Below are 57,671 nucleotides of genomic sequence, written 5' to 3' on the forward strand. Positions count from 1 at the left end.
TTACACTATAAATATATGAAAATCAAACAATTAAAACAAATTATGAGCCTTAGATAATGCAAAAAAAAGAGACTGTCATTTTGAGACAGCCTCTTGTATTTTTAATGAACTTGGTGGTCTTATAGACCAAATTCTGCTTTCACCTTCTCGATATAATCCAGTTTTTCCCAAGTAAATAGTTCAACTTCAACCTGCTTTTTCTCGCCTGTCGAGCTTTCAAATTCTTTTATTACTTTTTTGGGTGTTCTTCCCATGTGTCCATAAGCTGCTGTTTCTGAGTAAATTGGATTTCTCAGTCCCAAACGCGTTTCAATCCCGTATGGAGTCATGTCAAATAAATGGGCAATTTTTTCAGCAATTTGACCATCGGTTAAATTTACTTTGCTCGTTCCATACGTATTTACATAGATTCCCATCGGATCTTTTACACCGATCGCATAAGAAATTTGTACGAGAATTTCATCCGCGACTCCTGCGGCCACTAAGTTTTTGGCAATATGGCGTGTCGCATATGCTGCAGACCGGTCCACTTTAGATGGATCTTTTCCTGAGAAAGCACCGCCACCATGTGCACCTCTCCCCCCGTAGGTGTCCACAATTATTTTTCGGCCCGTAAGACCTGTGTCTCCATGGGGCCCGCCGATAACGAATTTTCCAGTAGGATTGATATGAAACTTAATTTCATCGTTAAATAACACTTGAAGTTCTGGCTTTAATTGTGCTTTGACACGAGGAATTAAGATCGTTTTGATGTCGTGTGTAATTTTGTCCAACATCGCTTGCTCTGTATCAAAGTCGTCATGTTGTGTCGAGATGACAATGGCGTCAATTCTTTTCGGTTTGTGATCGTCGCTATATTCCAGTGTAACTTGAGATTTCGCATCCGGTCGTAAATACTTGATTTCGTTATTTTCGCGACGCAACTCCGCCAATTCATACAGTAAGCGATGAGATAGGTCCAATGCCAAAGGCATAAAATTTTCGGTTTCGTTATTCGCATAACCAAACATAATCCCCTGGTCACCTGCACCTTGCTCTTGCCGTGTTTTACGGTCTACACCTTGGTTAATGTCCGCAGATTGCTCGTGAATCGCGGATAATACGCCACAAGAATTTGCTTCAAACATATATTCAGATTTGGTATAGCCAATCTTTTGAATTACCGAACGTGCTATCTTCTGAACATCGAGGTATATGTTTGATTTAACTTCCCCGGCGAGGACCACTTGTCCTGTTGTTACCAACGTTTCAATAGCGACACGAGAATCCTCGTCCCATGCTAAAAAATTGTCTATTAATGCATCTGAAATTTGATCCGCAATTTTGTCTGGATGCCCTTCAGAAACAGATTCCGACGTAAATAAATAAGCCATGCTTTACCTGATTTTAAATATTGGATTTGCGCTAGAATGAATTAACAGCAAAGTGATAAGCGCCGTGATAGCGAAGGGTTTTAGCACTTTTTTACTGTGGTTGCAATCTCCTTGTCGTTGCTTTTGTGACGCAACAGCACGCAAATCAGTCCACATTCTATTTTTTATGCGACAAAGCTACAATACTTTAAGGATTATTTAAAATCAAATTTATATTTTAATTTAAAAAGTATAGTCACATACTTTAAGATGCACAAAGATTACATTATTTTAAGAAATTCGTAATTTCCGCTATCTTTGGGATATGTCAGAACGTAAACAAATATTGTTTGTTATTAATCCGATTTCAGGAGGAAAGCACAAAACATCTTTCAAAAAGCAGGTGTTAGATGTGCTTGATCTACAAAAATTTGATCCTACTTTTCAACAGACAGCTAGACCGAATCATGCCTATGAAATTGGGTTGAAAGCCATTGAAGAAGGATATGATGCGGTTATAGCCGTGGGAGGCGATGGAACAATCAATGAATTGGGATCAGCTTTGGTTGGGTCTGGAATTCCATTGGGGATTATTCCTGAGGGTTCGGGCAACGGTTTGGCGCTTTACTTGGGTGTACCTATGAATGAAGCTGCAGCTATCCGCCGGATTAATCGTTTTGAATCAATCGAGGTGGACTGTGGTGTTATCAATGAAAGAAGATTTTTTAATATTGCTGGTTTAGGATTCGATGCATCCGTGAGCGAAAATTTTGCTAATGAAAATATTCGTGGACCGTTGGGTTACATGAAATCAGTGTTTAATGTGCTCAGTAAATATCAACCTGCACATTACAAATTGACCATCGATGGAAAAGTTTACGAAAGACAGGCTTTTATGATCAGTGTAGCGAATTCTCCCCAATATGGAAATAACGCTTATATCGCGCCTCAGGCTTCAGTCAATGATGGTATTTTAGATGTCTGTATTGTGCACAAATTTCCACTTTATATATTGCCAAAGATGATTTTTCATCTGTTTAACAAATCGGCAGATCAATCCAGTTATGTAGAGATTATTCCCGGGAAGAATATACAGATTGAGGTGGATAAGATTTCGTCGGTACACGTCGATGGGGAACCAATCGAATTAGGAGATAAACTGGATATTTCCATTATGCCAAAAGCCTTAAAAATAATTTGCTAAGATAATGAGTAAAAATAAAAAACAGTCTTATGAAGGGGTTGTCTATTCCACAGATGATAGCTTCAATTATCAATTGTCTGATTTTTTTCAGGAACAGGATACTTTACCGATGAATCAGCAAAATTTGAAAGTACAGCTTGATCGCAAAATGCGGAAAGGAAAAGTTGTTACGTTGATCACAGGGTTTGTAGGAAAAACCGAAGACCTGGAAATTTTAGGTAAATTGTTGAAACAGAAGTGCGGAGTGGGCGGAACAGTAAAGGATGGCGAGATCATCATCCAGGGGGAGTTTAAACAAAAGATCTACGAATTGTTACTTAAAGAGGGATATCGCGTAAAATTAGTGGGTGGTTAAACAAGTATTGCGAGAATATTGAGATTAAATCTAATGAATTGTTTATTAGGCAAGTATGGTTTGTGTATAGGCTGTATGTTTGTTTGGTAATATGAGTAATCACTTACTTTTTGTAATTTAAAATCTTTGATTTTCTTGCATATCAAAAAAAAAATGGCTTTCATTGTAAAATAATTATTGCGAATAAGCGATTTAGCAACGAGAAACAATGATTATATAACGGGAGCTGCTGAGAAAAATAACACACATTAACGGTGTTTCAGTTTAAAAAAACAAATTTGATTTTTTTTACATATTTAAGAGGAATATTTTAAATTTGACATTAAATATTAAATTTGCTTTGCAAATTGATTTCAAAAGCGAACAAGAGTGCATATAATTTAAACAACATTATATATTTAAACAACAGTAAAAAACTAAAAATTAGAAAAATGGCAAACGCACCTAAAACTGCTGCAAAACAAGAGAGCAACAACGGAGGATCTTTCTTTGCTCAAGCTGCAATCATCATCTGTTTCATCGTGGGTTTCTGTGTATGGAAATTTGTGATGGGTAATCCAACTAACTTCGTTGATAACAATCCGGAAAATGCTCCTAACCCAGGTAACTATTTAGGAATGGTTTACCATGCTGGGGCAATCGTACCTGTTTTGCTTGGTTTATTCTTAATGGTATGGGTTTTCTCGGTAGAACGTTTTATCGTTATCAACAAAGCTTCTGGTACTGGAAACGTTGGAAACTTTGTTCGTAAAATCCAAACGTTGATTAATGGTGGAAACATCGATTCAGCTATTGCTGAATGTGACAAACAAAAAGGTTCAGTAGCAAACGTTGTGAAAGCTGGTTTATTGAAGTACAAATCAGTATCCGTAGATCCTGAAGTGAACACTGAAAAAGCGGCTATTGCAATCCAAAAAGAAATCGAAGAAACAACTGCATTGGAAATGCCTATGTTAGAGAAAAACTTAAACGTTATCGCTACATTAGTTTCTATCGGTACATTATGTGGTCTATTGGGTACGGTAACAGGTATGATCAAAGCCTTCTCGGCATTGGCAACAGGTGGTGCTCCAGATTCAGCTAAATTGGCGAACGGTATCTCTGAGGCCTTGATCAATACGGCAACTGGTATCGCGACATCAACATTCGCTATCGTATTGTATAACATCTTTACTGCAAAAATCGATAAATTAACTTACTCTATCGACGAAGCTGGTTTCTCAATCGTACAAACATACGCTGCAAACCACAAATAAGAACTATGATGAAAATATTTGATTTTTTTAAATTTAGTTTATGGAAATCAAATATTAAAATCATCATAGGATAGAAGATTGAGTTTTTAATTTAAAAAGAAGAATTTAAAATGGGTAAAGCAAAAGTAAAAAGAGCCAGTACGTCGATCGACATGACAGCGATGTGTGACGTATCGTTCTTGCTGCTTACGTTCTTCGTCTTAACGGCGACAGCGCGCCAACCGGAAGCATTGACGGTGGATACCCCAGCATCGACTACGAAAGATAAGTTACCTGATTCAAATGTAGGTATGATCACAATAGGCGATCAAGGTAAAGTTTTCTTCGGTACGACTGATCAACAAGTTCGGGTAAAAGCACTAGAAAGAATGTCAGCAAAGTATGGCGTTGGCTTTTCGCAAGAAGATTACGATCGTTTCAAATTGATGGAAAACTTTGGTGTACCAATGTCTAAATTGAAAGGGTTATTGGCCTTGGACGGAAGTAAGCGTACAGAAAAAGGCGTGCAAACTGGTATTCCTATTGATAGTACTGAAAACACTTCAAATGAGTTGTATTATTGGGTTCAAAATACTCGCCTCGCAGCTGAAGAAGTGAATAAGGAGAAAGAAGCATCGGATAAAAATTTCGTGCATCCTGGACCTTTAAAGATGGCTATCAAAGCAGATGCGAATGAAAAATATCCTTCGGTTAATTTAGTTATTGAAACATTGCGTAATCAAAAGCAAAACAAATTTAGTTTCATAACGGGCATGCGTGCTGAGGACAAATAATTGACGATTTAATAAGAACAAACGATGGCAGAATTAAATCAGGATAGTGGTAAAAAAGGAAAAGGCGGGAAAGTAAGATCCAAAAAAAATGGGGGTAAGGTAGACCTTACAGCCATGGTGGATCTGGCCTTCTTGTTGATCACCTTCTTCATGTTGACCACGTCCTTAAATAAACCGCAGGCAATGGATGTGGCTATGCCAGACAAAAATAAAATTAAAGAAGAACAAAAAGATGAACTGCTTACGGCAGATAATCGTTCCCTTACAATTTTATTGGGTTCTGACAATAAAGTCTCTTGGGTATATGGTCAAGTAGCTAATCCGATCGAAGGGCCTACTGTTGCTGGTTACGGTGCAGATGGGATCCGTAAGGTCTTGATGGAGAAAAAGGCTTATGTACCTCGCGTTTCAGGCGGTAAAGACATGATTGTAATCATACGTCCTAGTGAAAAATGTACACAGCGTAATCTGGTTGATATTCTTGACGAGATGAAAATTGTAGACGTTAAACGCTATATGATCGGAAAGATTACACCAGAAGAAGTCGAAGTGTTAAAACGTGACAATATCTATAATGATTAGTTATTAGATTGACACATAAAACTAAAATAAAATGATAGGGTCAAAATTAGATATTTTTAAGAAAGAATGGCTTGACGTCGTTTTTCAGGGCAGAAACAGGGAGTATGGAGCTTACGAGCTTCGTAAACTTGCGCCCAAAGCGACTAACAGGGGGCTTCTTGTCGTTATCGGCATTGTGGCCATAGCCAGTTTCCTTAGCGTTTTCGGAAGTAAGCTGTTCCCGAAGAAGCCTGTAGAGGCACCTCCGGCAGTCACTGAAGTTACGTTGGAAGACCTTGAAGAAATCAAGCCACCAGAACCGCCAGAAGAGGAACCGCTTCCACAAGAACCGGAAGAGAAACCTCAACAAGTGGCCATGGATGTACCGAAAGAAGATTTGGTTCGTTTCCCTGAACCTAAAGTAGCTCCTGCAAACAAAGTTGTAGAAGAAGTTGCTTCTCAGGAAGAATTGAAGGATCCAAATAAAACTCCAGCGCGTATTACCTTGAAAGGTAGTCCGACAGGTACTTCGGTTGCCCGTGGTGAATTCGGTTCAAAGAAACAAGATGGTGCGATCACTGGAGCAAAAAAAGGAGATCCGAATGGTAATGGAGATGAAATTCTTCCATTTAATGCCATTGAGGTCCAACCAATGCCTGTAGGTGGTATGCAAGCATTTATGTCGTGGGTGGGTTCAAACTATGAGTATCCGGCAGCTGCAACAGAAAATGGTGTAAATGGTGTAGTTGAGGTATCGTTCGTCGTAGAAAAAGATGGTAGCTTGACAGACATCAATATCAAACGTGATTTGAAATATGGTACTGGTGATGCAGCTGTAAGGTTGCTTAAGAAAGCGAAGAAATGGAAACCAGGAATTCAAAATGGTCGTCCAGTTCGTGTAGCGTATACTTTACCAATTCGATTGAACCTTCAAAATTAGAATGACAAATTTTAATTCAAATAGTAGTTCAAATTATAGACAGAAATCGCCTCTGAAGCGGTTTCTGTCTATTTTAGGACTTTTTATGTTTGGCTTTTATTTTGTTTTGGGCCTTTTGATTATATTCTGGGACAATTTTCCGATTGAAATTAATCCAACTTACAAAACAATTTTTGGCGTCGTATTGATTCTGTATTCATTTATGCGGTTTGTTCGGCTTTGGCAAAATAATTTTAATTAAGCGCCTCTTTCTTTTAGTTTTAACCAACTCTCTCTTCAAAAGTTAAACTATTCTTTATTTAAACTGTCTTATTTTATGATGTATCGTATGAGAAAATATAAAATGGTTCTTATGATGCTAGGCGTCTGTATGGGAGTATTTGTTTCGTGCAAAAATAAAACGAAGAGTACAAAGGAAGGAGAGGATATTCTAACGGGTAAACTTCCGGTTATTGTTGATCAGACTTTGTTGCCTATCATCCAAGAATCTGCGGATGTTTTTGAAAGTTCTTATCCAAATTCAACTTTGGATTTGATAGCTAGGCCCGAGATCAAAGCAGTAAATGCTTTGCTTTCTGATTCGGCTTACGTCGTTGTATTGACGAGAAAGTTGACAAACGAGGAAGGTAGCTACTTTCAGAAGCGCGGTATTCAGCCGAAAGTCTTCCAAATAGCTTCCGATGCAGTTGTACTGATCAATAATCGGACTAGTAAGGATACTATTATGTCACAAAAAGACGTTAAGTCTTTGTTGGAAGGTAATTTAGCAGGACAACGGTTGATCTTTGATAATGCCAATTCGAGTACACTACGGTATTTCAAAGATTATTTCAAATTAAACAAAATTGATCCGAAAGCTGTTTCTGCCATGAAGGATAGTGAGGAAGTGATGAAATACGTGAGTGATAATACGAACGCAGTGGGGGTAATTGGCTACAATTGGTATTTGAAAGCTGTAGAAAAAAATTCGAATTTATTGGATAAAATTCGTACATTGAGCATCGGAAGTAGGGATCAAGGGGGCGAAAAGGTCAATTTCTATAGACCATCTCAATCGACTATAGCTGATGGCGTATACCCTTTTGTGAGGCCTGTCTACATTATGAATTATCAGCCAAATATGGGCTTAGGTTTGGGTTTTAGTGCTTTTTTGACAGGCGATCGCGGACAGCGAATCGTTTTGAAAGCGGGATTGGTTCCTGCCACAATGCCTGGGCGTGAGATCATTATTAGAGATGAAAGTTATATTAAATAGATAATAAATAGTACAAAAATAGATTATGACAAACAGCAAATTATTATTTAGTCTTTTATTGGCCGGATCTGTGGGCACAGTAAGTGCACAAAGTTTGAAAGATGCTAGAGCAGCCATCGAGGCTGAAAATTATGGTAAAGCTAAAACTATCCTTCAACAGTTAGTGACTAAGCAACCTAAGAATGGAGATAATTATTTCTATTTGGGTCAAATTTATTTGGTAAACGACAGAGCGGATTCTGCCGCTACGATTTTCAACCAAGGTTTGGCCGCTGATCCAAAGGCTACAATCAATAATGTAGGTTTGGGTTATGTTGACTTAATGAAAAAGGATAAGGCAAGTGCGGAATCTAAATTCGCTTTGGCAACGGCAAAATTAGGTAAAAAGGATTATGAGCCATTGTTGGAGATCGGTCGTGCATATATTAATGCACCTGAACCTGATTATGCAAAAGCGTTAGAGTATCTCACACAGGCGAAGGAAAAAAACAAAAAGGATGTTGCTATTCCTATCGCATTAGGTGATGCGTATCGCGGCTTGAAAGAAGGATCTTTGGCTTATACCAGCTATGGTGAAGCGACGGATATCGATCCGAATTCGGTTCAAGCTAAAGTTGGACAAGCGGTAATTGTACGGGGTGCACAAGCTTTTGATGAAGCCATCACGCAATTAGAGGCTATCGCGGCGGAGACGCCAACTTATGCTCCTACCTATCGTGAGTTAGCTGAGACTTACAACCAATGGTCGAGGTTGCCAGGTACTTCTGATGAGAAATATGTTGAGTTAAATAAAAAGGGTGTTGAGCAATATAAGAAATATCTTGAAGTTGCTGGCGATAACTCGTTGGAAGCAAAAATCCGCTATGCCGATTTCTTGGTATATGCACGTCAGTATGACGATTTGAAAGTAGTTTCGGAGGAATTAGCGCAAAATCCTTCTGTAGATCCAAAAATCTACCGTTACTTAGGTTATATCGCTTTCCAAAAAGCGAAAGATTATCCAAAAGCATTGGAGTATTTGAATCAGATGTTCAGCAAAATGGAGAAAGATCGCGTAATTCCATTGGATTATATGTATTTGGGTATGTCTGAAATCGCTGCTAATAGTCCAAAACATGTAGAAGGTGGTGCAGACAGCACAGCCACAGCCGCACCAGTGTTAACGGCAGAAAACACAGCAAATATTCAAAAAGGTATTGCTGATATTAAAAAAGCAATTGATTTAGACAAAGAGCTTTTGGGCGAAACTGCCGAGCTGGCTTTTGCTAAATATCAAGAGCAAGAACTGCAGACGGCGGCCTCTCTTTTTGAATTAGTGGCGTCTTACACAGATAATAAAACGTATTTGTTTGATGCAAATTATTATGCTGGTGAAGCTTACTATCAAATCGGTGCTAAAGAAGATGCAGCTAGTAAAAACGAGGAGCAAGTTGTGGTTAATCAGGAGCTTAGAGATAAAGCCATTGCTGATTTACAAAAAGCACAGACGTTCTTATCAGTAATTGAAACAACTGACAATAAAGAAGCGCAAGATAAATATTTGATCAATGCACTTTATTACAAAGCTTTTGCTGCTTTAACTGCAGATAACTTGGAGCAGCCTAAAGGTGATTTCGTAGCTTCATTCCAAAAATTGATTGAAACAATCAATCAACGTGGTGCACAAGAGAAAAATAAGAATTATTTAATAGACGCAAATACGTATATCGGTCTTTACTATTACGTGAAGCAAGATCTTCCTAAAGCGAAGGAAAGTTTCCAAAAAGTATTAGCTATAGATCCAGCGAATGAAGCTGTTAAAGGTTACTTAGAAGGTTTAAAATAAGCTTAAGTAAAATCATTCTAAATTAGGCGTAGATAGTAATATCTACGCCTTTTTTGTTTTGTTTTTTACCATGGAATCTCTATATTTAAAGATAGTTACCAATATAAATTTTAGTTGAGATGGAGCAAGCCAATAGTATGCCGATAGACTACTTGCCGATATTTATACAGCTTTTAGTAGCTGTGGGATTTGGAGTAAGTACGATAATTATTACACATCTTATCGGACCAAAGGTCCGCACAGAAAACAAGCTTGGAGCTTTTGAGTCAGGGATTGAAGTTATCGGAAATGCGAGGCAGCCGTTCTCAATCAAATATTTCTTGGTGGCCATCCTATTTGTGATATTTGATGTGGAGGTCATTTTTATGTACCCGTGGGCTGTAAACTTTCGTGATATGGGATTGCAGGGCTTGATAGAGATGTTTATTTTCATGGGACTGCTTTTATTAGGCTTTATCTATGTGATTAAGAAAAAAGCATTAAACTGGGACTAGATGTCCTTATTATGGTTGGTTTTTGGCCAACGATACTAAACCTATAAATCGACTTTTCATGAGTGATATAAAATTAGCACAAGCTCCTCCGGGAGTAGAAGGCGCAGGTTTTTTTGCGACGAGTTTAGATAAAGCCATCGGCTTGGCGCGAGCCAACTCATTATGGCCTTTGCCGTTCGCCACATCCTGTTGTGGTATCGAGTTTATGGCGACAATGGGTTCAACCTATGATTTGGCAAGGTTTGGCGCCGAAAGACCTAGCTTTTCACCGCGGCAGGCAGATATGCTTTTGGTGATGGGTACGATCGCTAAAAAGATGGCGCCTGTGTTAAGACAAGTGTATGTACAGATGGCCGAGCCGCGCTGGGTAATTGCTGTTGGGGCCTGTGCGTCTAGTGGTGGTATTTTCGATACGTATTCTGTCTTACAAGGAATAGACGAAATTATACCGGTTGATGTGTACGTGCCTGGTTGCCCTCCCCGCCCCGAAGCAATTTTGGATGGAGTATTGCGTTTGCAGGACATCGTGAAAAATGAATCCTTGAACCGGAGAAATACGCCAGAATATAAGGCATTGCTTGAAAAGTACGGAATTCATATAAATAAATAAACGATGGAAAACAGTTTTTTATTGGATAAGCTCGAAGAGAATTTTCCCGCAAAGATTCAAGAAATTCCGGATGCTCACGATCTATTGACCGTCATTGTTGAAAAAGAAGACCTGATCGAAGTGCTTCGTTTCCTGAAGTCGAGTAGTGAGCTGCAGTTTATCCATCTGACCGATATTACAGCAGTACATTATCCGCATTTGGAGAAGGAATTTGCTGTCGTTTATCATATCCATAGTCTAGTTCATAATATACGGATACGGATGAAAGTGTTTTTGCAAGGTCCGAATCCTGAGATTCCAACTGCGACTGTGGTTTGGAAAGGTGCGAATTGGATGGAGCGTGAAACTTATGACTTTTTTGGTGTCAATTTTATAGGACACCCCGATCTGAGAAGAATTTTGAATGTTGATGATATGGAGGTATTTCCTATGCGTAAGGAATATCCTTTGGAAGATCCAAATCGCGTAGATAAAAAAGATTTGTATTTCGGCCGTTAAAGTATACAATATGAGCGAATTTATTAGCAAGATAACACCCAATCAACCCGTTTTTGAAGATAACGACCCACAAGATGAGTTGATTACCTTAAATATTGGGCCAACCCATCCCGCCACGCATGGTGTATTTCAAAATGTTGTTCAGATCGATGGTGAGCGTATAGTGAGTGGTGTGTCTACAATTGGTTATATTCACCGGGCGTTTGAAAAAATTGCAGAACATCGGCCGTTTTACCAAATCACTCCATTGACAGACCGTCTGAATTATTGCTCCGCACCAATCAATAACATGGGCTGGCATATGACTGTTGAGAAGCTTCTTAAGATAGAGATTCCTAAGCGTGTGCAGTATATGCGTGTCATTGTTATGGAGCTTGCGCGCATTGCAGATCATATTATTTGTAACGGAATCTTAGGTGTGGATACAGGAGCGTTTTCGGGATTTCTATATGTTATGCAGGAGCGTGAATTTATCTATGAAATCTTTGAAGAGATATGTGGCGCCCGTTTGACAACGAATATCGGTCGTATTGGAGGATTTGAACGTGATTTCAATGCTATAGCTTTTGAAAAAATACGTGAATTTTTGAAACGCTATCCTCCGGTATTGCAAGAGTTTGAAGAACTGTTTGTTCGTAACCGTATTTTTATTGAACGGACTTCAGGAGTTGCTGCTGTAACGGCAGAAGAAGCTTTGGATTACAGTTGGTCAGGTCCTATTTTGCGGGCTACCGGCGTGGATTATGATATCCGCGTACAGAATCCTTATTGCTCCTATGACGAATTTGATTTCGATGTGCCTGTTGGCACTACAGGCGATGTCTATGATCGATTTATGGTACGGAATGCCGAAATGTGGCAATCTCTTCGGATTATAGAGCAGGCATTGGACAAAATAGAGAAAGAGCCTAAAGGGGTATTCCACGCCGAAGTGCCTGATTTCTATTTGCCTCCAAAAGAGCAAGTGTATACCAATATGGAGGCTCTAATTTACCATTTTAAAATCATCATGGGTGAGGTAGACACGCCAAAAGCCGAAGTCTATCATGCGGTCGAAGGTGCAAATGGTGAACTTGGATTTTATTTGATTCATGACGGTGGACGGTCACCTTATCGTCTGCATTTCAGGAGACCTTCTTTTGTCAATTATCAGATGTTCGCACCAATGAGTGCAGGAATGCTGATTTCAGATGCCATTATAAATATGAGTAGTCTTAACGTTATAGCTGGAGAATTAGATGCTTAGTGTAAAACAACATAATGAAAATGTAACGTTTTCTCCAGAATTGTTAGCCAAGTTTGGAGAAGTGGTAAGCCGTTACCCCGAAGGAAAGCAGAAATCGGGCTTATTGCCCATTTTACATTTGGTTCAGGCGGAATACGGCTGGGTCAGCGCAGATGCGATGGATAAGGTTGCTGTTTACCTAAATATATTACCGATTGAGGTGTATGAGGTGGCAACCTTCTATACCATGTTCCTGTTGCAACCCAAAGGAAAATACGTACTGGAGATTTGTCGTACCGGGCCTTGTTGTTTGGTCGGTGCAGAACGTATTATGGGGCATTTAGAGCAAAAGCTCGGTGTAAAGGAGGGGCAGGTCACAAGTGATGGGCTTTTCTCTTGGCGTGGTGTAGAATGTTTGGCTGCCTGTGGTTTTGGACCAGTCTTACAGATCGGCCCTGAATATACATTCTATGAGAATCTGACAGAAGATAAGGTCGACGAATTGATTGATAATTTAAAAGCTAAAACAGAATAATATGGCACGTAAACTTTTGTTGACTCATATCGATGTTCCAGGCATCAATACCTTTGAGGTCTATCGACAAAAAGGTGGTTATGTTGCTGTTGAAAAAGTAGTAAAGACAATGTCTCCTGAGGATGTTGTCGAAGAGGTTAAGAAGTCTGGATTACGTGGCCGTGGGGGAGCTGGTTTTCCTACTGGGATGAAATGGTCCTTTTTGGCCAAACCTGAGGGGGTGCCACGCTATTTGGTTTGTAATGCCGACGAGTCTGAACCAGGGACATTCAAAGACCGTTATTTGATGACGCATATTCCCCATGCACTCATTGAGGGAATGATTGTATCGAGCTTCGCTTTGGGGGCTCACACGTCGTATATCTATGTGCGTGGCGAGATGATGCCACAGATCAGAATTCTGGAGCGCGCTATTGCTGAAGCCAAGGAAAAAGGTTTTTTGGGTAAAAATATTTTAGGTTCGGGCTATGATCTGGAGATCTATGTTCAACCGGGAGGTGGAGCATATATCTGTGGTGAGGAAACTGCTTTATTAGAGTCCTTAGAAGGTAAACGAGGTAACCCACGTATTAAACCACCTTTTCCCGCGATAGCGGGTTTATATAACTGCCCGACAGTGGTAAATAATGTGGAGTCTATTGCAACGACAGTTCCCATTATTAATTTGGGTGGTGAAGAGTATGCTAAGATCGGTGTAGAGCGTAGTACCGGAACAAAATTAATTTCCGCTAGCGGAAATATTGTAAAACCAGGTGTCTATGAGATAGAACTAGGTCTGCCCGTTGAAGAATTTATTTACTCGGACGAATATTGTGGTGGTATTGCCAATGGGAAACGAATGAAGGCTGTCGTAGCCGGAGGCTCTTCGGTGCCTATTTTACCGGCTAATCTGATCTTGAAAACTGCCGCTGGAAATAGCCGATTGATGACTTATGAATCACTGGCTGATGGTGGCTTCCAAACTGGTACAATGCTCGGATCAGGTGGTTTCATCGTATTTGACGAGGATCAGTGTGTGGTGCGTAATACCTGGAATTTTGCGCGATTCTATCATCATGAAAGCTGTGGTCAATGTTCGCCTTGTCGTGAAGGAACAGGCTGGATGGAGAAGGTACTGCATAAGATCGAGAGCGGTCACGGCTCGATGTCAGACATTGATTTATTGTGGGACGTGCAACGAAAAATAGAAGGGAATACAATTTGCCCATTGGGTGATGCTGCGGCATGGCCTGTGGCGGCAGCAATAAGACACTTTAGGGATGAATTTGAATGGCATATCCTGCATCCGGAAGAGTCACAAACACGGAATTATGGACTGGCACATTATGCTGATCCTTTACAACCAATAGTATCATAATAGAAGCTGTAACGATAAATTAATTATATCATGGCAGAAGCGGAAGATGTAAAGTTTAAGGTCACCATCGATGGTATACCTGTAGAGGTTGCTCCTGGGACAAGTATATTAAATGCAGCGAGACAGATCGGCGGCGATATAGTCCCTCCGGCAATGTGTTACTACTCCAAACTGGAGGGAAGTGGCGGTAAATGTCGTACCTGTTTGGTAAAAGTCTCCAAGGGATCTGAAAAGGACCCAAGACCGATGCCGAAATTGGTGGCATCTTGTCGTACAACGGTGATGGACGGTATGGAAGTACAAAATATTACTTCGCCAGAGGTGGTGGAAGCAAGAAAAGGTGTTGTTGAAATCTTATTGATTAACCATCCCCTAGATTGCCCAATCTGCGATCAGGCTGGTGAATGTAAATTGCAGGATCTTGGATATGAACACGGCAGTGCTAATACACGCTACGAATTCGATCGACGTACCTTCGAACGCATTGATTTGGGCGATAAGATCCAGTTGCATATGAACCGTTGTATCTTATGTTACCGTTGTGTTTATGTCGCCAATCAGTTGACCGACCAGCGTGTACACGGTATCCTAGGACGAGGAGATCACGCGGAGATATCAACTTATATTGAAAATGTAATTGATAACGATTTCTCCGGAAATGTTATTGATGTATGTCCTGTGGGAGCTTTGACAGATAAAACCTTCCGTTTCAAGAACAGGGTATGGTTTACGAAGCCGGTCGATGCACATCGCGATTGTCCGACATGTTCGGGTAAGGTAACCTTATGGTATAAGGGAGAAGAGGTCATTCGGGTAACAGCTCGAAAGGATGAGTTTGGTGAAGTGGAAGAGTTTATCTGTAATACCTGTCGCTTTGATCAGAAAAAAACAAGCGATTGGGTGTTGGAGGAACCAACAGAAATAGATCCACATTCCGTTATCTCGGCTAATCACTACGAGTTATTTAATCCACCTAAAGTCGTTAAAGAAAATCCTGTACTGCAGGAAAAAAATCGCGAACAGTTAGCTAGAACAGAAAAATTGAAATAATCACGAATATGGAGTGGTCTTTTGTCATAGAAAAATTAATACTGGTGTTTATTATCTTCGTAGTTACTTTGGTAATTGCGATGTATTCTACGCTAGCAGAACGTAAAATTGCCGGATTTATGCAGGATCGTTATGGTCCGGATCGGGCAGGTATTTTCGGGATCTTACAACCCTTATGCGACGGGGGGAAGTTCTTCTTTAAGGAGGAAATTATTCCTGCAGGTGCGCATAAAGTACTTTTTATAGTAGGTCCTACTATAGCCATTATAACAGCCTGTATCAGTTCCGCCGTGATCCCTTGGGGACAGGAGTTACAGATTGGAGATCGGATAATTTCTTTGCAGGTTGCGCAAGGCATCAATGTTGGTGTATTGTATATGTTTGGTGTCATAGCATTGGGCGTATATGGTATTATGTTGGGCGGCTGGGCGTCGAATAATAAGTTTTCTTTGATGGGCGCAATTCGTGCGGCATCACAGAGCATCAGCTATGAGATTGCCATGGGGCTATCATTGATCGCTTTACTGATGGTCACGCGTACATTGACGCTAGAGGAAATTGTCGCACAGCAGTCTGGCTTTGTCAACTGGAATATCTGGGCACAGCCGTTAGGTTTTATTATTTTTATGGTGTGTGCCTTTGCTGAGTGTAACCGAGTACCTTTTGATTTACCGGAATGTGAAACGGAGCTTGTTGGTGGTTATCATACGGAGTATTCTTCGATGAAATTGGGGCTCTATATGTTCTCCGAATATATCAATATGTTTGTTTCTTCGGCGCTTATGGCTTCACTCTATTTTGGGGGATACAATTTCCCTTTTATGAATGATTTGGGATTGTCGGCCAATATGATCACGATCATTGGGGTGTTTGTATTCTTCATTAAAATATTGCTGTTTATCTTTTTCTTTATGTGGGTGCGTTGGACTTTACCACGTTTCCGCTACGATCAACTGATGAATCTAGGCTGGAAGATGTTGATTCCATTGGCGATTGCCAATATTGTACTTACAGGTGTATTTACATTGATTAAAGATACTTATTTCTCATAAGAAAGGACTTTTTATGCAACTAACCAATCGTAAAAAAGTAATTGAACAAAAACCGATGACATTCGCCGAAAGAATCTACTTTCCGGCTATTATAAAAGGTTTGCGAATTACATTAAGGCATTTTTTTAAGAAAATACCAACCATTAAATATCCTGAGGAAATAAGACCTTATTCGAAAAATTTTAGAGGACAGCACTCGCTCAAACGTGATGAAGAAGGGCGCGAGCGTTGTACTGCTTGTGGATTATGTGCCTTGTCCTGTCCTGCGGAGGCGATTACCATGACTGCTGCAGAGCGAAAAAAAGGTGAAGAACATCTTTATCGTGAAGAAAAATACGCGTCGGTATATGAAATCAATATGTTGCGCTGTATTTTCTGTGGCCTATGTGAAGAGGCTTGCCCGAAAGAAGCGATCTATTTGGACGGTCCCCATGTGACTGCAGATTATCTCCGTAAGGATTTTATCTATGGAAAAGACAAATTGGTTGAACCGACTTTCGATATTACCAAATTAAAGAGCTAAACCAGGAAATTATGACAGTATTTTATTTTGTAGCCTTCTTGTCTATTTTCTTTGCGCTGATGACCATTTTTACCAAAAATCCTGTGCACAGTGTATTGTATTTGGTGATTACGTTTTTCACATTTACAATACATTATATTCTTTTGAATGCGCAGTTTTTGGCTGTGGTGAATTTCATTGTGTATATGGGTGCCATTATGGTTTTGTTTTTATTCGTGCTGATGTTGCTCAACCTGAATAAGGATACCGAACCCATGAAATCCAATTTAGTCAAATTTATGGGCGTTATTGCAGGCTGTTGCTTACTGGTGACTTTTTTCGGCGTGTATCGTGTATTCGATATTTCGAATCCACTGACCGTCGTAAATCCAGAGATCGGATTGGTCAAGAATCTGGGGAAAGTGTTGTTTAACGAATTTTTGCTCCCTTTTGAGTTATCGTCGCTATTGTTATTGACGGCAATGATCGGAGCGATATTATTAGCTAAGAAAGAACCTAAACAAATCTAATGGAAACAGTTGTTCAACAGTTGCAAGGGGTGCCAATAAATCATTACTTGATTTTTTGCTCGATTATTTTTGCTATTGGTGTTATTGGTGTTCTTATTCGCCGTAACGTCATCATTATTATGATGTCTATTGAATTGATGCTTAATGCAGTGAATCTTCTTTTAGCAGCATTTTCTGTGCAGCATGGCGATTCATCCGGGCAGGTTTTTGTCTTCTTTATCATGGCATTGGCAGCTGCAGAAGTTGCCGTCGGCCTTGCAATTATTATTATGGTATATCGGAATACGAAATCTGTGGATATCGATTCCTTAAATAAACTGCGTTGGTAGAACTTAAGAAATAAATACGATGAGTGAATTAGTCTGGTTGATTCCCCTTTTGCCCTTAATCGGGTTTATAATAAATGGATTGGGTAGGAATACTTTCTCCAAAGGTATGATAGGTGCTGTTGGTAGTGCTGTAGTGCTTATTTCTTTTGTGTGTAGCTGTATTCTTTTCTCCGAAGTATATCAAGCGAGACAGGCTGGACAAGCGGGCATCATTGAGCAGCATGTATTTGATTGGATTGCCGTAGGTAACCTTAAGATAGGATTATCTTTTTTGGTAGACCCGCTTAGTGCGATTATGCTTCTGATTGTTACAGGAATCGGTTTTCTTATCCATGTATACTCCATTGGTTATATGCATCATGATATTGGATTTGGTAAGTTCTTCTCCTACTTGAATCTCTTTATCTTTTTTATGTTGTTATTGGTGTTGGGATCCAATTACTTGGTCATGTTCATAGGCTGGGAAGGTGTAGGATTATGCTCGTATCTATTGATCGGCTTTTGGTATAAAAATACTTCCTATACAAATGCAGCAAAAAAAGCATTTGTGATGAATAGAATAGGTGATTTAGGTTTTTTACTTGCCGTATTTTTAATACTAGGTACTTTCGGCTCGTTAGAATTTTCGACGGTATTTCCAGCGGCCAAGAACTTCGCTGTTGGTGATATTACTGTGGTCAGCATTACCATTTTGTTGTTTATTGCTGCAACCGGTAAATCTGCACAAATCCCCTTGTTTACTTGGTTGCCCGATGCCATGGCTGGACCAACACCGGTATCTGCGCTGATCCATGCGGCTACCATGGTTACGGCGGGTATTTATATGATTGCCCGTTCCAATATATTATTTATCCTTTCACCGTTCACCTTACAACTTATTACTGTCATCGCTATTTGTACAGCCCTGCTGGCTGCTGCGATTGCATTAACGCAAAATGATATTAAGAAAGTATTAGCTTATTCCACCGTTTCGCAATTGGGCTATATGTTTCTTGGCCTTGGTGTAGGTGCATTTACAGGAGCATTTTTCCACGTATTGACACATGCCTTTTTTAAAGCATTGCTTTTCCTTGGGGCGGGATCTGTCATACATGGTATGAGTGAGGAACAAGATATGCGTAAAATGGGAGGACTGAAGAGCGCTATGCCAATTACTTATTTAACGATGTTGATGGGAACAATCGCGATTTCAGGGATTCCACCATTCTCTGGTTTCTTCTCCAAAGACGAAATATTGGCTGGAGCTTTCACGTCAAGTCCAGTCCTTTGGGGTCTAGGGTTTATTGGCGCATTAATGACAGCATTCTATATGTTTAGGATGTTATTTATGACATTTTTTGGAACTTTCCGTGGTACGGAAGAGCAAAGGCATCATCTGCATGAATCTCCAAAGAGTATGACCACACCACTCATTGTGCTGGCTGTACTTTCGGTGATAGGGGGTGTGATCAATTTACCAGCGGTTTTGGGGGGTAATCATTGGCTTGAGGATTTTCTGGCACCGGTGTTTTCAGAGGGAAAGGCTATAATGCCAGCAACACATCATTTGGAACATAGTACTGAATACCAATTAATGGCCGTTTCGGTAGTTGGTGTATTGATTATGGCTGCTTTAGCCTCTAATAAATATGTTAAACGACAAAAGTCACCTGAAGAGGGAGAAGGTACGAGAAGTTTCTTGGCTAATCTCTCCTACAATAAGTTTTACGTGGATGAACTTTATGATAGCATCATCGTACGCCCAATCAATTGGCTTTCGGCTTTCATGGGTAACGTAGTTGATCAACGTGGTATTGATGGCCTTGTCAATGGAGCCGGTAAAGTAACTTTTGACACAGGTAAGGTATTGCGTTTGCTCCAGAATGGTAATGTTGGTTTTTATTTATTGATGATGGTAATTGGGGTGATTGCCATTTTCATCTATGGATTGTTGAGTCTTTAATTTTGGTGTAATCGATGGATAACTTGTTTTTACTTATTTTATTGCCGTTAATAAGCGCGTTGATGCTAGCTTTTTTAAAGACAAATGCTGCAAAGTCTATAGCCTTGATTTTATCATTAATATCTTTGGCGTTGACTATTCCCTTCCTTTATGCTTTTGACGCGAATGGAGGGATGCAATTTGAACAAAATTGGCTATGGATTTCTTCGTTGCATATCCATTTCCATATTGGTGTTGATGGTATCAGTCTGCCGCTGGTTTTGTTGACCAATGGGCTCATGCCTTTGATTATTGCAACAACTTTTAGGAAGGATTATAAAGGAAACTTCTATGCACTAATGGCTTTCATGCAAGCAGGATTGTTGCTGGTATTTATGGCCTTGGATGCATTTAGCTTTTATGTGGGTTGGGAAATCGCCTTGATCCCGATCTACTTTATCTGTGCACTTTGGGGCGAAGGAGATCGTATTCGTGTCAACTTGAAATTCTTCATCTATACTTTTTTGGGTAGTCTTTTGATGCTGATCGCGATTCTTTATCTCTATCAACAAGTACCTAACCGTGATTTTGAGTGGACCTCGTTTATCGCATTAGATTTGGGGGGAAATACACAGCGGTGGTTATTTTGGGCATTCTTTGTCGCTTTCGCTATTAAAATTCCTATTTTCCCTTTTCATACTTGGCAACCTAACACATATACCAATGCACCTGCAGCAGGCACAATGTTACTGGCTGGTATCATGCTCAAAATGGGTGTTTACGGTTTAATGCGTTGGCTACTGCCTATTGCGCCGGCTGGTGTTGCACTGTATGGTCATTTCGTGATGATATTATGTGTGATTGGGATTGTGTATGCTTCTATCATCGCTATTAAACAAGATGACGTGAAGCGATTGATTGCCTATTCATCCATAGCCCACGTGGGTCTAATTAGTGCTGGTGTCTTTACGTGGAATACGAACGGACTGAGTGGAGCAACCATTCAAATGTTAAATCATGGTATTTCGGTGATCGGACTTTTTTATGTGTTAGATATAATACAGCAGCGTACACGCACACGTAGTCTTTCGGAATTGGGCGGAATTGCGAGCAGAGCACCCCGGTTGGCCATTTTATTTATGATTATTTGTATGGGAGCAGTAGGACTGCCGCTAACAAATGGATTCGTTGGTGAATTTTTGCTACTGAAAGGCGTTTTTCAGTATGGATTCTGGTTTGCTGTTTTTGCGGGTTTAACCTTAATTCTTGGGGCAGTCTATATCCTTAGACTTTATCAAAAGACCATGTTAGGGGAAGCCACCGAAAGAACGAAGCAATTTGAAGATGTGAAAAGTACCGAACTTGTCGTGTTAACGATAGTCTCCGCCTTAATTCTTTACATTGGTATATTCCCTAATTTCCTATTGAACCTTTCTGCAAGTTCGGTGGAAGTTTTAAGTACATTTTTAGGCAGATAATAGATTTATTTAATTGTATGGGTGCAATAATTACACTTTCGATATTAGCATTGGTGGTCCTTTATCTTGGCTTATTCAAGGTAAAATCTATGCTACTGCCTGTTTCTATTCTTGGATTTCTTGTCGCTATCGGTTTCCTATGGTATGACTGGAATTCGACCAGCGGTCCTCTTTATAGCGGGATGGTTCATTTTGATCATTATGCTATTGTTTTTTCAATCTTATGTATTGCCGTTACCTTATGTATCTTCGTTGTTTCAAAAGGATATTTTGACCAAGAAGGACAAGTCGCGGAGTATTATTCACTATTAATATTTTCCCTCACAGGAGCTGTTCTTGTAAATAGTTATCATAATTTTTCGATGCTCTTTTTAGGCATTGAAATTATGTCAGTAGCTCTTTATATTTTGGTCGGAATACGTAAAAGAGATAAAGCATCAAATGAAGCTGCGCTAAAGTATTTTATCATGGGTGCTTTTTCTACCGGTTTTCTTTTGTTTGGAATTGCCCTCCTATACGGAGCAACAGGATCATTTGATCTAAGTGAAGTGAAAGAATATGTTGTTAATAATCCTCAGGCGATTTCACCTTTATTTTATGGCGGGATATTATTTCTAATCGTAGGGCTGACTTTCAAAGTTGGAGCTGTTCCATTTCATTTCTGGACACCCGATGTTTACGAAGGGGCTCCGATTTTGATTACAAGTTATATGAGTACGGTGGTTAAGGTAGCATCTTTTGCTGGATTGTTGCGTTTATTCAGTTATAGCCTATTGCCTTTACAAGATTTTTGGACACCCGTATTTTTAGTGATTGCCATTCTCACTTTATTTGTTGGAAATATTTCAGCGTTAATGCAGTCTTCTTTCAAACGAATGCTTGCCTATTCGAGTGTTTCTCATGCAGGTTATATGTTGTTTGCAATTATAGCCGTGGGTGCCACGTCAGCCAATAGCATCTTTGCGTATGGTCTTGCTTATTCGCTGGCAACGATTGTTGCTTTTACGGGATTAATCCTTGTCAAAAAGACAACCGGTTCCGAGCATTTTGAAGCGTTCAATGGATTGGGTAAACGTAATCCCATGCTCGCCTTTGCAATTACAGTTGCTATGCTATCTCTTGCCGGCATACCGTTGACTGCCGGATTTATTGGTAAATTTATGATGTTTTCTTCTGTTATGGAGAACTATCATATTGTATTGCTCGTGCTAGCCGTCGTTAACGCTGCAATTGGCGTATATTACTACTTAAAGGTTGTTGTTGCGATGTACTTTAGGGATAGTGAGGAATCTTGTGTCAATGTGCAGTGGAATTATTCACTTGTACTGTTCCTTGCAGTCGTGCTTACAATTATAATTGGAGTATATCCAGATTGTCTTTTAAAATTAATATAAATTTTTTGTTAAACATATATGTTTTAAATGCGCATAGCGACTTTTAGTAATCAACATAGCGATTACGTGGATTAAAAGTGAAGATTTCTGTTAGAATACTTGTTGTTTATTAAGCATAGCGATTCGCTGTGCTTTTTTTACTTTTATTGGTATAACTCTTGCATACAAATTGTATATTGTAAAAAAGAAATCCTATCAATTTGCAGATGGTGTTTAAAGTGTGTGTTAAATCTTTTTCTATTCATTTTTTCGGTGTATTATTATTCCTCTTTATAGGAGGGCGGGTAATTGCGCAGGAATTTATTCGTGGAAAGGTAGTGGATGCGCAGACAGGAAAAGGTATTGCAAGGGTCTCGATTAACTGGCTTGGGGAAGATCGTGGAGGTAGTAGTGATACTGTTGGGAATTTCAAAATTCAGGATATTAAGAAGTATCGCCAGTTAATCTTTGGAGCAGTGGGTTATGAACGCAGGACAATTGATGTTCGCCGATTGCAAGATTCTATATTGACTGTGCGTTTAATTGCCTCTAATAATACATTACAGGAAGTCGTCGTCAATAGAAAAAATAAGAAACCAAAAGATCCTGCCGTTGCGCTGATTGAGAAGGTGATAGCAAACCGTCCCCAGAACCATTATACCCGTATTCCTGAAATTCGTTTCGACGAATATGAGAAAACACAGTTTGGTTTTGTCAATCCAGAAGATAAAGCCAAGAAATTTCCAAAACCATTTCGGTTTCTTTTTGAGAATGTTGACTCTACTGCTTTCCGGGGGCTCACAATCGCGCCATTCTATCTGGAAGAAAACTATGCAAACGTCTATTCATCCCATAATCCAGACCGAAGTAAGAAAATTATCATTAGCCACAATCAAACAGAATTAAATCCTCGCTTTTTTAACAACGATAATTGGCAGACGCGTTTTCAGACAATACTCCGTGATGTTGATCTCTATGATAATACGATTCAGATCACAAACAAAGGTGTGTTGAGCCCAATTGCTACGGGTGCAACAGCATTTTATAACTATCAGATCAAAGATACAATTCAAATCGATGGTCAGGATTATATAGCGCTCCATTTTGAAGGCAAATCTGCGATTGATTTGCTTTTCTACGGTGATCTTCTAATATCGGATGATACGAGATATGCGGTCCATCGCGCGACATTGAATATAGGACGTGCCGCAAATATCAATTGGATAAATGATGTACAGATAGAGCTGAACTATCGTGAATTTAAAAATGGTAGTATGCTCCCTGTTCATGCAGATCTGAAAATGTTATTTGGCGGTAGTAAGTCAGATGTATTATATGGACGCAGGGAAACCCAATACCTAGGACATCGTACGGATTCCATTTCGAGTGAGAATTTTGCCGGAGTACCTGTTGAAAAAAGATATCTTCTGCAATCTGCGGTACAAGTGCCCATAGTACGGATTAGACCGAGTCCCTTAAGCCATGCTGAATTAGGGGCCTATCAAAAAGTTGATTCGGTACAAAATATGCGATCTTTTAATCAGTTGGTTGCATTAGGTTATTTACTGGCAAAGGGCTATTATAATGCTGGGAAAGTTGAATTTGGACCTCTTGAATATCTTTATAGCCGTAATAATTATGAAGGTAATCGATTCCGCTTAAGTGGTCGAACAACTCGTTTATTTTCCGAAAAAGCTTATATTGAAGGATATACTGCTTACGGAGATAAAGATAAAGAACTTAAATATTACTTGAGTACGGCCTTTACGTTGAATGGTGAACGAATTGTTCAGTTTCCTGCAAATTATTTGCGCTTTACTGTACAGCATGATGTGATGGAACCAGGGCGGGGCTTGGGCTTTTTAAAAGGCGATGGATTCTTCCGCTCTTTTGGGAAAAACAAGCCTAATAAATGGCAATTTAATGACATCTATCGACTAGATCATCTGATCGAATTTGGCAATCATGTTAGCGTTGGAACGGCATTTACGCATACCAGAAGACAGCCCCGTGGTGATTTGTTCTATATCAATAGTCTACCTTTACCTGATACAGTTCGCCGGGTAAATACAAATGATCTGCAGCTGATTTTGCGCTGGGCTCCAAATGAAGAATTTACCTATCATAATCTTGACCGAGGTACTGTGGAAAATAAGTATCCCATCTTTACCCTGCAATATAACAAAGGTTTGAAAGGCTTTTGGGGAGCAGATTATAATTATGATGCATTGCGGTTCAATATTTTCAAACGATTATTCTTATCTCCGGCAGGTCAGGCCGATCTCGAGTTTTCAGGAGGAAGAATTTGGGGTAAGCACCTGCCTTATACCTTGCTTGAACTTCCAGAGGTCACAAAAGATAAGCAGGGACCTTTGGTGAACTTTGATCTGATGGCGACTTCGGAATTTGCTTCCGACCAGTTTTTGAAACTAACTTATTATCACAATTGGAATGGTTTCTTTTTCAATAGAATCCCCTTGTTCAGAAGGTTAAAATGGCGTGAAGTGACAGGGTTTAAGGCTTTTTATGGAAAGCTGAGTGACGCCAACAATCCATTTGTTACTCCCGAAAACATTCAATTTGAGCCAGATAAAGATGGCATTATTCAAACAAAGGCATTCCGTAACAAACCTTATGTGGAAGGACTTCTGGGGGTGGATAATATTTTTAAATTGATTAGATTAGAGTATAAAAAGAGATTAAGCTATAGAGGTGGCGAAGGCGTACCTTCAGATACCTTTACGGCATCTTTACATTTTAATTTTTAGCAATATGGTTCAATATTCAAGTTTAAAATACGCTATTAAAGATAGTATAGGCTACATCTTTATTAATCGCGAACCGCAGCTGAACGCCTTGAATCAGCAAACACTGGATGATTTGCAAGATCTTTTCAAACATTTCAATTCCGACGATCAAGTACGAGGCATAATCCTGACTGGCACTGGTGACAAAGCATTTGCGGCAGGAGCAGATATCAAGGAATTTTTGGATTTGTCTGTTATTCAGGCGCGATGGCTTAGTGAAAGGGGTCATATTATTTTTTCAGATCTTATTGAGGACTCACCGAAGCCAGTTATTGCTGCTATCAATGGATATGCCTTAGGTGGAGGGCTTGAACTCGCTTTGGCCTGTCACATGCGTATAGCTTCTGAGAATGCCAAAATGGGGCTTCCAGAAGTTTCTTTGGGCTTAATTCCAGGTTATGGCGGTACACAACGTTTGCCCAAATTGATCGGAAAAGGGCGGGCCATGCAAATAATTTTAACTGGTGATATGATTGATGCTCAGCAGGCTTATGAAATAGGATTGGTAAACGAGGTGGTCGTACAGGATAAACTAATTGCCCGAGCGGAGGAAATACTTCAAAAAATATTTACGCGCTCTCGCGTAGCAGTAGCAAATGCAATAGCTGCGATTAACGCTGCAGAAGATAAACAACAAAATGGAAGCAAAGTTGAAATGGATGCCTTTGGACATTTATTCGGTACAGAAGATTTCAAAGAAGGTGTTTCTGCATTTTTAGCGAAAAGGACTCCAAATTTTGAGTAGCGGCCTAACGCATTTTTTTATTATCCTTTCAGGTTACAGTTTTATACTGATTCCGTAGTTTATATTAAATGGTATTCATACTATTTTTTTAGTTAAATCGTTTTTAATTGAACCATGTTGGTTTCGTGTTTAGATTAACACCAGTAAAAAAATGACAAATAACGAACTAAGAGCACTTGCTGAATTTTCGCGCAAAAATGAAATTGCAGAGATGGAACAGATTGTCGCAGCAACAAACAGCAGCATTGAGTTTCATGAGTACGAATTGAATAGTTTAGTGAGCCAATTGATTCGATCTCAGCATTATGAAATCCTGGACAGGTTTTTACACAAGGGGCTCATCTCAACTGATCTATACGATTACGATCGTTTGAGCACATCTGTCATCAATACCTTATTTAAGCCTCACATAACATCCGAATCACAACTTGACATCCATTTAAATTGGATCAAGAGTTATTTGGCTCAGGTTGATGATATTGATGAAGAAGTAGACGGTAGTACCTTATTGGAATATGCCGTGCAGGAAAATGTGGCAATTCCTTTCTTAAAACTTATTTATGATGCAGGTGCTGACTTGCAGCGAATGGACAAATATGGACAAACATTGCTTTTTAAAGTGTGTAGTTTACGTATGCAGCCCAACGAACGTATTAGCGAGCTTGTAGATTGGCTGTTAGCGGAGGGCTTAGATCCGAATATTGCCAATGTTGAACAGAAGACAGCGTTACATATGGCTGTTGATACGTTGAAAACTGACGCTGTAGTTAAATTATTAGATGCTGGAGCAGACCCAGGCTTAAAGGATTGGCATGGGGAAAGTGCTTTTCATTATGCTGCGATTAGGCACTTTAATCCCGGTTTATTGCTGACTCTCTTCAATTATGGAAAGCCAGATTTTCATAGCGTCGATAAGCAAGGTGAAAGCTTGCTCAATGCATTCCTTCGCAGGATGCATACCGACAGTGAGACTAACCTAGCCGTTCTAGTCCTGCTTTTGGAACACGGTGCTGATCTGACGGCAGCCTCCGTTTGGTACCAGAAAGAAAAAGCAGGAGTTGATTGGCTGGCAGAAAAATCACTTTTGGTTATACAAGAACTTGTGGACAAAGGATTTTTAGATCTAAATTATACGGATAATGAGGGTAATACGTTATTGCATAAGGTTTGTCAAGAAAATCTCAATTACGATGAAAATAAAGCCCGTGAGCTTTACAAGAAGGTAAAATATTTGGTTGGCGAGGGGATTGACCCTCAATCAGAAAATAGATTGGATAAAAAGGCTGTTGATTACGCTATGGAGGATAATCTCAAGATAAAAACAGTCGAATGGTTATTAAAACAATAAATAAGTATAGAAAAGAGTTATGTCTCAATCATTTATAATTGCTTGTGAAAGTGGGAAGCGTAAGATAGCGGAGATATTACTGGAGAAGCATCAAGTTGATGTATCTTACACCGATGAAATGGGGCGTACAGCATTGCATTATGCGGCGCATCGGGGGTATCTAGATTTGGTGAAAAAGTTAGTTGAGGCAGGTGCTACCTTGGACTACGAAGATCATCGGGGTGAAACCCCTTTGTATTTTGCCCTGTTACAAAAGCAAAAGCAAACGGCAGTCTATTTATTGGAAAATAATGCCAATATTTTAATCAATGATTTTTTGGGGAATAGCTTGCTTCATATCGCAGCGCGCACAGGGCAACAGGAAATGGTGGAAAAACTGATTACACATGGCTTGGATGTAAATGCTTTAAATAACAGCGCTGAATCACCCTTACTATTGGCTGTTCAGGCAAAATATCCTCCTGTAGTACAGTTGCTTGTTGGAAATGGCGCTCGTGTAGACACAACAGACAAAGAGGGCAACACGGCTTTAAATTTGGCAGTGGCTTTGGGTTCTGTTCCTATTGTGAACATGTTGTTGGATAATGGTGCGTCTGTCAATATACTCAATGACATAAGCGAGGGCCCCTTACTGCTTGCAGTAAAAAATGGGAATCGCATTCTTGCCCAAAAATTGTTGGAACAGGGAAGTGATATTTTTGCTGAATCTGCTGAGGGCATTTCTCCAGTATGGTATGTATGTAATAGCAATCAAAAGGAGTTGCTTGCATTATTTTTAGAAAAAGGTCTTTCTGCCGATTACGCACGTCCCGTGGATTCATTTGATGGAAAGGACGGACAATATTTGGAGAAGTTAATTGCTAGGACAGGTGGACGTACTTTTATACTCGGATTTGAACCACATTATGCTGGGGAGACATTGTTACATACGGCCACAAAAATGGGCTACCTATCTTTGGTCAAACAGCTTTTGGATAGTGGCGCAACGATCGATAAACAGGATGCAGCAGGGAATACCGCGCTTCATTATGCTGCAGCTTATGGTAAAAAAGATGTGTTGCGGTATCTCCTGTCCAACGGAGCAGTGACAGATATAGCGAATGTTTTGGAACAGAAAGCAATAGATTATTCCAATATGCAGGGGTATAATGAAATAACTGCATTATTAATTGATTTCGGTGCGCAAACCAATGCTGTGGGGGATGGGCCGATCAGCGCCAGTAAAAAGGTAATACCTGAAATGCCTCCAGGAATGGATATGGCACAAAAAAAGCAGGCGCTATTTGATCTGAAGGATTTATTAGACGCAGGAATTATCAATCAAGAAGAATTTGATTTGGAAAAAGCTAAGATCTTGAAGAGTTAGCATTTTAAACGATCGTTTTAAACTTGTACTGTTACATTATTTTTTTCTCATTCACTTTCAAATAGAACTTTGCTCCGATCGGTTATTCCTGTTCATATGTACTGTTTTAATGATTATGTTGCAACTGGTTAAATTCATTTTACATTACACCGTCGTTCAGGAAATTAGTTTATTGTTTGTTTGCGATAAGGTATAGATCTAGTGACCGGCATATAATCGCAATCAACACGATTAATGGATTTTTAAAAGGATCCCAGTTGTTTAAACAGGCATGGCATTGGACGATAAGCGCATAAACTAAAAAAGCGACTCTTTGGAAGTCGCTTTTGTAGCCCGTAGGGGAATCGAACCCCTGTTTCAAGAATGAAAATCTTGCGTCCTAACCCCTAGACGAACGGGCCATATCGTTTTCGATGATGCAAATATAGAAGCTTTTTCAAAAAGCGCAAAAAAAAAGTGCAGTTGGAATGCTAATTCATTGAAATTGAGAAAAATTATTTTTTTAAAGGCCCTGTTCCACAGCGTAAGCAAGCATATACTCATTGAATTTCTCGTAATACACATCATAATTATGCTTCTTTTGATTGCTGTCTAGTTCAAGTTTTAATATACCTTGCGTTTGATAGTTGAATGGCTGTATGGTCATGTTGTTCAGGAAAGAGACACCCGCATTCCCTTGAAGTTTGTAAATAGCCTCTTTGGCACACCAGCATGCATAAAGCTGCTCATATTGGTTCTCACCACGGGTGATGAAAGCGAGCTCTTCAGGCTTTAGAAACTTGTGTTGGATGCGCTCTACTTTTGTGTTGATGATTTCCATGTCGATCCCAACCTCTCCCTTTGTACTGATCATTGCAGCCGCATACTCAAATGAGTGCGAAAGGGATATTTTCTGAGGAAAATTAGCGAGATAAGGCTTGCCATTCGGATCGGAAGGACACTCAATATAGCGGGATGTATTTAATAGCGTTCGCAATAACACACGTGTTGCAAGCCAGTGGAGCCTTCTTTTTCCGATATGGAAGGAACCCAATATTGCTTTTTCACGTTCATCCAACTGAAGCTTCGACATCAAATCATCGTCAGATTCTTCAATTCGCCAAATTGCAAATTTGGTTTGGCTATCAATTTCACGTAGATATACTAGACTCATGTCCAAATTTAAAAACAAATCGCAGATTTTTGTTTTGAAAAATGAAGTAAAATTAGTTGGAGAACTGTATTTTTGAATTTGTATAGCACGGCCTGATGCCTTTGCTATTTTGATACACATGATTTTATCTGATAAAAGAATTCTCGAAGAGATTGAAAATGGCAGTATTGTCATTCAACCATTTGATCGTAAGTGTTTGGGCACAAATTCGTACGATGTACATTTGGGAAAATATTTGGCAACGTATGCAGACCGTGTACTGGATGCAAAAAAGCACAATGAAATCCAACATTTTGAAATTCCTGAAGAGGGATTCGTTTTGGAACCTAATACGCTCTATTTAGGTGTTACACAAGAATATACTGAGACGCATAAGCATGTTCCTTTTTTAGAGGGCAAATCAAGTACTGGCCGCTTAGGGATTGATATCCATGCAACCGCAGGAAAGGGCGACGTCGGCTTCTGCAATACCTGGACATTGGAAATTTCGGTAGCTCAGCCGGTCCGCGTTTATGCGGGGATGCCTATAGGGCAGCTAATCTATTTTGCGGTAGAAGGGGAGATCGAAACATTTTATAATACCAAAGGAAATGCAAAATATAACGGTAAGACAATCCGTCCGGTCGAATCCATGATGTGGAAGAATAATTTCTAATGAGAACGATTGGGTGGATTATATTAGCGACGCTATTGATCATTCTTATCAGCGGCGTACTTTATTATTTTATTCATCCTATCTTTGGTGGAAGTTTCAAGGGAGCTCGACTTGAGCGTATGAAACAGTCTCCAAATTTTAAAAATGGTACTTTTCGTAATCTCGAAGTAACACCATCGTTGAAAAGCGATGTCAATGTGGTCGCGTTGTTTTGGGATTTTCTTTTCAACAAAAACCCCCACTTGAAACCTATCGATGTGTTGCCTGTTGTTGCCTGTGATTTAGAAAATCTCCCCACAGACGATGTTCTGATCTGGTTCGGCCACTCCTCATATCTGCTAAAATTAGATGGAAAAATAATATTGGTGGATCCTGTTTTCAGCGAAAATGCTTCCCCAATGCCAGGTAGCAATAATGCATTTAAGATGTCAGTTGACTATGCGATGATGCTTTTTCCTAAAATCGACTATTTGTTTATCACTCACGATCATTATGATCACTTGGACTATGACACTGTTGCGAAATTGAGGAATAAAATTGGTCAGGTTATTTGTGGTCTTGGTGTTGGAGCACATATTGAATCTTGGGGATATAAGGCTGATCAGATCATAGAGGGCGATTGGTACGACCACATACAACTAAGACCTAGTTTTCAGGTCACCTTTACCCCAGCAAGGCACTTCTCGGGGCGAAGAATTACACGAAATACTACCTTGTGGACATCCTTTGTGTTAAAAACCTCCAAGTATACTATTTTCTTGGGGGGCGATAGTGGCTATGGTAAGCATTTCAAAAAAATAGGTGATCAATTCGGGCCATTTGATTTAGCAATCTTGGAAAGTGGGCAGTATAATGATGCCTGGCATTACATCCATTCTTTACCAGATGAATGGGCTGCTGAAACGAAGGATTTGAAGGCCCAAGCTATTTTACCCGTACATTCTTCGAAATTCGCTTTGGCTATGCACGATTGGAAAGAACCGATGGAGAAATTTCACGAAATAGCTGATAAAGAAAATATCAATCTGCTTACGCCTAAAATAGGGGAATTGGTGTATTTTAATAGATTGGATAAAGTATATCCACCTTGGTGGCGTGAAGTCCAATAAAGATCTATTTGTTTTTTTCCTCAATCCATAATGACATATATTTTGTGCTCTGCATCGTGTGGTGTAATAAGATCTGACTAATAAAATTTTGTTGGCGATGTTTGTCAATTTGCACCTTTAATAAGGATAGATTTGTCATAAAGTCAGCCTGGTACTTTCGTTTTTCATACCGTTCGTTGATGATTCGGATGCCATTTTCTTGAGCTGTATACCAAATCTTTTTGTTTTCATATAGCTCAACAGTTTTGACACAAAATGTTTTGGGATCATCTTCGATAAAACCATTCCAGTCCAAATAGCCCTTCATGGCTTCTGCTCCAATAGTCGTCGTGACAGATGGAGTTCCGGTCTGCATGGCGTCAATAAATTTCCCTTTTACACCAGCGCCAAATTGAATTGGTGCGACTAGTACCCGGTAGTTTTCCATAGTAACACGAGCAGATTCTGCCCGCCCCTTAATCAAGAAACGCTCTTTTGGATTATTTAACTGTAGTACTTTCTGCGTTGCATACGCCCCATAAATGTGCAATTCCGCTTTAGGCAGCATGTTCCTTAACTGTGGCCATATTTGTGTTTTTAGATATTGCACGGTATGCCAGTTGGGTTCATGAATGAAATTCCCAATAAATAATAAATTCTTGCGCTCTTTGAAAGCCTTCCACTGTACCACCTCAGAAGGAGTGATCTCCTTTTCAAGGAACGGAAGATAATAAAGGATATCCGGTGAAATTCGAAATTCTTCGATAAGAATCTTCATTTCAGATTCGGAGATAATCAATGAGAGATCACTCCGCAATATGGCGGCAAGTTCTCGTTTGGCGGTATCGGTAAATAATGCTTGAAAGGAAAAATCATCTTTATTTTTAACAGATGTCTGTCTTGCTTGGCGCAAGAAATGCAAATCTTCTGTATCAAGTACACGAAGTGCGTTGGGACATTGCTGTGCAACACGCCAGCCATATTGCTCTTCCACCATAAAACGATCAAATACAACAATGTCAGGCTGAAGCTGCTTAATAAAATCATCAAAGCTGCTGCTATTAAGCACAATTGCCTGTTCATGTATCCCCAGAGATTGCAAAAAGGCACTGTAGGGCGATTTGGCCGCGGCCGAAGCAAATGTAATCTGGTAGGAGCTCGCAAGGAATGTTTCAATCAATTGCATCATGCGAAAGCCCGCCGCAGAAGATGTTGGCTCTGGCCACACAAGTCCGATGAACAAAACCTTTTTCTCTTTCATGCCGGAAAATTACTGATTAATGTGAAAAGAATTGACGAAAAATTAACAATTAGTCATTTTCAAACGATTAGCTTTATTCAGTGTTTATAAAATATGTAGGCTTATCCACCATTAAACAACTATATGGTCAAAACTATTGCTCAACGGATTCGACATTTTTCACCAAAAACCTATTGGAAGGAACTAATAGCTGTTTTGGTAATCTTATTAGCCTTTGTATTTTTTAGAAATGAGCGAAAAGAGCTTGCTGCAATTATTCCGCAATTGCGTGCGGCCAATTTAACCTGGGTATCCGTTGGGGTGGCAATAACCATCATCTATATTGTGCTCCAGGGATTGATGTATGTACAGAGTTTTAAGGCTATTGGTCTTTCCATTAATCTGCGCATTGCAATTGACCTTTTCTTAAAGCGCAATTTACTCAGTGTGTTTTTGCCCGCAGGTGGAATCAGTTCCCTTGCCTATACGACGACTCAGTTGCGGAAAAGAAATTTAAATACCACTCAAATTCATCAGGCTGGCGCTCTTTATGGTTATGTTGGTTTATTGACTGTCTTTATAATTGGCGTACCTGTAATATTATACACAATCTGGCACAACAAAAATTTTGGGGATGCCTGGATTTCACTGGTGATTTTAGGATTGCTGTTGGGTATTGTATTTTGGATAGTCTGGTCTTTTAGAACGCACAGAGGAATCTACAGTTGGGTAGAAGCAAAGTTTCCTGCTGTTTCTTCCAATATTGACGAAATATTTTCAGGAGAAGTCAAGCTGAAGTATCTCTTGGGGACTATGCTTGCCTCCATGGTGGTGGAATGTTGCGGTATAGCACATGCATTTGTTAGTATGTATGCCCTAGGTTTGGATCATTCCTTTGAAGCTGCGGCTATTGCTTACACTGTGTCGGTTGTATTAATGATCGTTTCTCCTTTTTTGCGCGGGCTTGGGGCTGTCGAACTAACCATGTTATATATTTTTAAAGCGTATGGCTATTCCCAGGCAGAGGGTTTAGGCATCACGATCCTATATCGGGCATTCGAATTTTGGCTACCCCTAATTTTGGGACTTCTGGCTTTTGCATGGCGTGGCAAGCAATTGTTGGCGAGGATTGGACCTGCCTTGCTTATTTTCTTTTTGGGCGTGGTGAACCTCGTCTCCGTATTGACACCACCGTTGGCCGATCGTATGAAACTTGATCGATTTTATTTGCCGCTGGAAGCAATTCACGCATCTAAATTCATGGTATTAGTGTTGGGCCTGGGGTTATTGGTCACTTCGGCCTACTTGATTAAAGGCTTCCGTATTGCATTTTGGATAGCTGTAGTATTCAGCGCACTATCACTGTTTGGGCATGTCTTTAAAGCCCTGGACTATGAAGAAGCTTCGGTGGCTTTATTGACCTTGGTTTTATTGGCAATGAGCTATAAGCAATATCGCATTAAGAGTAATATTCGATGGATGCGTATTGGGTTTATCACATTTTTTGTTGCTCTCATGGGCATATGCCTATTTGATGTGTTGAGCTTTTACTTTATTGATAAGCAACATTTCGGGGTCGACTTTACCTGGAGACAATCCATTTACCATACCGCAAGAAGCTTCTTGTTGTTTGCCGACGATGAATTGATGCCACAAACAAACTTTGGTCAAGAACTCTTGCGGATCACTCAGGTACTTGGACTTTTTTGCTGGTTCCTCTTGATCTATGCGTTAGCCCGCCCCCGTCTTCTAGCAGATGAGGACTCGAACCAATCTGAATTGGAGCGTGCGGAGCAGCTGCTCCTCGAATTTGGACAGTCTCCGATGGATTTTTTTAAACTCGGAAAAGATAAGAGCTTATTTTTTTCGGAAATTTCAGAAGGATTTACGGCTTACCGCTTGGCTAACGAATTTGCAATTGTATTGGATGAACCTGTGTGTGAACAAGGGGATAAGGAAGAATTGATTCGGGAGTTTGATGCTTATTGCTATGCAAATGGATTGAAAGCCATTTATTATCGTGTTGATGAAAATAGCTTGGTCCACTTTTCTTCCCTTCGCAAACAGAAGATTACGATTGGACAGGAAGCAGTATTAGAACTCGAGGCATTCAAGCTGGAGGGTAAGGACCGTAAGTCACTGCGTAACGGACTGAATGCAATTCATAAAAAGGGGTTTACCACGGAAGTGTTGACAGCACCGCAGAACAAGGAAATTATAGATCAATTGAAAGCGATCTCCGATGAGTGGTTGAAAGCATTTGATAAAAAGGAAATGGTTTTTTCACAGGGTATGTTCGATGGAAAAGATCTTGTCTTACAGGATATTATTGTGCTGAAAAATGAAGCAAGTCAAGTGGTCGCTTTTCTCAATATTATTCCTGACTATGCAAAAGATGAGTGTACCTATGACATGATTCGGAAGTCTTCGGTAGCTCCAGGTGGAAGTATGGATGCGTTGATCGTTGAGCTTATTGCTTATGCGAAAGACCGAAAATACGCGTATTTAAATTTGGGCATGGTACCAATGACGGGTTTAGGAGCAACGGATAGTCCCGCAGAGAAAATTATGAAATTTGCCTCAAAGCGATTAGGCAATTTCAAACATTACCATAGCCTGCGCGATTTTAAAGAAAAGTATGCGACATTTTGGGAAAATAAATACCTTATATTTGATAACGATTTTGATCTCATACAACTTCCTGCAGCACTGATAAAAGTAATGAAGCCAAATGAATAGCTTCATATAGAGCTCATACAGATGAAAAAATTAGCCACTTTATTTATAATTGGAAGCATAGCGTTTCATGCTTTTGCTCAACAACGTTTGATTGACATGAAATATTGGAATAATAAAGCTGTATTACCTTTGGTTCTCTATCTGAGTGGAGATGGCGGGTTCAATTCGTTTTCAAATAAACTCTGTGAGCTGATTGCTGGAGCAGGATATACGGTGGCTGCTATTGATTCAAAAAACTATTTCTGGAAGAAGAAAAGTCCAAATGAAATTGCTGCGGATGCGTCAAACACGCTTAAAAACTTGCTTGGAGGACGACATAATACCCGCCTTTTTGTGGTTGGTTATTCATTCGGTGCGGATGCAGTTCCTTTTATTGTTAATCGCTTGGATCCTGCCGTTAAAAAAACCTTAAAAAGTGTAGTGCTTTTGGAACCTTCGGGGTCGACTGATCTTGAGATCCACATTGCAGATATTCTGGGGCGGAGTAATGCAAAACGAAGTCTTGATGTCGTGTCGGAAATCAATCGAATGGATGGAGTGAAAACGAGTGTTATTCTTGGTGACGATGAAGCCGACTTTTCTGTAAAGAAGATAACCCTTAAAAATTTTAGCAAAGTATACCTTTCTGGCGGACATCATTTTAGTGGAAATGCAGAACAGGTAGCGAAGAATACTGTCGCCCTATTTTAATGGAGCCGCCTTCATATACGCTGACTCTCTTCTACGGTGGTTATACGCTAGCAACGGGCATTTATAGTGCTAAGATAGGTAAAAGCTTCGATGCTATTCGTATTTCTTGTCCTACATCAATTTAATTAAATAATGAAGGGCTTAATTTTGATTTAGAATTTAAATAGACAATTATGGAATTAGGAATAGGAATGTTTGGTGACTCTCGGATAGATCCAGTTACGGGTCAGATCCAGGCAGCACAAGACCGAATGAAAGAAATTATTGAAGAAATCAAACTCATGGATCAAGTGGGCTTAGATTTCTTTGGAATAGGAGAACATCATCGCGCAGATTATGCAGTAGCGGCACCAGAGATAGTCTTAGCGGCAGCTTCTACAGTGACTAATAATATTAAATTGGGGAGTGCAGTTTCGGTATTGAGTTCTGCCGACCCGGTCAAATTATTTCAGGATTTCGCTGCAGTTGATTTGTTGTCAGATGGAAGGGCCGAGTTAATGGCCGGAAGAGGATCTTTCATCGAATCCTTTCCCTTATTTGGTTATGATCTCAAAGATTATTCCGAGTTATTTGAAGAGAAGTTAGCGCTTTTGCTTAGATTGAATAAGCAAAATCCAATCACATGGCGTGGAAATTTTAGAGCTCCCCTAATCAATCAAGAAATTTTCCCTCGGCCTAAGAACGGATCACTGCCGATTTGGGTTGCCGTAGGGGGCACAACTTCTTCTGTTATCCGTGCAGGAAAATTGGGTTTACCTGTCATGTTTGCTATCATTGGTGGTATGTATGAAAGTTTCGATCATCTATTTGACATGTATCGCCAAGCGTATGAGGATAATGGTCATGATATGGCTAATTTTCAAGTTGGAGTACACATGCATGCATTTTTTGGCGATAACAGCGCCCAGGTTGCAGATTATTACTATCCGATTTATTCCGCACAGATGGATCGCATAGGGTCAAGTCGAGGCTGGCCTCCATATCAACGCACGCAATATGATTTCGGAAGGTCTTCAAGGGGCCACCTGATTGTTGGAGATGCTAATTATGCCGTAGATAAAATCTTGCAGATTCAGGAGAAATTTAAGCTGACACGTTTCTCTGCCCATATGGATGTAGGTGCCCCCGGACATAAAGAAATGTTGCGATCTATAGAGATTTATGGCGAGAAAATAGCACCAGAAATTAGAAAGGTATTACATAAAGATATTTAGAGATATTATCATTTTTTTAACGTTCAGATATTACATACCTTTGTGGAATAAATCATTTTAGAGAGTAAGATGCTTGGATTAAAGTTATTGACAGATCCGCGGTGGGCAAACATTGCAGAAGGTAATTTAGAGGAGATTTTGACAGATCATGCATGGTGTGAACAAAAAGCTGCTTCAAATGCAATATCCTTAATTACAAACAACTCAGAGTACGAGGATTTGGTACATGAATTGACCGCAATCGCTATCGAAGAAATGGAGCATTTTAAGATGGTCATTGATATCATTAAAGAACGTGGTTATACTTTAGGGCGTGAGCGAAAAGATGATTATGTTGGTCAATTGATGAAATTCTCTAAAAAGGACGGGAGCCGTAACATGGCTTTTATAGACCGTTTATTATTTGCTGCCATGATTGAAGCTCGTAGTTGTGAACGTTTTAGAGTGCTGTCGCAAAATATTCAAGATAAAGAATTGGCAAAGTTTTATTATGATTTAATGGTTTCTGAAGCAAATCATTATACCACATTTTTAAATTTTGCACGTAAATATACTATAGATGTTGATGTAGAAAAGCGTTGGAAAGAGTGGTTGGATTTTGAAGGTAAGCTGATTCAGTCATACGGAAGTAAAGAGGCCATTCATGGCTAATCGGATATCGCCCCTACCTATTTTAAAACACATACATAACAGTTGTCCCGTTCTATTTCTTAGAACGGGATTTTTTGTCACTTAATTATTCTTATCTTTGTACCGTGATTGAAAAAAGTAAAAGAATAGATATCAGGAGTTTGTCTTTGGATCAGATCAAAGACCAACTTACAGCGTTGGGGGAGCAAGGTTTTCGTGCAAAACAGATTTATGAATGGATTTGGGTTAAATCTTGTGTAGATTTTGATCAGATGAGCAATCTAAGTAAATCCCTTCGCGAGAAGCTAAAAGAGCATTTTACAATCAATGCAGTTACAATTAAAGAATCACAGATCAGCTCGGATAAAACCATTAAAAGTAGTTTTTGGCTCTACGATAATAATATCATTGAGGGGGTGTTAATACCGGCTCCCGAGCGTATGACAGCCTGTGTCAGTTCACAAGTAGGTTGTAGTCTGACCTGTAAGTTTTGTGCAACAGGCTATATGGATCGCAAAAGGAACCTCAATGCCGATGAGATCTATGATCAGGTCGTTCTAATCAGCAAGCAAGCCGAGGAGAATTATGGTCAGCCTCTGACAAACATTGTCTATATGGGAATGGGAGAGCCATTGTTGAATTATGCCAATATGATGAAATCGGTAGAACGTATTACTGCTCCAGATGGATTGAATATGGCTGCCAAGCGGATTACAGTGTCCACGGCCGGTATTGCAAAAATGATTAAGAAATTGGGTGATGATCAAGTGCGTTTCAATTTAGCGCTTTCTTTGCATGCCGCAAATGATAAAAAGCGAAATGAGATTATGCCGATTAACGAGCAGAACTCCCTAAAGGCGCTGGCAGAAGCCCTCAAATATTTCTATGCCAAAACAAAGAGCCCGATCACATTTGAATATATTGTCTTTAATAATTTCAATGATGAATTGGACGATGCGAAAGAACTGGCCAAATTCTGTAAACATGTGCCCTGTAAAGTCAATCTAATTGAATATAATCCTATTGCATTAGCAGACTTCCTAAATGCCGAAGCAGATAAAATCGAAATTTTTGCAAATTATCTCAAAAGTCAAGGAATCATCACAAATGTCAGACGCAGCCGTGGAAAGGATATTGATGCCGCTTGTGGGCAATTAGCCATCAAGGATAAGAAAGAAGAGGAATCTGAAGCATAATCTGATGGATTGTTCCTATCTTTAATAGGAGAGTTAACCAGATGAAGTCCGAACTAAATAAGCTTTTTGGCGATTTCGTGTCTATATTTTTTCCGAAAGAATGTGGATGTTGCGGTTGCGTGCTAAAATATCAGGAAAAGTTTATCTGCATTGCATGCGATTTTCATTTGCCTTATACGAACTATCACGAATACTCAGATAATGATACCGCGAGACAGCTCTGGGGAAAAGCACCGTTGGAAGAAGCATGCTCTTTCTTGTTCATGCAAAAGGATAGCCGTGTAGAACGTCTAATCTATCAGATTAAATACAATAACCAACCTTTTCTTGCGGAATACTTTGGCTATCAATATGGCTTAAAATTAATCGAAGTAAAGGCGTACCAAGATATTGATTTTGTTATTCCTGTGCCTTTACATAGTAGTAAATTACGGAAAAGAGGGTATAATCAATCTACCTACTTTGGAAGGGGAATAGCCAGAGCGATGGAAATTCCATTGCGGGAAGATATTTTGGTTAGAAAGAAAGCAACCATCAGTCAAACGGGCAAGGGAAGGCTCGAGCGCTATGAAAACGTAAGTGATATCTTTGATTGTCAAACCACTGTTTTAATGGATAATGTGCACATACTATTGGTGGACGATGTGTTGACAACAGGCGCAACAGTTATTTCAGCAGCGTTAATGCTTTTCGCGTCTTTTGACTGTCGGATTTCTGTCGCCACTTTGGCTAGGGCCTAGTTCATTCGCCAAGCCTAGCTTATTGGGGGCAAACTATCAGAACTAAAATCTACACCTACACCTACCTCTTCAACTGCGATTCGGATAATTTAGGCTGTAAATCGTCCGATCTTCTCATATTTCAAAAATAAGTAAGTCATCGAGATAAATCCAACAACATATCTATGACCTTCGGTTGACATAATTCAGAAGATAAGCAAACCCTGCCATACCTATTCCGATAGTGTCAGCAAATAAATCCCACCAATCGCCACTGCGATAAGTAAAAATGTAAAGCTGAAGTAATTCGGTCAGCCCTGCAAATAAGAATCCGAGTATAGATACAATAAAGAAAGGAACCCAACGTGTCGGTTTGCCGCTGAATTGTTGGATCACCCCATTATATAGCAGCGTGCAGAAAACAAAGAACATACCGCAATGGACTAATTTATCCATACCGGGATAAGAAGGAACTGCGTCGAAATTGTTGCCCGGGAGTGTGCATAAAACGATAACTATGATGGCCCAAATAAAACACCATTTATAGTCTAGCAAGATTTTAATCATGGCAATAAATATCCAAAAATTTCCTGATAGAAATTAAATTATTATTTATTTAAAAATTATTCGACTGTAAATCAGGTTTTTATGTAATTCTTGTTGTTTTGTATGGTACTATGTATTGCATGGTACCATAAAATACATATATCTTTGTATTGTTATGATAGCTGAAAATACACAAATACAAATGAGGAAGGGGATACTTGAATACTGTATCCTATCCATAATTTCTCGAGGAGAAATTTATGCCTCCGATATTATCAGCGAACTGAAGAAAGCTCAATTATTGGTTGTAGAAGGCACCTTATATCCGCTTTTGACCCGTCTAAAAAACAATGGGCTGTTAAGCTATATATGGAAAGAGTCAACTTCAGGTCCGCCTAGAAAATATTATGAAATCACACAAGAAGGATTGGTAGTCCTTTCTAGATTAGATGTTACCTGGAATGAGTTGGTGTTTGCTGTAAACACTTCATTGGTAGGTAGAAACAATGATTCAACTAAACCAGTTAAAGATAATAACGATGAATAAGACAATAATTATCAACATAAATAGTATCGTCTTTCATATCGAAGAGGATGCTTATGAGGTGCTTCGCTCCTACATGATTGATATAAAGAAGCACTTTGGACAATCAGAAGATAGTCGCGAAATTTTAGAAGATATCGAGAACCGTATTGCTGAAATGTTTACCGAGAAGATTCAGGCAGGTAGCAAGGAAGTGCTTAATATGGATGACGTTAATGCAGTGATCGAGCAAATGGGAAGCGTCAGCGATTTTGAATCCGAAGATCAGGATGGTTATTCGTCTTTCCAGCAACAGTCGAATGCAGACGGGTTTAAAGTGGGTAAAAAATTGATGCGCGACCCTGATGACAAGGTTTTTAGTGGAGTATGTAGCGGGCTTGGCCACTTTTTTGGCATTGAGGCTAAATGGGTACGATTACTTTTTGCTTTATTTGTTGTGATCGGTGGATCAGGCGTATTGGTCTATGTCATACTGTGGATTGTAATGCCGTTGGCTATCACGCGTGCAGATAAAATGGAGATGCGTGGTGAGGCCCCAAATATTCATAATTTTAAACGTTCGTTCGACGAAGAAATGAGTGGAGTACGTGACTCATTTTCAAGAGGTATGGATCGGACAGGCGATAGTGTTGCTAAATTATTGCAGATTATTGTAAAAGTCATTGGCGTATTCTTTGTTATAATCGTTGGGTTGACCCTCATTGGTTTGATCATTGGACTTATTTTCTTTGCATTAGCTATTCTAAACGTCATTCCAGACGTTATGGATAACTCTGGACCTTTTTATTTAATGGATCCGAGCGATGTACCTTTTGCGTTGATAGCAGGTTTCTTGGCCATTTTTATCCCGTTTGCTGGATTGTTCTATTTACTTCTCCGTGTTCTTTTCGAGAAAAAGCCAATGAGCAATTATTTGACTACAACATTATTTTTGGTGTGGTTGGCTTCGATAGGTGCTATTATTTACTATTCTACATCCGTAGCGAAAGAATTCAAAGAGTCAAGTACAATTGTTGAAGAGAAGCCGCTGCAAAAGCAAGCTGTTTATTACTTAAATGAAAATGATATTCGGGTGATCCGCTTAAAGAACGGTGTAAAAAGCGGTCTGGGCATAAAAAGCGAAAACCTGTCTACCTATTTAAGACGTAATATTCGCATCCGCATTGAACGTATCGACTCCTTACAAGAACCTTACGTGCGTTATGAATATTCGGCTAAAGGAAACTCCTATAAAGTTGCAACGGATAGAGCAAGTAACATTCATTATACGTTGAGGCAAGATAGTACATCTCTAGTATTTGACAATGCTTTTCAATTAAATGAAGGCGAACTCTATCGGGATCAAGAAGTCAATATAACCTTGTTTCTTCCAGTCGGAACCAAACTGATCATTAACGATAAACTGGAAGATAAATTAAGAGATATTTCGTTTTATGAATGCCGTGACCGGTACAGTGAGGATTTAAGTGACGTAAAGGATGTCGAATTTATGGTCACTTCACTCGGGTTGAAATGTGCCCTGCCACCGAAAAAATCTGATGACAACGACGAAGTAGATGCGGAAGACAGTGAAGTAGCCGCAAATGATACGTCTATCGTCATCCGTCGTGATACCATTATCAAAGTGAAAAAAGATGGTGTCACAGTAGAAACAAAAAAGAAATAACCGATACTTTGTCTTCTGCCTGCGGGCGGAAGACAAGGTATGGTAGCTTTAGCCAATCGAAAGTCAGTACGCAACCGCGTGTGATAAGCCTATTGAATACCATCAACGTAACTGCTTTTGCATCTATTTTATAAACGAATGAAAAGATATTTTTACCTCTTACTCTTAAATTTATTGATTGCTTCCTTTGCCTGTGCGCAAGTTAAAGTCACAGGGAAAGTACAGCTGGAAAACAACGCGCCTTTGGCTTCTGCAACGGTTTACCTCATGAGTGCCAAGATGGATGTTATGTTGAAAACAGGGGTTACAGATGAAAATGGAAAATACCAATTTTCAGATATAAAACCTGGACGTTATTATGTCCACATCAAGATGGTCGGGTATGTAAGCAATAAAAGTAATGTTTTTGATATTGGTAAGTCAGATTACAATGCGCCCATAATTCTGTTGAACACCGATACACGAAAACTGCAGGAAGTTGCTGTTGAAGGTAAGCGGCCGATGGTTGAAAGCAAGCCCGGTAAATTGGTGCTAAATGTGGAAAATTCTCCCTTAGCAGCAGGGAATAATGCCCTAGATATTGTACAACGAGCTCCGGGAGTAAGCTTGGATAACAACAATAATTTACAGTTGATGGGGCAATCTGGTGTCTCCGTTACTATCGATGGACGGCAGACCTATATGTCCGGTGAGCAGTTGGTGAATTTCTTGAAGAGTACAGATGGCAATCAGATTAAGTCAGTCGAAGTGATAACCACTCGCGCAGCTAAGGATGATGCTGAGGGGGCAGTGGGAACTATAAATATCGTTCTAAAAAAGAATCGGATGGAAGGGTTTAACGGCACCTTTAACATGACGGCAGGGAGGGGGGAAAAATTCAGAGGGAATAGCTCCTTGTCGTTAAACTATAAAAAGAACAATACAACCCTATTCGGATCGTATGCCTATTCTGATGAAAAAAGCTACCGCAAGCTTCTGCTCGACCGTATCATACAGAATGAAGGAGTAAAGACTTATTTCAATCAAAGATCACTATTACATGAAAAGGAAAGAAACCATTCTTATCGTTTTGGGATAGAGCAAAAGACATCAGCTAGAAACATAGTCACGGTACAGTTTAATGGATCAAATAATGTCGAATACAATGATAACGATAGTAAGACCAATGTAGGAAAGTCTTTTACAACATTGGATTCCCTTTTGATTTCGACGTCTGCATTCAAAGAATTGTTTGATCGTTACTCTGCTAATTTGAACAACGAGTTTCGAATTGATTCTAATGGCAGAAAACTCACTTTCGATCTGGATTGGAGTAAATTCAATAGCAGTAAACGTGTCAGCTACAATAATCAATATTTTGATGGTCAGATGGACGCCATTACGCCTGAGGAGATTCAACAAAGTAGAATGCCCATCGGAATCGATATTTATGTCGCCAAACTGGATTATGAACAACCGCTATCTAAGGTTTCCAAGCTTGAAATGGGAGCAAAATACTCCAATGTTACATCGGATAACAATTTAACGTTTGAAGACTTTTTGAGCAACTCTTGGATTAGCAATGAAAAGCGTACAAATCATTTTGTGTATAAAGAGCAGATTGCCGCGACATATATAGACTATAACAATACGATTGGAAAATGGGGAATGAAGGTAGGAGCAAGAGGGGAATATACGTTTTCCGACGGAAATTCATTAACATTAAATAAGCAGGTGAAACGGAATTACTTTAAGCTTTTTCCGAATGCAAACCTAACGTATACCCTCCATGCAAACCATATTTTTTCATTGGGTTATGCAAGGAAAATCACCCGCCCCAATTACCGTCAGCTCAATCCTTTTGATTATTTTATTGATAAACTAACCTTTGAGCGTGGTAATCCGTATTTAAATCCGCAATATTCCAATGAATTTACCTTCAATTATACGTTGATGCAGTGTTATAATGTGACATTGGGTATTAACGATGTAAGGGATGCTATTGTAGAAAGCATGGGACAAGATTCGGTACTGAAACAAACTTGGGTTATACGTGAAAATTTAGGTAAGAACTTAACGGCTTATCTGAATCTGAACATTCCGGTTACAGTATCCAATATTTGGAGCATGAATAACAATGTTACTGGTATCTATTTTGACTTTGATGGTATGGTGAGCGGCCATCCACTAAAAAGAAAATCTTTTCTTTTGCAAGCTACATCCATGCACAATCTTAAGCTGGCGAAAAGCCTGTCGGCGAATGTCAATTTAAGATATTTCTCTCCTTTCAAATACAACGTATACGATATGAGAGGCCGTTGGGATATGGAGGTTGGAGCGACAAAAACGTTTAAAGATCAACGTAATTCTTTAAAGTTGGCCGTGAGCGACCTATTTAATACAGGAAATCAGAACCTGAAAACTAATTTCGGAGACTTTGATTCCAGTATTAGACAATACCAAGATCGTCGTGTGGTCCGATTAACCTATTCGTATAAATTTGGAAATTTAAAAAATAATTATCGTAAGAAAGATACAAGTAACGAAGAAAAGGAAAGGGCGCAATAGGACATGAATGTCTTATTATCCAACCCTAAGAGTATCATTTCTTACGGTTTTTTTGTTTGATGTAAATTCAGTACCCCATCGATTTAATCAGTGTTTATCAATTCAGTAGGTAATACACGAGTTTCAAACTCAGCGATTGGATATTTGGTTTCTATCAACTTAATAAGCAATTCTGTCGCGATTTTCCCCATTTCGAAAGCAGGCTGTCTAATAGAAGTTACTTTGGAAGAAAATAAATCTACAACATTTGAGTTTGTAAATCCAGCAATAGCGATATCTTGTTGTGCTGCTAATGGCCTTTTTTTTATTACATGAAGATATCCTGTGGTTAATTTGTCTCCCGAAATGAAAATAGCATCAAAACCAATGCGGATAAGTTCCTCGACAGCTTGCTCAATTTCCGCTGAGTGTAGCCCGCCATGTTGACAATACTTGACCAAATTTGGATCAAAATCGATATGATTCGCCATCAGCGCCTTTTTATAGCCAATTAATCGATCCTTCGTTATAGACAATGATTTGGAGTTTGTCAGATGTGCAATTTTTTTCTTTCCGAGTTTTATAAGGTGCTGTGTGGCATCATAGGCTCCTTGTTGATTGTTTACAACGACTTTGTAGGTATCAAACTGCTGCGGCACGCGATCAAAAAAGACAATGGGAAATCCCCGCTCCTTCAGCTGCTGCAAATAGGATATATCTTCGGTTTCCGAAGATAATGCAATCAATAGTCCGTCGATGGATCTGGAAGTTAAATATTCAACATTTAGTCGTTCGCGTACAGACGATTCATGCGTTTGTGATATTATAATTTGAAAGTTCTTGTCATAAGCAATAGATTCTACACCGTTGATGACCTGTGAGAAAAAATTATTGGCTATTTCGCTAACAATAACACCGATCGAATGACTTCGACGCTCTTTCAAACTTCTAGCGATAGGGTTGGCGCGATAGTTTATCTTTTCGGCATATTCCAATACAATCTTTTTTGTTTCGGGGCTTATTTCATAACTATCTCTTAAGGCTCTCGAGATCGTGGAAGTGGATAAATTAAGCGCTTTAGCAATATCTTTAATTGTATAGTTTTCGAATCTCATAATCGGCAAAATAAACTATAATATTAATCAAAAAAAATTACAAAACCTAATTTATCAGGATATGCAAACGTTGCCGGCAACGTTTGCATAACTTTTTAATGATACTTGCATGAACAAGTGAAATATACTTTGTAAACTTGATTGTATGATAACCAATTAAATTTTGATGCAGTTCCTGCAACAGCAATTTAATCATTAAAATTTTAAACCCTAAAAATATGAGTAAAGCCTTAGTAATCTCTACTGCTATCTGTGCTTCGTTATTCACATTAAATGCGCACGCTCAAACCCGAAAAGTCCAAGGCACAGTCGTTGGTACAGATCAAAAAGCATTGGTGGGTGTAAGTGTGACCGTGTCTGGGACAAAAATTGTTGCTGTGACCGACCAACGTGGAAAGTTCAGCATCGAGATACCTGGTAACAATAACGAACTTCAATTTACCTATGTCGGATTTCAGACTAAAAAAGTTACAATTCCTACGAATCAGAAGATGCTTAGTATTGTTCTAGAGGAAAAGTCTAATGCGCTCGAGGAAGTAACCGTTAATATCGGATATGGAACCGTTAAGAAAAAAGATCTGACGGGGGCTGTAACCTCCGTAGGTGCAGAAACGATCTCCAAAGCGCCAGTATCATCTGCTCTTGAAGCGATTGCAGGAAGAATGGCGGGCATACAGATTTCTTCAACAGAAGGTTCCCCTGATGCCGAGATGAAGGTTCGTGTGCGTGGCGGTGGCTCCGTTACGGGAGATAACGCTCCTTTGTATATCGTGGATGGATTTCCGATGTCTTCGATATCAGATATCGCACCTGCTGATATTGAATCGATTGATGTATTAAAAGATGCATCTTCTGCAGCTATATATGGCTCCCGGGGTGCAAATGGGGTTGTCATCGTAACCACTAAAAGTGCCAAATCTGGGAAAACATCAATTAGTTATAGTGCGTTTGGAGGAATTCGAAATTTGGCAAAAAAACTTGATGTATTGTCTCCATACGATTACGTAACATGGCAATACGAACAGGCCTTATTGGAAAATAACCTGGATACCTATGTCAAATACTTCGGTAACTTTCAGGATATAGATCTCTATAAAGACGTAAAACCAAACGATTGGCAGGAACTTGTATTCGGAAGAACAGGAAATACTTTCAATCAGAATTTCAACCTGTCCGGAGGCACTGATAAAACGAAATATTCTATTTCACATTCCTTTGTAAAAGATAAGGCAATTATGGAAATGTCAGGCTTTCAGAGACAAAATATTAATTTCAAGCTGAACCATAAACCATCTAAAAGCACTTCAATAGATCTAGGAGCACGGTTTTCTGACGTTCGCATTTCAGGTGGAGGCATGAATGAACAGAATGAAGCCTCATCAGCAGACTCCCGATTAAAATTCGCAATGATTTATCCTCCCTTTCCGGTGGGAGGTTTGACAAATAGTGATGAAACCGATGATGAATTCAATTTATATAATCCACTAGAGTCCTTGGTCGATAATGATCAGTTGCAGCGAAGACGAACGTATAACCTAAATGCGGCATTTAGCTGGGATATTGTTAAAAACTTACGGTTTAGGACAGAATTTGGCTTTGATGATTACCGCAATTATAACGATCGATTTTACGGCACAACCACTTATTATGTACGGAATGTTCCCGCTGCGTTAGAACAAAATAAGCCTGCTCTTATCTCATTGAATACTTCTACCCAGGGAATACGTTCAACAAACACACTCAACTATAACTTTCAAGATTTTCTCCCTAAAGGACATAGTTTAAGTGTGTTGGTTGGCCAGGAATATTTGTTTACACAAAAAACATTAAATACGAATACAACACACGGTTTTCCGAAAAGCTTTAAACTGGATGATACCCGCAGATTAACGCCACAAGGCGCCTCCAGTACGATAAACAATTATATGTTTGCTGACGAAAAATTACTATCATTTTTTGGCCGGGTAAATTATGATCTAGATTCGAAGTATTTATTTAATGCAACTTTTCGGGCAGATGGTTCGTCGAAGTTTTCTGCAGATAATTATTGGGGATATTTCCCATCTATGGCAGCAGCTTGGCGGATTTCATCAGAACGATTTATGAACAATACGCAATCTTGGCTGGATGACCTGAAGCTTAGGGCAAGTTTGGGTACATCCGGAAATAATAATATTCCATTAGAGCAGATCTATCCCATATTTTCGGTTAAGAATACGGAATGGGTTAATGGGTATAAAAATTATTGGGCTACGTCAAAAACAATGTCTAATCCAGATTTAAAATGGGAAACGACCATTTCAAGGAATATAGGGCTGGACTTTACCCTGTTCAAGAAGAAGCTATCGGGAACGATTGATGTCTATAAAAACAAAACGAAAGACCTTTTGATCCTTTTCCCAATTGCCGGATCAGGCTATGATGATCAATACCGCAACTTGGGGGAGACCCAAAATAAAGGTATTGAGCTTACGCTAAACTGGTCTGCAATAAATAAGAAAAACTTTGATCTTAATTTTAGCGGTAATATTAGTTTCAATCAAACGAAAGTCAATTCTTTGGGGACTCTAGCTTCGATTCCAATGGCTTCGGGGTGGGCTTCAACAGAAATTGGAACGGATTACATTGTGGAGACTGGCGGGCGAGTGGGTAAAATGTATGGTTATATGAGCGACGGACGTTACGAAGTCGGTGATTTTAAAGCCTATGATGCTACCGCAAACAAATGGATTTTAAAGGATGGTGTAGCCGATGCCTCTGCGGTTGTGGGTACCATAAGACCAGGAACGATGAAATTAAAAAATTTAGCCGGTGATGATAACAAGATAAACGCCAGTGATCAAACGATTATTGGCGATGCAAACCCTTTGCACACCGGTGGATTTTCAATCAATACACGCATCTATAACTTTGATATGACGGCATTATTTAACTGGAGCTATGGAAATGATATTTACAATGCAAATAAGATTGAATACACATCCACGAGCAAATATAATAACCGAAACATGCTTAATGTGATGGAAGAAGGACAACGTTGGACCAATTTACTGCCCGATGGAACAATCAGTAACGATGCTAACCAATTGGAGGATATGAATAAAAATACAAGTCTCTGGTCTCCTCTTACCAATAAATTTGTATTCAGCGACTGGGCTGTGGAGGATGGTTCGTTTTTGCGCTTGGGAACTGTTACAATAGGATATACGCTCCCTAAGGCATTTACAGAAAAGTTGAAAATCCGGAACTTCAGAGTTTATGTGTCTGGATATAATCTTGCCGTTTGGACAAATTATAGTGGTTTTGATCCTGAAGTCTCTACACGAAGGAGGACAAACCTTACTCCGGGGGTGGATTATTCGGCTTATCCAAAAAGCAGAACTTTCGTAGCAGGTCTTAATTTAAACTTCTAGTCTTATGAAAAAAACACTTTTGCATATAACAATGGCTTTAATATTTGCTGGATCCGTATCTTCTTGCAATAAAATATTGGAAGCACCGTCTAAATCTGCATTGGATGAGTCGGTTATCTTTTCCAATCAAGATCTTGCGGAGGGAGCAGTTGCAGGAATTATTCAATCTTTTGGTGAAACAAACTCATATCGGGGGAGGTACCTCGTATTTTATGGCATCAATACAGACACAGAAGTCAATAATAGCTTAAAGAATACTGGCGATGAAAAATCACGATTGTCAAACTATAACACAAACGTGAATAACACCCAGATGAATACCGATAATAATGCCTGGGCGAAGTTCTATGAAGGAATAGAACGAGCGAATTTAGCGATTAGAGGGTTGCGTAAGTACGGCGACATAGAACAACGTCCAGAAATGGCCTATATTCTAGGGGAGATACTAACTTTAAGAGCTGTTGTGTACAACGATCTCATCAAGGCATGGGGAGATGTACCAGCCCGTTTTGAACCGCTTAGTACAGCAACCATCTATATCGAGCGTAGTGACCGAGACATAATTTACAAGCAATTACTTGCCGATTTGGAGGAAGCACAAAAATATTTGCCTTGGCCAAATCAAAGTACTAAAACGGCCAATGTTGAACATGTCAATAAAGCGTTCGCTAAGGGGCTGCGTGCTCGTTTGGCTTTGGCCGCCGGAGGTTATTCGCAACGCGCAGATGGAATTCGAAAAAGTAATGATCCAGAACTGGATTCAAAAAAAATGTATGCGATAGCAAAACAAGAATGCTTGGATATTATTACTAGTGGTACTGCAAAACTTCTGGGTTTTGAAGAAGTTTTTAAAACATTGTGTCAAGAAAAAGGTCAGGCTGGCTTAGAATCATTATGGGAAATTCCGTTTAGTGAAGGCCGTGGCCGCGTTATATTTGACCTTGGCGTTAAACATACCACAACAGATAAGTATACCGGACAAAATAAAGGTGGGACAAATGGACCTAATCCAATCATGTTCTATGAGTATGAGAAAGAAGATGTGCGCCGGGATGTGAGTTGTGTTCCTTATGAATGGACGAGCGGGGTGCAGGTGCCAACAAATCTTGGTAAATGGTATTTTGGAAAGTACCGCTATGAGTGGATGTCTAGATTTGTTACTTCTACAAATGACGATGGATTAAATTGGATGTATATGCGGTATGCCGATGTACTTCTCATGGCTGCAGAGTCTATTAATGAATTGGATGGTCCGAGTGCTGCTGCCCCTTACTTTAAAATGATCCGTGATCGAGCATATCCAAACAATCCAGAGAAAGTGACAGCCTACATGCAGCAAATTACCGCAGGTAAGGATGTTTTCTTTAATGCAATTGTCAATGAACGTGCACTGGAATTTACGGGAGAAATGTTGCGTAAAGGGGATTTGATTCGATGGAATCTGCTGGGGGCCAAATTGGCTGAAGCTAAACAAAAACTACAGCAGCTGGAAAATAGGCAGGGTAAATATGCGACATTGCCGGCCAATATTTACTACAAGACAGCCGCTGATGGGGAAAAAGTGGAAATATATGGCTTAAACTATGGCGATACAGATGCAGCGGGTGCCGTAGCAGGATACCCTTCATCGAAAAAATGGACAATGGTTGCGAGTAGCGACCTAGCAACCTTTTGGGATGCTTTGTATCTACGTGATCCCAATACACAGCAATTTTGGCCTATTTGGCAATATTTTCTGGATAATAGCAACGGTAAGTTGACAAACAATGGTTTTAGTTTTCAATAGAAAAATAAGCATACGCATGAAAAGAATCAATATATTGCTATATCTCGGCCTTGGGCTCATAGTGACAGGCATAAGCTGTTCCGATGATCGCGTAAAAGAATTAACGGAATTAACGACAGACCGTTATTTTTCTCCTACGGGAATGAGTGCCCAAATAGTCAATCAAACAGGAGTCCGATTGACCTGGAAGAAGAATTCAGCAGCCGAGAGTTATACCTTAGAACTATTTGCGAATGGTGAACTCAATTTTGAAGGTAGCCCGGTCAAAAAAATTGAAGGGATTACCAATGACCAGATTCCTTATACTATTGTTGGACTGGATGGGGCAACAAATTATTCTGTCCGCATCAAGGCTATCGGAACGGCGATTGCAGACTCCAAATGGAGTACCATTACTTTTAAGACAAACGAAGAACAGATTATGAAAGCTGTCAGCCCAGAGGGTATACAGGCCACTTCAGTTCGTCTTAATTGGACCCCAGGGGAAGAGGCTACGACAATAAGTGTTAACCCCGGGAATATCATCCATACCGTCACTCCGCAAGAGATTGCAGCAGGGGAGGCAACAATCACAGGGCTAACCGCAGAAACAAGCTATACAGCGACATTGTTGAAAGGAAACAAAATCCGCGGGTCCGTCACATTTATGACATTGCTCGACTTGGGTGATGCAGTTGTTGTGCAGCCTACAGATAATTTAGCGGCTGTGATCGGTACAGCCAAAGCGGGGGATGTGCTCGCTCTAATGCCGGGGGTCTATTCGCTAGCGGCGGATGTACTAATCGACAAGGCGATATCCATCAAAGGGGCAAAACCCACCGATCGTCCAACGGTAAAATCTGCTTATTTTAATTTGGATAAGGGCGCCTCATTGGCATTAAAAGATCTGATACTTGATGGAGAAAATAAGGCAGGGGGAAACTCTTTCATTAACTTGCAGACAGGTGCATTCGGAAATATCCGCCTGGAAGATAGTAAATTGATAAATTATCCGAAAGGAATCATTTATGGTAGCGTCAATGCTGTGATTGAGAGCGTAAGCATAAATAATACTATTTTTGATAATATCGTCGGTAATGGAAATGATTTCATTGATTTTAGAAACGCGATTACCAAAACACTTGAATTTACAAATAATACCGTTTCTAATGCTCTTTTGTCAGGACGTGATTTTATTCGCATGGATGCAGGTGGATCTACAGCTTACCCGGCTATTACGAGTATCCTTAAAGTAAACAATAATACTTTTTATAACGTCATACAAGATGCTTCTAAACGCTTTTTATATGTCCGTTTAGCAAAGAATGAAATTACATTCTCCAAAAATTTAATGGTGAAGTCGCTGGCAATGACTGCTAATCAGTCTGCTACTAATCTGGTCGAGCGCAAAAGCAATAATTACTTTGATGCGGTAAACTTCTACAACAGTTCTGCCTCTGGAGTGAAAAACGATGCAGTAGCCAACGGCTATACACTCTTGGACCCTGGATTTAAGGACGCTGCCAAGGGAGATTTCACAGTAACAAACCAGACATTAAAGGAGAATGGTATTGGCGACCCGAGGTGGGTAAAATAAAGGATTTGAGTAAAATTTAGGACAACTCGCCTTCGATAATAAGAAGGCGAGTGTTTTTTTGACCGATGTAATGAAAAAACAATTTTTACTACTTTCTGGAGGGCTTATTCTCATTTTTCTATTTGCTTTCCAGCGCGAAAAACCAGTTACAATCTATATCATTGGCGATTCTACGGCTGCCAACAAAGACAGTAGTACCTTTCCTGAAACTGGATGGGGAATGGCCTTTGCAAAGCTGTTCAATCAACAGGTTAAAGTCGATAACCGAGCTCTAAATGGGCGTAGTACAAAATCCTTTAAACGGGATGTGGGCAAAGATGGAAGCTTTGTGAATCATTGGAAACCTATCTTTGAGCATCTCCGAAGCGGAGATTATGTATTCATCCAGTTTGGGCATAATGACGAAAAGATCGATAAGCCTAACGTGGGAACATCGCTGGATGAGTTCGAACAAAATCTTATTTTTTATATCGATCAAACGCGCGAGAAAGGAGGCGTCCCAATTCTATTAACACCAATCGCAAGACGTAAGTTTGAAAATGGCACGCTCATGAATACCCATGGCCAATATCCTGCCATTGTACGTAAGGTAGCCGATCATACGCACACCGCATGGATTGACATGGAAAGTAAAACAACGAAACTTTTAACGCAATATGGAGAGGAAGGGAGCCGGCAATTGTTTTTATATGTAAATAGCGGCGATAGAAATTACCCCCACGGCAAGAAAGATGATACGCATCTAAACACTTTTGGAGCAGACGAAGTGGCGAAGCTCGTGGTCGACGGAATTCGAGAATTAGCACTGCCTATCCAAAAAAATCTGATTCTGAAGTAACCTAAGGGTGTTACAAGAGCAGAAAAAACGTAGACGCAAATCAATTGGATAGATAGGGGGAGGATTTTCATAAAAAAAAGCGACATCGATAGCTGACTAATGCCAGGCAGATCGATGTCGCTTTTTCAATGAAGTCGTAAGAGACTAGAAAATGTATTTCGTACTTAAGAAATTGGATTCATTTTCACTAACGATATCGTTCAGCAACTTTTTGTTTTCCTCAGTAAACTTTGTTGCCACTAGCGAACGAATAGAGAACGAACGCAATGCGTCGACTACCGATAATGTTCCTTCAGCACTATCTTTTCTACCGGTGAAAGGAAAAGTATCTGGACCACGCTGACATTGGCAGTTGATGTTAACACGGCTTACTTGATTGACTAATGGATCAATCAATGAAGATACAACAGCAGCATTGTTACTGAAAATACTCACCTGTTGGCCGTGAGAGGAACCAATTAAATATTCAATAGGTTCTTCGAGGTCATCGAAAGGAACAACAGGGATCACTGGTCCAAATTGTTCTTCTCTGTAAAGTTTCATCTGTGAGTTAACAGGGTATACAATTGCCGGGTAGAAGAATGATTCTGCAACCTGCCCCCCGTGCTCATTAATCACTTTTGCGCCATAGGCTTTTGCATCTTCGATGCATTCCGTTAAATAAGCAGGTTTATTGACTTCTGGAAGAGGAGTAAGCGACACACCCTTTTCCCAAGGCATCCCATATTTTAATTTTGCCACTTCTGCCGAAAGGCGTTTTAAAAATTCCTGTGCTAAGCTTCGGTGTACGTAGATAATTTTAAGTGCTGTACAGCGTTGACCATTGAAAGAAAGAGAGCCTAGAACGGTTTCCGAAACCGCTAAATTCAAATCCGCATCTTTCGTAATGATAGCTGCATTTTTTGCATCCAGCCCAAGGATAGCACGAAGACGGTTAACTTTCGGGTGCAATTTTTTAAGTTCATCAGCAACACGGCTCGAACCGATCAAAGTCAATACGTTAATCTTACCAGATTGCATTAAACTAGGAACAATCTTATTCCCACGGCCATAAATTGTATTGACAACGCCTTTCGGGAAGCTTGTTCTGAAAGCCTCTAATAGAGGATAATGTAATAACGTACCATGTTTAGGTGGTTTGAATAACATGGTGTTTCCCATAATTAATGCTGGGATCAATGTGGTGAAGGTCTCATTCAACGGATAATTGAATGGGCCCATACAGAGTACTACTCCTAAAGGAGATCTCCTGATTTGCGCAACGATACCTTGTTCGATTTGGAAACGTGAAGAGTCGCGGTCTATATCTTTCAATGCGTCGATCGTTGCGTAAATATATTCTACAGTACGATCAAACTCTTTTACCGAGTCTGCATAGGATTTGCCAATTTCCCACATAATAAGCTTGACAACAATGTCTTTCTTGGCAATCATCTTTTGTGTGAAATTTTCAACACAGGTAATACGATCGGCAACGCTCATTGTCGGCCATTCTCCACGGCCGTTGTCGTATGCTTTTACAGCAGCTTCCAAGGCTTCCATGGACTCTTTTTCTGTACAAACAGGAAAACTACCGATGCGCTTACGTTTCAAGCCATCCTTAGTCTTTACACAGATTGGTGAAAAAACCTCGTTTACCTGACCCGTCCAAGAAATCATTTCTCCATTGGAAAGGAACTCTCTTTGATCGACCTGTTCGTCTAGCGTAAATTCTGCGGGAATGTTATTCTCCTCGTAGAAGATACCTTCTAAGTTTAAGCTCATTGTTTTTAAAAATGGTTTAGATTGATATTTATAAAGATATTGCTAATATAATATAAATTTTGCAATATATGTTAATTTTTTATTAAAATTAGTTTAGGTACTAGTGTTTTCATTACAACCCATGCAATTAGATATGCTATAGCGCAAAAAGAAAAGATAATGAAGTATCCTGCTTCCTCGCCTTTAAAGCCCATAAAAATGAGCTGCGTTTCATTTGCATAATCGAATAGCCAGCCTGATGTTTTGTTAATTATAAATGCACCTATGCCCCCAGCAAGGCCTCCGATGCCTGTAACAGTCGCAATAGCACGTTTGGGAAAAGAATCGCCTATGGTTGAGAAAATGTTGGCAGACCAAGATTGGTGTGCTGCTCCTGCGAAACCGATTAGAATGACAGGTATCCAATAAGATATGTGACCCAGAGGTTGAGCAAAAAGTACAACTAAAGGGACAAAAGCAAACAATAACATAGCTTTCATACGTCCTTCATAAGCATTCATACCCTTTTTGTCAACAAAATAGGTGGGTAACCAGCCCCCATAAATAGATAACATGGTGATGGCATAAAGCACAAAAATGGCGAGCTGACCTTCAGTATCTGATGATTTTATGTCGTATACTGCCGAAAGATAGGCTGGCATCCAAAATAAGAAGAACCACCAGACACCATCCGTCATAAATTTACCAAAGACAAAAGCCCAGGTTTGCTTGTATTTTAGACATTCAGATATCGTTGTTCGTGGTTGCTTTGTTAGACCAGTCTGCTCCGATGCATGTTCATGATCATCCTGGTGAATGTAAGCCAGTTCGGCAGCGTTTACTTTCGGGTTTTCATGTGGTTTTTTATAAAGAAAGATCCAAAAACCCATCCATACAAATCCCAATGCACCGATGATGATAAAGGACATTTCCCAGCCCCAATGGGCTGCGATAATCGGGATGGTCAGTGGAGCAGCTAATGCCCCAATGGTTGCTCCTGAATTGAAAATACTGGTGGATAGTGCCCGATCTTTTTTAGGAAAATACTCTGCCGTAGCTTTAATCGCCGCCGGAAAGTTACCAGCTTCACCCACAGCAAGAACAAACCGGGCAAAGATAAATAGATTGACACTGACGCTCAATACCAAACCCACGTTGTTCACATGAGATATTGCTTCTTTTGCCCCTTCAAAACCAACAAACCATTCTCCAGCCACGATGCCTGAAGTAGCGATACCACAAAATGCATGTAATATCGCGCCAATGGACCAGATCCCGATCGCCCATAAAAATCCCTTTTTTGTATCCATCCAATCTACAAATCGACCTGCAAAAAGCATACTGACTGCATAAAAAATCGAAAATAATGCGGTAATATTGCCATAGTCGGTATTTGTCCAATGAAATTCAGGACTGATAAAATCCTTCCACGTTAAGGAAAGCACCTGACGATCCAGGTAGTTGATGGTAGTGGCAAAAAATAGTAGCGAGCATATTACCCAACGGTAATTACCCTTTTTCTCCGTGTTAATCATAATGGGTTTAATAGTTTATTTTTTTAATGTACGTGTCTGTTTGCCCCTGCCAGTATACGCGATTAGTACGCCCGCTTTTTAAGGGTAACACCCGAGTTTTTATTGTCTTGCTTCTGCAACGAATTCACGCGCTTTTTGTGTATTTTCGACTAAATTACTGGTGTCTTTAGGGTCAATTAACTTGCTCCCCATGCCCACAGCACATACGCCTGATTTGAACCATGCCTTTAAGTTATCCATTTCGATTTCTACACCCCCCGTCGGCATAAATTTCTGACCTTTAAATAGGTCCCGGATTGATGACATGAATGCTGGCCC

At 39.8% G+C, this 57,671-nt stretch carries 49 protein-coding genes and 1 tRNA gene (1 of these 50 running past the window's edge); 41 read left to right on the top strand and 9 right to left on the bottom strand.

All coding sequences use genetic code 11. The annotated features are described in order from the left end of the window. Positions 1 to 119 precede the first annotated feature (119 nt). Entirely contained in the window at positions 120 to 1,373 is a 1,254-nt protein-coding gene (gene metK, locus J2X77_RS17365; protein WP_209578287.1) for a methionine adenosyltransferase, read from the bottom strand. A gap of 304 nt (positions 1,374 to 1,677) precedes the next feature. Here metK and J2X77_RS17370 point away from each other — a divergent pair, with 304 nt between their 5' ends. The 26 genes from J2X77_RS17370 to J2X77_RS17495 all read left to right on the top strand — a co-directional run bounded on the left by J2X77_RS17370 (position 1,678) and on the right by J2X77_RS17495 (position 28,741). Further along, a complete protein-coding gene (locus tag J2X77_RS17370; protein ID WP_209578288.1) occupies positions 1,678 to 2,556 on the top strand; it encodes a diacylglycerol kinase family protein in 879 nt (292 codons plus the stop codon). A gap of 4 nt (positions 2,557 to 2,560) precedes the next feature. Beyond that, complete coding sequence (locus tag J2X77_RS17375; RefSeq protein WP_209578289.1) at positions 2,561 to 2,911, top strand: translation initiation factor; 351 nt, start codon at positions 2,561 to 2,563, stop codon at positions 2,909 to 2,911. A gap of 431 nt (positions 2,912 to 3,342) precedes the next feature. Beyond that, positions 3,343 to 4,167, top strand: a complete 825-nt coding sequence (locus J2X77_RS17380; RefSeq protein ID WP_209578290.1) for a MotA/TolQ/ExbB proton channel family protein — start codon at positions 3,343 to 3,345, stop codon at positions 4,165 to 4,167. Positions 4,168 to 4,277: 110 nt separating this feature from the next. Continuing rightward, entirely contained in the window at positions 4,278 to 4,940 is a 663-nt protein-coding gene (locus J2X77_RS17385; RefSeq protein WP_209578291.1) for a biopolymer transporter ExbD, read from the top strand. Positions 4,941 to 4,964: 24 nt separating this feature from the next. Then, positions 4,965 to 5,522, top strand: a complete 558-nt coding sequence (locus J2X77_RS17390; protein WP_209578292.1) for a biopolymer transporter ExbD — start codon at positions 4,965 to 4,967, stop codon at positions 5,520 to 5,522. A 31-nt stretch (positions 5,523 to 5,553) separates the two neighbouring features. After that, positions 5,554 to 6,441, top strand: a complete 888-nt coding sequence (locus J2X77_RS17395; RefSeq protein WP_209578293.1) for an energy transducer TonB — start codon at positions 5,554 to 5,556, stop codon at positions 6,439 to 6,441. A 328-nt stretch (positions 6,442 to 6,769) separates the two neighbouring features. Next, a complete protein-coding gene (locus tag J2X77_RS17400; protein ID WP_209578294.1) occupies positions 6,770 to 7,696 on the top strand; it encodes a PstS family phosphate ABC transporter substrate-binding protein in 927 nt (308 codons plus the stop codon). Between the two features lie 25 nt (positions 7,697 to 7,721). Continuing rightward, entirely contained in the window at positions 7,722 to 9,521 is a 1,800-nt protein-coding gene (locus J2X77_RS17405) for a tetratricopeptide repeat protein (protein ID WP_209578295.1), read from the top strand. A gap of 119 nt (positions 9,522 to 9,640) precedes the next feature. Further along, positions 9,641 to 10,015, top strand: coding sequence for an NADH-quinone oxidoreductase subunit A (locus J2X77_RS17410; RefSeq protein WP_209578296.1), 375 nt, complete (start codon positions 9,641 to 9,643; stop codon positions 10,013 to 10,015). Positions 10,016 to 10,073: 58 nt separating this feature from the next. Further along, complete coding sequence (locus J2X77_RS17415) at positions 10,074 to 10,625, top strand: NADH-quinone oxidoreductase subunit B (RefSeq protein ID WP_209578297.1); 552 nt, start codon at positions 10,074 to 10,076, stop codon at positions 10,623 to 10,625. A gap of 3 nt (positions 10,626 to 10,628) precedes the next feature. Beyond that, positions 10,629 to 11,123 (top strand): NADH-quinone oxidoreductase subunit C, encoded by a 495-nt coding sequence (locus tag J2X77_RS17420; RefSeq protein ID WP_209578298.1) that lies wholly within the window; start codon positions 10,629 to 10,631, stop codon positions 11,121 to 11,123. Positions 11,124 to 11,133: 10 nt separating this feature from the next. After that, positions 11,134 to 12,369 carry an NADH-quinone oxidoreductase subunit D gene (locus J2X77_RS17425; protein WP_209578299.1) on the top strand — a complete coding sequence of 412 codons (1,236 nt, stop codon included), beginning with the start codon at positions 11,134 to 11,136 and terminating at the stop codon, positions 12,367 to 12,369. Continuing rightward, complete coding sequence (gene nuoE, locus J2X77_RS17430; RefSeq protein ID WP_075990305.1) at positions 12,362 to 12,883, top strand: NAD(P)H-dependent oxidoreductase subunit E; 522 nt, start codon at positions 12,362 to 12,364, stop codon at positions 12,881 to 12,883. Before J2X77_RS17425 ends, nuoE begins: the two co-directional genes overlap by 8 nt. Before the next feature lies 1 nt (position 12,884). Then, positions 12,885 to 14,240 (top strand): NADH-quinone oxidoreductase subunit NuoF, encoded by a 1,356-nt coding sequence (gene nuoF / locus J2X77_RS17435; protein WP_070560976.1) that lies wholly within the window; start codon positions 12,885 to 12,887, stop codon positions 14,238 to 14,240. Positions 14,241 to 14,270: 30 nt separating this feature from the next. Continuing rightward, a complete protein-coding gene (locus tag J2X77_RS17440; RefSeq protein WP_209578300.1) occupies positions 14,271 to 15,290 on the top strand; it encodes a 2Fe-2S iron-sulfur cluster-binding protein in 1,020 nt (339 codons plus the stop codon). A gap of 8 nt (positions 15,291 to 15,298) precedes the next feature. Continuing rightward, positions 15,299 to 16,342, top strand: a complete 1,044-nt coding sequence (nuoH, locus tag J2X77_RS17445) for an NADH-quinone oxidoreductase subunit NuoH (RefSeq protein WP_209578301.1) — start codon at positions 15,299 to 15,301, stop codon at positions 16,340 to 16,342. A gap of 13 nt (positions 16,343 to 16,355) precedes the next feature. Continuing rightward, positions 16,356 to 16,865 carry an NADH-quinone oxidoreductase subunit I gene (locus J2X77_RS17450; protein WP_209578302.1) on the top strand — a complete coding sequence of 170 codons (510 nt, stop codon included), beginning with the start codon at positions 16,356 to 16,358 and terminating at the stop codon, positions 16,863 to 16,865. Between the two features lie 11 nt (positions 16,866 to 16,876). Further along, positions 16,877 to 17,374, top strand: coding sequence for an NADH-quinone oxidoreductase subunit J (locus J2X77_RS17455; protein WP_209578303.1), 498 nt, complete (start codon positions 16,877 to 16,879; stop codon positions 17,372 to 17,374). After that, positions 17,374 to 17,703, top strand: coding sequence for an NADH-quinone oxidoreductase subunit NuoK (gene nuoK, locus J2X77_RS17460; protein WP_209578304.1), 330 nt, complete (start codon positions 17,374 to 17,376; stop codon positions 17,701 to 17,703). Before J2X77_RS17455 ends, nuoK begins: the two co-directional genes overlap by 1 nt. Before the next feature lie 19 nt (positions 17,704 to 17,722). Next, a complete protein-coding gene (nuoL, locus tag J2X77_RS17465; RefSeq protein WP_209578305.1) occupies positions 17,723 to 19,645 on the top strand; it encodes an NADH-quinone oxidoreductase subunit L in 1,923 nt (640 codons plus the stop codon). Between the two features lie 14 nt (positions 19,646 to 19,659). Further along, positions 19,660 to 21,102, top strand: a complete 1,443-nt coding sequence (locus J2X77_RS17470) for a NuoM family protein (RefSeq protein WP_209578306.1) — start codon at positions 19,660 to 19,662, stop codon at positions 21,100 to 21,102. A 17-nt stretch (positions 21,103 to 21,119) separates the two neighbouring features. Then, positions 21,120 to 22,496, top strand: a complete 1,377-nt coding sequence (locus tag J2X77_RS17475) for an NADH-quinone oxidoreductase subunit N (protein ID WP_209578308.1) — start codon at positions 21,120 to 21,122, stop codon at positions 22,494 to 22,496. Between the two features lie 206 nt (positions 22,497 to 22,702). Next, positions 22,703 to 25,243: a DUF5686 family protein gene (locus J2X77_RS17480; protein ID WP_209578310.1), complete on the top strand. Its 2,541-nt coding sequence runs from the start codon at positions 22,703 to 22,705 to the stop codon at positions 25,241 to 25,243. Positions 25,244 to 25,247: 4 nt separating this feature from the next. Continuing rightward, positions 25,248 to 26,027: an enoyl-CoA hydratase/isomerase family protein gene (locus J2X77_RS17485; RefSeq protein ID WP_209578312.1), complete on the top strand. Its 780-nt coding sequence runs from the start codon at positions 25,248 to 25,250 to the stop codon at positions 26,025 to 26,027. A 151-nt stretch (positions 26,028 to 26,178) separates the two neighbouring features. Further along, positions 26,179 to 27,375, top strand: coding sequence for an ankyrin repeat domain-containing protein (locus J2X77_RS17490; RefSeq protein ID WP_209578314.1), 1,197 nt, complete (start codon positions 26,179 to 26,181; stop codon positions 27,373 to 27,375). A 19-nt stretch (positions 27,376 to 27,394) separates the two neighbouring features. Then, positions 27,395 to 28,741 carry an ankyrin repeat domain-containing protein gene (locus tag J2X77_RS17495; RefSeq protein ID WP_209578316.1) on the top strand — a complete coding sequence of 449 codons (1,347 nt, stop codon included), beginning with the start codon at positions 27,395 to 27,397 and terminating at the stop codon, positions 28,739 to 28,741. A 329-nt stretch (positions 28,742 to 29,070) separates the two neighbouring features. On the opposite strand, the gene J2X77_RS17500 is transcribed toward J2X77_RS17495, so the two are convergent. Together J2X77_RS17500 and J2X77_RS17505 are read right to left on the bottom strand one after the other, a co-directional pair. Further along, positions 29,071 to 29,142 (bottom strand) — tRNA-Glu (locus J2X77_RS17500). Between the two features lie 101 nt (positions 29,143 to 29,243). Continuing rightward, on the bottom strand, positions 29,244 to 29,894 hold the full coding sequence (locus J2X77_RS17505; RefSeq protein ID WP_209578318.1) for a 4'-phosphopantetheinyl transferase superfamily protein: 651 nt from the start codon (positions 29,892 to 29,894) through the stop codon (positions 29,244 to 29,246). A 118-nt stretch (positions 29,895 to 30,012) separates the two neighbouring features. Here J2X77_RS17505 and dcd point away from each other — a divergent pair, with 118 nt between their 5' ends. Next, positions 30,013 to 30,549 (top strand): dCTP deaminase, encoded by a 537-nt coding sequence (gene dcd / locus J2X77_RS17510; RefSeq protein ID WP_209578319.1) that lies wholly within the window; start codon positions 30,013 to 30,015, stop codon positions 30,547 to 30,549. Next, a complete protein-coding gene (locus J2X77_RS17515; RefSeq protein WP_209578321.1) occupies positions 30,549 to 31,658 on the top strand; it encodes an MBL fold metallo-hydrolase in 1,110 nt (369 codons plus the stop codon). Before dcd ends, J2X77_RS17515 begins: the two co-directional genes overlap by 1 nt. Positions 31,659 to 31,662: 4 nt before the next feature. On the opposite strand, the gene J2X77_RS17520 is transcribed toward J2X77_RS17515, so the two are convergent. After that, on the bottom strand, positions 31,663 to 32,898 hold the full coding sequence (locus tag J2X77_RS17520) for a glycosyltransferase (protein WP_209578323.1): 1,236 nt from the start codon (positions 32,896 to 32,898) through the stop codon (positions 31,663 to 31,665). Between the two features lie 123 nt (positions 32,899 to 33,021). Here J2X77_RS17520 and J2X77_RS17525 point away from each other — a divergent pair, with 123 nt between their 5' ends. The 6 genes from J2X77_RS17525 (at position 33,022) to J2X77_RS17550 (ending at position 40,086) form a co-directional block, all read left to right on the top strand. Continuing rightward, a complete protein-coding gene (locus J2X77_RS17525; protein WP_209578325.1) occupies positions 33,022 to 35,616 on the top strand; it encodes a phosphatidylglycerol lysyltransferase domain-containing protein in 2,595 nt (864 codons plus the stop codon). 21 nt (positions 35,617 to 35,637) lie between these two features. Continuing rightward, positions 35,638 to 36,306: an AcvB/VirJ family lysyl-phosphatidylglycerol hydrolase gene (locus tag J2X77_RS17530; RefSeq protein WP_209578327.1), complete on the top strand. Its 669-nt coding sequence runs from the start codon at positions 35,638 to 35,640 to the stop codon at positions 36,304 to 36,306. 173 nt (positions 36,307 to 36,479) lie between these two features. Further along, positions 36,480 to 37,520 carry an LLM class flavin-dependent oxidoreductase gene (locus J2X77_RS17535; protein ID WP_209578329.1) on the top strand — a complete coding sequence of 347 codons (1,041 nt, stop codon included), beginning with the start codon at positions 36,480 to 36,482 and terminating at the stop codon, positions 37,518 to 37,520. A gap of 69 nt (positions 37,521 to 37,589) precedes the next feature. Beyond that, entirely contained in the window at positions 37,590 to 38,171 is a 582-nt protein-coding gene (locus tag J2X77_RS17540) for a tRNA-(ms[2]io[6]A)-hydroxylase (RefSeq protein ID WP_209578331.1), read from the top strand. A 74-nt stretch (positions 38,172 to 38,245) separates the two neighbouring features. Then, on the top strand, positions 38,246 to 39,346 hold the full coding sequence (gene rlmN, locus J2X77_RS17545; RefSeq protein ID WP_409050319.1) for a 23S rRNA (adenine(2503)-C(2))-methyltransferase RlmN: 1,101 nt from the start codon (positions 38,246 to 38,248) through the stop codon (positions 39,344 to 39,346). Positions 39,347 to 39,387: 41 nt separating this feature from the next. Then, positions 39,388 to 40,086, top strand: a complete 699-nt coding sequence (locus J2X77_RS17550; RefSeq protein ID WP_209578333.1) for a ComF family protein — start codon at positions 39,388 to 39,390, stop codon at positions 40,084 to 40,086. A gap of 162 nt (positions 40,087 to 40,248) precedes the next feature. On the opposite strand, the gene J2X77_RS17555 is transcribed toward J2X77_RS17550, so the two are convergent. Continuing rightward, positions 40,249 to 40,632: a VanZ family protein gene (locus J2X77_RS17555; protein ID WP_209578335.1), complete on the bottom strand. Its 384-nt coding sequence runs from the start codon at positions 40,630 to 40,632 to the stop codon at positions 40,249 to 40,251. A 154-nt stretch (positions 40,633 to 40,786) separates the two neighbouring features. Here J2X77_RS17555 and J2X77_RS17560 point away from each other — a divergent pair, with 154 nt between their 5' ends. The 3 genes from J2X77_RS17560 to J2X77_RS17570 all read left to right on the top strand — a co-directional run bounded on the left by J2X77_RS17560 (position 40,787) and on the right by J2X77_RS17570 (position 45,368). After that, positions 40,787 to 41,158 (top strand): PadR family transcriptional regulator, encoded by a 372-nt coding sequence (locus J2X77_RS17560; RefSeq protein WP_310081826.1) that lies wholly within the window; start codon positions 40,787 to 40,789, stop codon positions 41,156 to 41,158. Next, positions 41,151 to 42,821 carry a PspC domain-containing protein gene (locus J2X77_RS17565; protein ID WP_293889262.1) on the top strand — a complete coding sequence of 557 codons (1,671 nt, stop codon included), beginning with the start codon at positions 41,151 to 41,153 and terminating at the stop codon, positions 42,819 to 42,821. Before J2X77_RS17560 ends, J2X77_RS17565 begins: the two co-directional genes overlap by 8 nt. A 138-nt stretch (positions 42,822 to 42,959) precedes the next feature. After that, positions 42,960 to 45,368 carry a TonB dependent receptor gene (locus tag J2X77_RS17570; RefSeq protein ID WP_209578337.1) on the top strand — a complete coding sequence of 803 codons (2,409 nt, stop codon included), beginning with the start codon at positions 42,960 to 42,962 and terminating at the stop codon, positions 45,366 to 45,368. A gap of 83 nt (positions 45,369 to 45,451) precedes the next feature. Here J2X77_RS17570 and J2X77_RS17575 read toward each other — a convergent pair whose 3' ends face one another. Further along, a complete protein-coding gene (locus J2X77_RS17575; protein WP_209578338.1) occupies positions 45,452 to 46,462 on the bottom strand; it encodes a LacI family DNA-binding transcriptional regulator in 1,011 nt (336 codons plus the stop codon). A 218-nt stretch (positions 46,463 to 46,680) separates the two neighbouring features. Here J2X77_RS17575 and J2X77_RS17580 point away from each other — a divergent pair, with 218 nt between their 5' ends. The 4 genes from J2X77_RS17580 to J2X77_RS17595 all read left to right on the top strand — a co-directional run bounded on the left by J2X77_RS17580 (position 46,681) and on the right by J2X77_RS17595 (position 54,075). After that, positions 46,681 to 49,875: a TonB-dependent receptor gene (locus J2X77_RS17580; RefSeq protein ID WP_209578339.1), complete on the top strand. Its 3,195-nt coding sequence runs from the start codon at positions 46,681 to 46,683 to the stop codon at positions 49,873 to 49,875. A gap of 4 nt (positions 49,876 to 49,879) precedes the next feature. Further along, on the top strand, positions 49,880 to 51,661 hold the full coding sequence (locus tag J2X77_RS17585) for a RagB/SusD family nutrient uptake outer membrane protein (RefSeq protein WP_209578340.1): 1,782 nt from the start codon (positions 49,880 to 49,882) through the stop codon (positions 51,659 to 51,661). 16 nt (positions 51,662 to 51,677) lie between these two features. Then, a complete protein-coding gene (locus J2X77_RS17590; protein ID WP_209578341.1) occupies positions 51,678 to 53,237 on the top strand; it encodes a DUF4957 domain-containing protein in 1,560 nt (519 codons plus the stop codon). Between the two features lie 70 nt (positions 53,238 to 53,307). Continuing rightward, positions 53,308 to 54,075 (top strand): rhamnogalacturonan acetylesterase, encoded by a 768-nt coding sequence (locus J2X77_RS17595; RefSeq protein ID WP_209578343.1) that lies wholly within the window; start codon positions 53,308 to 53,310, stop codon positions 54,073 to 54,075. A gap of 144 nt (positions 54,076 to 54,219) precedes the next feature. Here J2X77_RS17595 and J2X77_RS17600 read toward each other — a convergent pair whose 3' ends face one another. The 3 genes from J2X77_RS17600 to J2X77_RS17610 form a co-directional block, all read right to left on the bottom strand. After that, entirely contained in the window at positions 54,220 to 55,839 is a 1,620-nt protein-coding gene (locus J2X77_RS17600; RefSeq protein WP_209578345.1) for an NADP-dependent glyceraldehyde-3-phosphate dehydrogenase, read from the bottom strand. 71 nt (positions 55,840 to 55,910) lie between these two features. After that, positions 55,911 to 57,353 (bottom strand): MFS transporter, encoded by a 1,443-nt coding sequence (locus J2X77_RS17605; protein ID WP_409050320.1) that lies wholly within the window; start codon positions 57,351 to 57,353, stop codon positions 55,911 to 55,913. Between the two features lie 99 nt (positions 57,354 to 57,452). Continuing rightward, on the bottom strand, positions 57,453 to 57,671 hold the end of the coding sequence (locus J2X77_RS17610; RefSeq protein ID WP_209578347.1) for a bifunctional 4-hydroxy-2-oxoglutarate aldolase/2-dehydro-3-deoxy-phosphogluconate aldolase. Its footprint extends 429 nt past the window's final position; only the last 219 of its 648 coding nucleotides appear in the window; its start codon lies off the right edge, out of view — the gene reads right to left on this strand; the stop codon is at positions 57,453 to 57,455.

The sequence above is a fragment of the Sphingobacterium sp. 2149 genome (assembly GCF_031455655.1).
GTDB lineage: Bacteria > Bacteroidota > Bacteroidia > Sphingobacteriales > Sphingobacteriaceae > Sphingobacterium.

Coding starts and splice junctions, on each gene's coding strand:
- J2X77_RS17375 (WP_209578289.1), top strand. CDS start 2,561: ATGAGTAAAAATAAAAAACAGTCTTATGAAGGGGTTGTCTATTCCACA.
- metK (WP_209578287.1), bottom strand. CDS start 1,373: ATGGCTTATTTATTTACGTCGGAATCTGTTTCTGAAGGGCATCCAGAC.
- nuoE (WP_075990305.1), top strand. CDS start 12,362: ATGCTTAGTGTAAAACAACATAATGAAAATGTAACGTTTTCTCCAGAA.
- J2X77_RS17570 (WP_209578337.1), top strand. CDS start 42,960: ATGAAAAGATATTTTTACCTCTTACTCTTAAATTTATTGATTGCTTCC.
- J2X77_RS17590 (WP_209578341.1), top strand. CDS start 51,678: ATGAAAAGAATCAATATATTGCTATATCTCGGCCTTGGGCTCATAGTG.
- J2X77_RS17410 (WP_209578296.1), top strand. CDS start 9,641: ATGGAGCAAGCCAATAGTATGCCGATAGACTACTTGCCGATATTTATA.
- nuoK (WP_209578304.1), top strand. CDS start 17,374: ATGGAAACAGTTGTTCAACAGTTGCAAGGGGTGCCAATAAATCATTAC.
- J2X77_RS17520 (WP_209578323.1), bottom strand. CDS start 32,898: ATGAAAGAGAAAAAGGTTTTGTTCATCGGACTTGTGTGGCCAGAGCCA.
- J2X77_RS17485 (WP_209578312.1), top strand. CDS start 25,248: ATGGTTCAATATTCAAGTTTAAAATACGCTATTAAAGATAGTATAGGC.
- J2X77_RS17560 (WP_310081826.1), top strand. CDS start 40,787: ATGATAGCTGAAAATACACAAATACAAATGAGGAAGGGGATACTTGAA.
- J2X77_RS17550 (WP_209578333.1), top strand. CDS start 39,388: ATGAAGTCCGAACTAAATAAGCTTTTTGGCGATTTCGTGTCTATATTT.
- J2X77_RS17440 (WP_209578300.1), top strand. CDS start 14,271: ATGGCAGAAGCGGAAGATGTAAAGTTTAAGGTCACCATCGATGGTATA.
- J2X77_RS17370 (WP_209578288.1), top strand. CDS start 1,678: ATGTCAGAACGTAAACAAATATTGTTTGTTATTAATCCGATTTCAGGA.
- J2X77_RS17480 (WP_209578310.1), top strand. CDS start 22,703: ATGGTGTTTAAAGTGTGTGTTAAATCTTTTTCTATTCATTTTTTCGGT.
- J2X77_RS17575 (WP_209578338.1), bottom strand. CDS start 46,462: ATGAGATTCGAAAACTATACAATTAAAGATATTGCTAAAGCGCTTAAT.
- J2X77_RS17420 (WP_209578298.1), top strand. CDS start 10,629: ATGGAAAACAGTTTTTTATTGGATAAGCTCGAAGAGAATTTTCCCGCA.
- J2X77_RS17555 (WP_209578335.1), bottom strand. CDS start 40,632: ATGATTAAAATCTTGCTAGACTATAAATGGTGTTTTATTTGGGCCATC.
- J2X77_RS17425 (WP_209578299.1), top strand. CDS start 11,134: ATGAGCGAATTTATTAGCAAGATAACACCCAATCAACCCGTTTTTGAA.
- J2X77_RS17495 (WP_209578316.1), top strand. CDS start 27,395: ATGTCTCAATCATTTATAATTGCTTGTGAAAGTGGGAAGCGTAAGATA.
- J2X77_RS17600 (WP_209578345.1), bottom strand. CDS start 55,839: ATGAGCTTAAACTTAGAAGGTATCTTCTACGAGGAGAATAACATTCCC.
- J2X77_RS17490 (WP_209578314.1), top strand. CDS start 26,179: ATGACAAATAACGAACTAAGAGCACTTGCTGAATTTTCGCGCAAAAAT.
- J2X77_RS17530 (WP_209578327.1), top strand. CDS start 35,638: ATGAAAAAATTAGCCACTTTATTTATAATTGGAAGCATAGCGTTTCAT.
- J2X77_RS17405 (WP_209578295.1), top strand. CDS start 7,722: ATGACAAACAGCAAATTATTATTTAGTCTTTTATTGGCCGGATCTGTG.
- nuoL (WP_209578305.1), top strand. CDS start 17,723: ATGAGTGAATTAGTCTGGTTGATTCCCCTTTTGCCCTTAATCGGGTTT.
- J2X77_RS17380 (WP_209578290.1), top strand. CDS start 3,343: ATGGCAAACGCACCTAAAACTGCTGCAAAACAAGAGAGCAACAACGGA.
- J2X77_RS17540 (WP_209578331.1), top strand. CDS start 37,590: ATGCTTGGATTAAAGTTATTGACAGATCCGCGGTGGGCAAACATTGCA.
- J2X77_RS17470 (WP_209578306.1), top strand. CDS start 19,660: ATGGATAACTTGTTTTTACTTATTTTATTGCCGTTAATAAGCGCGTTG.
- J2X77_RS17605 (WP_409050320.1), bottom strand. CDS start 57,353: ATGATTAACACGGAGAAAAAGGGTAATTACCGTTGGGTAATATGCTCG.
- J2X77_RS17535 (WP_209578329.1), top strand. CDS start 36,480: ATGGAATTAGGAATAGGAATGTTTGGTGACTCTCGGATAGATCCAGTT.
- J2X77_RS17565 (WP_293889262.1), top strand. CDS start 41,151: ATGAATAAGACAATAATTATCAACATAAATAGTATCGTCTTTCATATC.
- dcd (WP_209578319.1), top strand. CDS start 30,013: ATGATTTTATCTGATAAAAGAATTCTCGAAGAGATTGAAAATGGCAGT.
- J2X77_RS17455 (WP_209578303.1), top strand. CDS start 16,877: ATGACAGTATTTTATTTTGTAGCCTTCTTGTCTATTTTCTTTGCGCTG.
- J2X77_RS17450 (WP_209578302.1), top strand. CDS start 16,356: ATGCAACTAACCAATCGTAAAAAAGTAATTGAACAAAAACCGATGACA.
- nuoH (WP_209578301.1), top strand. CDS start 15,299: ATGGAGTGGTCTTTTGTCATAGAAAAATTAATACTGGTGTTTATTATC.
- J2X77_RS17400 (WP_209578294.1), top strand. CDS start 6,770: ATGAGAAAATATAAAATGGTTCTTATGATGCTAGGCGTCTGTATGGGA.
- J2X77_RS17475 (WP_209578308.1), top strand. CDS start 21,120: ATGGGTGCAATAATTACACTTTCGATATTAGCATTGGTGGTCCTTTAT.
- J2X77_RS17595 (WP_209578343.1), top strand. CDS start 53,308: ATGAAAAAACAATTTTTACTACTTTCTGGAGGGCTTATTCTCATTTTT.
- J2X77_RS17415 (WP_209578297.1), top strand. CDS start 10,074: ATGAGTGATATAAAATTAGCACAAGCTCCTCCGGGAGTAGAAGGCGCA.
- J2X77_RS17515 (WP_209578321.1), top strand. CDS start 30,549: ATGAGAACGATTGGGTGGATTATATTAGCGACGCTATTGATCATTCTT.
- J2X77_RS17585 (WP_209578340.1), top strand. CDS start 49,880: ATGAAAAAAACACTTTTGCATATAACAATGGCTTTAATATTTGCTGGA.
- J2X77_RS17525 (WP_209578325.1), top strand. CDS start 33,022: ATGGTCAAAACTATTGCTCAACGGATTCGACATTTTTCACCAAAAACC.
- J2X77_RS17505 (WP_209578318.1), bottom strand. CDS start 29,894: ATGAGTCTAGTATATCTACGTGAAATTGATAGCCAAACCAAATTTGCA.
- nuoF (WP_070560976.1), top strand. CDS start 12,885: ATGGCACGTAAACTTTTGTTGACTCATATCGATGTTCCAGGCATCAAT.
- J2X77_RS17580 (WP_209578339.1), top strand. CDS start 46,681: ATGAGTAAAGCCTTAGTAATCTCTACTGCTATCTGTGCTTCGTTATTC.
- J2X77_RS17395 (WP_209578293.1), top strand. CDS start 5,554: ATGATAGGGTCAAAATTAGATATTTTTAAGAAAGAATGGCTTGACGTC.
- J2X77_RS17385 (WP_209578291.1), top strand. CDS start 4,278: ATGGGTAAAGCAAAAGTAAAAAGAGCCAGTACGTCGATCGACATGACA.
- J2X77_RS17390 (WP_209578292.1), top strand. CDS start 4,965: ATGGCAGAATTAAATCAGGATAGTGGTAAAAAAGGAAAAGGCGGGAAA.